The sequence below is a fragment of the Mycobacteroides sp. H001 genome, from assembly GCF_001440005.1.
Taxonomy (GTDB): domain Bacteria; phylum Actinomycetota; class Actinomycetes; order Mycobacteriales; family Mycobacteriaceae; genus Mycobacterium; species Mycobacterium gwanakae.
This window is the reverse complement of record NZ_LJYH01000052.1, coordinates 1-57,671: the sequence shown is the minus strand read 5'-3', so window position 1 is coordinate 57,671 and position 57,671 is coordinate 1. Positions and strand designations below refer to the sequence as shown.

The window sequence follows — 57,671 nt, the reverse complement described above, 5'->3', positions numbered from 1 at the left end:
TCGTCGTCAACTGGCTCGTCTCGACTGCCGTCAACAAGTCGTGCTCCGCGGAAATCTCCAATCGACGACCCATCATGAAACCCTCTCAAACTCACTAAACCATGCTCCCCAGTGACTTTGGGCTCCCGCCCAGGCCGCTCCGCGCCCTAGTTGGACACGAAAAATGCTGCCGGACTCCGCGGTGCACACGTCACTCCTCCAATGTCTCTGCTGCTCGAAGCGCCGACGCTTGATCGGCCAATCTGCAATACACGCCATATGGCTCAGCGCCGATCAAACACGCCCGAAAAACGGTAAGCGGCAGATCAGGGCCACGCCACAAACCCTCGCCAGGCCTAAAATCTGTTATACGGCTGGACAATTCACTCGGAATAGAGCCCAGCAGCAGCTCCGCCGAATCTGCGCGATCCGTGCGCAGACTGATCACCGTGGCAAAATTCGAGCGGGCATCACCAGCGTCACCACCGCCAAGCGCGGCCACCGACGCTCGCTGCGTCACCGTCATCACCCTCAAACCGACTTTCGCACCCTCTGCGAGAAGCCGACTAAAACCAGCCGCTACTTGCGGTGCAAGGCGATCAGCCGGCTTCGCTCCAGTAGAACGATCATGATCTTCAAGCCTCTTAAGCGCGCCAGCCCATTCCTCGCACACCACAAGCACTAACGGCCGATCCGCACTAAAACGCTCCAGCTGGTCCAGACGCGCCCAGTGCAACAGCTCCAAACGCTCCTCGAGAAGCTCCAAAAGATCCCGCATGAGCGTTGCCATACCCACAGCGTCATCGCCGAGCACACGGCGACCAGGAAGGCCTTCCAGAGGTCCAAGCAGAACCCTCGACGGGTCAAACCCCCAAACCTGCACATCGCGCATATGCGCAGCCCAAGCTAGCGCCAAATACACCGCCACAGATTTGCCAGAGCGCGTCTGACCCTGCAACGCAACATGTCCCGACGAAAGTAGGTCAAGAGTTATCAGCCGACGCTCTGGTGTTACACCCATCGGTATACCCCGGACGGCACCATTAACGGTGATCCCCTGAGGGATCCCCCGGTCATGAACAGACGCCAGCCTGTCCGGCAGCCGCGCGGGCACCACATCAGCCAGCGCGGCGAGTGGATCAGGCGGTGCCGGCTCATCAGTGTGACGCACACCCAGCGATAGATGCCCAGGCACATCTGAGCTATCGAGCCACGCAAGCCCTGGAGCGGCGAAAAGCACCCTGAGCTCCGCCAGCGTCACCGAACTCTGCCACGCTCCGACCGTACCCGGCAAAGGCTTGATATCCAGCCAATCGTGCCACTTCCCTTCGTGCCATGCTGGCACCGATGGCCGAACTACACCGCCATCCTCGGCACGCCTAAATACGCCCAATGCAAGCAGCGTCTCGTCGAACTCAGTTCGCTTGCCGCTCAGGGCTTCCCAAATCGCAGCCAGCTCCGGACGACGCTGCGACAACTCTGCGGGTGCGCGGCCGATTCGGTTGCTAATCCGATTGAGCCACAACAGAAATAGTCCCAAAACAATCAGCCCCAGCACAATCCAGACGGTGTGCCCAGATGACGATGAACTGACGGTCGAATGCGACGACGATTCCGTAGCAGAAGAGGTATCCGATCTAGACCCTGAAGAGCCACAAGACCTCACCACCACCGACGAGCAGACAACCGCGCCGACCAAACCAATCGCTAACGCCCCGAGTTCTTTTGAACTCATGCTGGTACCCCTCTCGCTGTGCGTTCACGCAAATCGTCATACAGAACCTCCGCCATCCACGCGCGATCCGCACCGCGCACCACAAAGGCCGGTTGGGACTCAAGGCATCTCCGATGAGCTTCGAACCACACGCACCACGCATGCCGACACACCACGGGAGACCACCCGTCTGTACCCGCCGGCAGCAACCGACAAGGCGGCTCAGGGTTCGGCACAAAATCTCGTAGGTCATAACCAGCGCGTATCCACTGCGTTCGCACATAAGCGGCAGTCGGAATTTGCAGACGCGGCTGGCCAGGGCACGAAATCTCAGGCTCCAGATCGAAGACCCAGTGACAATGGTGGTTATACATGGCATCCGGAGTGGCGTCTTCTGGTCGCCCGTGCATGCCCTGCTGCTCCCACGGCATGTACCCAGTGCCATCCGTGTAGGCCATAAGCGCCGGAGATTCTGCCGCCAAGCTAAACACAACAGACCTAAGATTCGGCTGCGGTCGCAGCTCAACAGCGGTACGACTGTAGCTTCCATACATTTTGTCAGGAGCGCGCAATTCGCGGATCGATGACCACGCGATCAGTCCACACACCACAGCCGTCAGAATCATCGCAATCAACAACGACAACACCGGCGTCTCAGTAACGAGCCACCAACGGGCAGCTCCCCGTACACGCGTAAGCGCACGAGAGGCATGCTGCCGCAGTAGTTTACGAGTAGGGATCACGTCGTTGCCTCCAAAGACTTAATCACAGCCGCGGCCACGCATTCAGCCGAAATGAAACCCGATAAAAGATGATTGACACCGGCCGCATCGAACCAGGACCACATCGGGAACGCGGTTCGATCAGGCCAGACCGGCTCAGAATCACTCAGGTCACCGACGAGAAACCCGTGTAGAACCTCGAGGGTGACCGTCACATCGAGGGGACCAGTCCGACGCGAATGACGAAGCCATACCAAGACTTCGCCATCTCCGTAAATCCCCGACGCTACAATATCTTTCGCGCCGAAAGCATCAGCCAGAGCATCGCAAGCAGACCACAAAACTGGTTGAGACAACGGCGCACTAGCCTCATTGCAACACAAGTTATCGGACACTGTGCATCCCCATCCGACGACCAACGGCGAACAGGCTTGCGATACGGAGGGCAAGCCCCTCAGCTTCCATCGCAACCGCCAGCGCATGATCCACATCGGGTCCAGTTGCGCGGACCTCGGCGTCGGCACGCCACGATGCCGCGTAAGCGGCCAGGGCGTCCAGGATCAACGCGATCGCGGACGAATCAAGCCGATCAACGGTAGCGGGGACGGTCACGATGCGTCACCGCCGCGCCGGCCACCGCCAGCACCCGTGCCGCCCGCCGCCAACACCATCGCATGGGCATCACCGATCGAGGCGACGCCAGTGACGCCCCGCAGCGTCGACACGGTGCCGCCATACGGATCGGCCCCGGCCAGCGTGACCACCAAATCAGCACCTGAAAATTCCACCAGACGACCAGGAACCAAATCAGCGATAAACGCATCCGGAATTTCCGCCTTTGCACGAGCAGTCCACCCAAGGATGGGAGACGAAAGCGTGATCGGCACCTCGACGATGGGCTGGCCCGCCGCGTCCGTCCGCCGCAGGCCCGGCTTGCGTTTACCCGGACGACTCGGATCGTCCACCCAATCAAAAAGCTCTCGCGGCTTGTCATCGACAACTGCCCGAACAGACCCACCGTGCGAAATTTCCACAGCCATGCCAAAACACCCTTTCCAGTCCAACGGGGCCAGAAAGCCCCACTGGACACAGAATGGCAGGAAGAACAGGGAGTAACTAGATGCTCTCAGGTTGATGAAAAATGCAGGTAAACGCGTTAAAGGCAGTTAGCTACTACGGCTGGATGCTAAGCAAGCGCGGGTCCGACGCAGCGCGATATCCATTGATGCCGTCCAAGTATCAAGTGAGCTAAGACGCTCATTGTAAGTACTCGCCATTGCGGGACGTACCTCATCCCCAAACGCAAATGGCCTGGGGGCCAAGGACTTCCAGCCGCTGAAAGCGTATCCGTAACGCTCTCCGCGACCAAGGGTCGGGCCAATTTCATTCAGCGGGCTATTCAGTAGAACTAAAGCGGAACCACATCGTGCCCGCGCTTCCCTGACCGCGGCGCTTATCTCGCGGTAGTTGGCTGAACAAGCTCGCCACTTCTTGACCGCTTCAGGCCACGATGTATTACGCAGTTCTGTGCTCTCTACAGATATAGGCTGGTTTAAGCGCCATCCATGTCGGCGGCCTGCATCAACAACTGGTTTTAGGCCGAGAGACCACGCCTCGCGCAGGCCTTCCCATAGATCAACATCAACTAGGGTGCACGCATAATCAAGATATCCTTCGGCCGAAGCAGCGAGAGCAAGCGATAACGACTGCCGTAATACCTCGGCGGACAGTCGTAAATTTTCAACCAGTGCATCCCGAAGCGGTAAAGGAAGTATGCATTTCCCGGGGAATTCCGAGGTCGACTGATCCAAGAATGCTGGACCTACCGACCGGCGGATGGTAGCTGGCGATAGACCACCGCTCAAAGCGGCCGAAATTTGATTATGAAAATGTCGATAGAAGTTACAAACTTGAGCTGCACCGCCCGTCTCCATGTAAAGTTCGTCAACGATATCTTTCACCGGACGGACTGGAACGGTGTAGGCCATATTTAAATTATGGCACAGTGTCGGACATATACGCCGGGACGCTCAATCAATCCCTGGGCCACCACGGAACCCAAACCAGATCAGGCCCAGCCAGCAGCGGGTGGTGTAGCGGCGACAACATCGGCGAGATCCTGGAAGCGTCTAAGTGCCTCAGCATAGTTCCCGCTTGGGTATGTAATGACATTCACCCCATATGAATATGTGAGCACATCACGTTCATAATCGGGCATGTCGTCAGGCCCGAGCATATAATGCGGCGGCGTCTGATTCTGTCCACCGAAAATATTCTCCAGAATCAATTGGAGGTCTGGATCGTAAAGACGATAACCAAGTAAGAGGGCTGGACGCGTCAACAGTAGCGCATGAAGTGTCTCCATCGCATGCGCTCCCTTGTGTCGAACATCTGTGTAGTCGCGCCGACTGAGAACCAGCTCGTCGATGTGGTCGACGCTCCCATGAATTTTCAAAAGTAGTGGGTAATTTCGCCGCACATCCGCGGCCACTGTGGGCGACCTGTATTCATGGACGGCATATCCCGCGGAGGTGGCTCTCTCTATAATCTTATCGTAGTTAGTTGTAACGATGATCCGCGGTTCTGCGCGAACGATTGCTTCATGCCATTCACTGCCTCCGAATTGATGGCTATTAGGGCCATCCACTAATTCTTTAATACTGCTGAACATATCCTGTGACCGAGATCGGTAGCGAGCATCGATCTTCAAGAGCTCGGCGGCCTCCAGTAGTCGATCGCGCACGATGAGGTCATCGAGCTCTTCTCGGCGCTGATCCATGCCGATCCGATTCGCTACCTCCACGAGGAGCTGGGGCCAGGTCGGTGGACTTTGGCTTACATCATTCATGCAGGAAGCTGATATCCCAGCGCCCACAAACAAGATGAGGTTCCGCCGGATCGCATGGTCGACCACCTCTTGTGGCCAGTGGTCTGACGCGGTCACAACGCTACGTTGGCTTTCAGGCGATCAAACATTGTTGTCAATTGCTGAACATAGCGTTTCTGTTGGGTGACCTGCGCACCCCGAACGCCATCGTAAGTTGTCAGATTTGCTATCGGCGCGTGCGCGGTCTGCGCCATCGGGATCATCGAGAACATATTCGGTACCACGCCAAGTTCTCTTGACTGCATCGACACCGCTTCGAATTGCTTCAGCTTCGCCGCCCGATCCGGAATCTCCTGCTTGTATCGGTCGTAGGCTTGCACTCCACGAATTCGGCCGGCCGTGGTCTTGGCGACATACTGCTGGATGCTGTACCCAGCCCAGCCCTGTGCAACAGGCAAAGTCGGTGTGAGCTGGTACTTCTCGCGTTCCTCGGTCGTGGCGTCTAAGCGCTTTTCGTAGTCAACATATTCCTTGATCCAGCGCTCCAGCCAATCGCCAATGTTCTCAAGGGCGTAGAGGCTGAACAGATCTGGCGCCACCGGAGTAACGAAGAAGTCACTGCCAATAAGCACGCTGCGGTTCAACGCGCCCAGGCTCGGACCTAGGTCGAAAACCACTACATCGGCACTGAGTGACGTAACTAGTTCGCGGACCCACAAAGTGCGCCGGGCACCTCCAAGGAAACGTGACGAGAACTCCGCCCACGATGCGCTAAGTCGATCCTCGACCACTGAGAGGGAAGGATGGCCCGCTAGGACGCTCACTCCGAACCGTGAGGACTGGTGCAGCTCGAGATCAGTTTCGACGGCGGAATCTCCCGCGCGAATGTGGCGGAGCGCACGCAATATCGTTCGCGTCTCTGAGTCTGGGCGGTTCTCGTAGATCGACTCCCAAACCTCCTCGGGCAGCAGCAATTGTGTCGCGTTCGACTGCGGGTCGCAGTCGGCCACAGTCACCGTGTAACCGTGTTCCGATAGGTAAGCGGCGAAGTTGCATGCGAGCGTCGTCTTGCCGACACCGCCCTTGTTGTTGAAGAAGGCGATCGAGGTGGCCACGATGTGATGGTAGAGCGCCCCAGCCCTGTCTGAGCCGGTCTAGGAACATTCGTGAGTCGTCAACGCAGAAGGTTGCTTCGTCTCGTCGAGAGACTAGACACGCCGGACGGCCAGGAGGTATCAGCTCAACGCTCGTGCTAATTGCGAAGCAAAAGCTGGCCCATCATTGACCAGTGCATATCCTCCGGCTAGCCCCCCTTGATCGCACAAGAGCCTTCGGCGGCGCACACGTCGATAAGTGACGCGACCGGTGCTGCGATCAACCCGAGCTACCTGCCGAAATGCCGTCCGCGGTACAACCGTCGACGGAAAACGACTGCCGACCGAACTGTAGACAGCTTGGCTTCGTGACCAGCGGCGAATAATGCGCCGCGCCATCAGGTAACTATGCTGGGCAATCTCAGCCGCGGCGGTCGCCTTACGTAGACCGTAGACACCCCAGAACCGCCCCGGCCCCTTACCTGGCCGCTGCCAAGTTTCGGGGACGATATGTTGATATTCCTTGTCGCCCTCACTGTTTGGCGACGAATGCTTAGTAAAATAAATTGCCAACCGCTTTGGATCGCGAGCTTTCAACCCCGACAGCGTGTCGATGCGAGTTCCGGCTCCTCGGTGCCTACGCTTCTCGGCCGGATCGGGATGATTCACCACCATCGACCACGACCACGACAGCCACTCCGCGAACCCACGGTTACAACGGTCAGTCCCCAGCGGCGGCGCCATCCACAAATGAATGTGGGGAGCGCCCCGTCCCTGAAACTCCAATTTCCATATGTACGTAGCCTTTTCGCCCCACGCCCGTTCATACCTCTTACGCCAGGATTCAAGATGCCGCTTCACCGTCGCACCGTCCGGCGCTACCGTTTCCCAGTCACCCGGGTACGTCAGTGTGACCATGGCGGGAACACGCTTACCCTGGATTAGCGGCGTGTAATCGAGCTCTGCGAAAACTCTGCACATCATGGAGCGCGATTTGCGCGACCAATGCGTGATCACACGAGCCGACCGCCGAGCCGACCGCTGAACGGGTCGTATCGCTGACCAATCCGCATCCACCACTGCCGCAAGCGCGGCTGGATCCAGTGCCCGGGCGCGCCGTAACAGACCCTCCAGGCGGCTTTCCCAATCCGCGACGGACTCAGCTCGGCGAACCAGCGCGTGATCGCTTGACTTCTCGTGCGCCGGATTTCGCCAGGCAACCCGAACAACTCCTGGGCTGACCATTATCCGAAACCGAGCCGCTTCAACCGACGTCCGTTCGGACTTTTCGAACATCGCTGCGGCTGATGACACCATCTCCGGGCTCGGGAACCGTAACCCAAGGCGACGCTGGAACTGAGCCGCTTCAGCCTCTGCTTGCGACCGCCGCGCCTCATGGTCCCTGGCGCGGCGACTTTTGGCACATATAACAAGCCCGTCGCGGCTCTGGCCGTCCGTCGTCCGCTTCTGGCGCAACGCTGCGCTCTCGCGCCCTGCGGCCTGGCGGCCTCGGGCGCTCGGCACCATCGCGGCCACCGGGCCGGCCTCCGCCGCGCCTGCAGTGCTGTGGACATCATCAACCGTCGATGCAACAATCGACATCGGAGTACCTGCTCCCCGAAAACCCCGACGTAACCGCTGGAATGGAACGCGTCGGGGTTTTCCCGTCAGGAGCTAAATGAAGACTTTTATCCGGCCACTACCCGGCCACACAGCCAGACCAACCCGCTCCAGTGGGCCCAGGTGCTCCGATTTCGTCCGGTACGACCAGCACGAATACCGAAGTGGCGCAGGTTAAACCGCCTGAAAAGCGGAAGGTCGCCGGTTCGATCCCGGCCCTGGCCACCACGAGAGCCCGCCGGAGACGGCGGGTTTTTCTGTATCTGTGGACCAATCGTGTCTATTACCTGAGGCATAGTCACTGCCGTCATAGGCTCACGAAAGCGATATTGTTAATTAATACTTAACCAGTATAGTATCTAGTTATGGTTAAGTTTGCCCTTCGAGACCGGTCCCATTCAGCGTGGCGGGGGACGCACTGGCGGACTGGACTGCTTGCTATCGCGGCCGTCGGCATGATCGGCACCGTGGGCTCCCCGGGGCTTGCTCACGCGGGTCCTGCGGGGGTCGGTGATGCGAGTGCCGTTATTAACGACCTGAAAGCCAAGGGCTACCGGGTGATCGTCTCCAAGAGTGGCGCTGCGACAGATCTGAGTAGGTGCGTTGCTTCCGTGGAGGAGCAGTCCCCGGTCTACTCGGCGCAGCCGGCCCGGGATGTGCGGAATGCTCCGACAACTGTGTCGGTGATCGATCACAAGGTCGCTCTGGTCTCGATCACCTGCTAGGTGCACACCGAATACGGCGCCGCTAATCTTCGTCGGCGCCGTCCGGGACCCAGGTGTTCGGGATCATCGGCGCCTGAGCGCCCTTGCTGAAGTCGTCATCGTGGCCCAATGTGGCCAATCCGGTTGCTGCCAGGCCTGTTCTGGGCACAGTGCCGGTGAACCCCATGGGTCCGGCTCTGCGGTGTGAAGCCGTCGCGGAGGGCTCGCCCCTGTCAAGGGTCACGGTGGCGTCCATGTCCATGTATTCGACGGCGCGGCCTTCTTGCTTGCTCCGATCGCGTCGTCGGCGTGCCTGTCGCGCTGCGGCCGTCGCCGCCGTCCCCGCGCGTTCTGATGCTGAGTTCCTGGCTGACGTACTGGCTCTCGTGTGGACCTGGCTCGCCAGAGCCAATCCGGCGCCGATGCGGGGGCCGCCACCGACCCCGTACGGGAACGAGAAACCTGGATCGCCGACGGGTGGGGGAGGAGACGACGGCGCAGGCGCGGTACCTGGTGCGGATGGCGCTGGTGCGCCGGAGGGGGCCGGTGCGGGAGCCGACGGCGATGAACTAGAGGCGGGGGCTGTCCCAGCAGCCGCCGCGGTAGGAGGTTCCGGGACGGGGTTCGGTTCCGTCGCAACGATTTCAGGCGACGGCTGGATTCCGGCCAGGCCTGCCAACCCGACCACTGAGCTCAGGCTCGCGATCGCTAGAGCAAGCGCGGGCTGGATCAGCACCGGGGCGAACTGGCCGATTGTTGAAGCCAATTGTGCGGCATGAAAAGCGACATCCGCCAATACCAACGGAAGGTTGGTCAACAGTGCTGCCGGATCGGTCAGCAGGTTGTTCCACAGCAGCTTGAGATGCTCGACCATCTCACCGGCCACGTGGACCCACCACTCCGGGTTGGTGGGGTCCAGGTCTCCATGACCGTGGTCGTCGTCATGGCCGTGCTCGTGGTCGTGATCGTCATGCTCATGGTCATGCAGGATCGATGGAGGCGGTGTGGAAGGCGGTGTAGACGCCAGGGCGACCTCGGAGGCGGTTTGGTACACCGTCATCGTCGTGGCGGCCTGAATCCACATGCGGACGTAGTCCGCCTCGGTGGCAACGATGGGAATTGTGTTGATACCGAAGAAGTTTGTTGCCAACAATGCCGCGTGCGTGGCGTGGTTGGCGGCCAGCTCGGCAAGAGTGGGCATGATTGCCAGCGCGGTGCTGTATGCGCCCGCGGCGGTACCATGCTGAGCGGCACGGGCATTGCTTTCGATGGCGCCTTGGGTCAGCCATTCCAGGTACGGAATGTGCGCCGCCACATACGTGTCCGCACTGGGACCCTGCCACGTTGCCGCATGGGTGGCGGCCAGAATTGCCCGGAGCTCATCGGCCGTCGCGGTGTAATGCGCCCCCAGCGAGGACCATTCGGCTGCAGCGGCGAGCAGCGGTCCGGGACCCGGACCTGCGCTGAGCAGAGTCGAATGCACCTCCGGCGGCGAAGCCATCCACACCGGCATAGCCACTCCACACCCTCCACCCGCACTAACGACAACGATAACGATATTCATTTACATTAGCGCGTGGGATGCAAGGCTGTGGCGGTACCCCATAGGGGTTCGGTTTGTTTCGTCACGGGGTCGACGGAGTGGATGCCAAAGACCCCAGAGAGCCGTTGTCGGCCAGCCGTATTCAGAGACTTGGGGCCGTCAGGCGTCGATCAAATGAGCGCGCCCTGCAGACTTCGGCACGCCTTGGCCACGAAGTCCTTCGACACCCCGGCCCACGGTACGAATCTGTCGAAGCCGTGGAAAGCGCCCTCCACGACTTCCAGCTCGCAGGGCACTCCGGCGGCACGCAGACGTTCGGCGTAGAGGAGGTCCTCGTCGTGAAACAGGTCGGCCGTCCCGATGCCCAACCAGGCCGGCGCCACTCCGGCTAAGTCCGACCGCCGACCCGGTACGGCGACATTGCGGTCGGTGTCCCCCAGGTACGAGTCCCAGCCAAACCGGTTACTTTTGGTGCTCCACATCCGCAGGTTGGTTTCGTCGACGTCGGTGCGCGCGGTGGTGCGGTCGTCGAGCATCGGGTAGACCAGCAGCTGCGCCGCCGGTGCGACCTCGCCCCGATCGCGAGCCAGTAGCGCAAGTGCTGCGGTCAGTCCGCCGCCGGCGCTGGCGCCGCCAATGGCGAGGCGTGTTGGGTCGATCCAGCCTTGCACCGATAGCCAGCGCAGCGCCGCATAGCAGTCCTCGACGGGTGTCGGATAGGGATGTTCGGGTGCCAGCCGATAGTCGACCGACACGACGGGAAGCCCCGTTTCCCGCATGACCTTGCGGCAGAAGAAGTCATCCTGACGTGCCGTGCCCATCACATAACCGCCGCCGTGAATCCATAACAGAGCCGGGGACGGCTCGGTCAGGTTCTTGGGAACGGGTGCACGAACCGTCACGTCGTCGTTCACCGCCACGGTCCGCACCCCAAATCTGGGAAACAGCCCTGAGGCGCGGATCAATCCGCGCAGGGTGGAAAGGGTTCGTGGCAGGCCGACCTGTCGTGGAAATACCTTGGCCGCCAAACGGAGGCTGGGGTGAATGTCAGGTGACGACACACAGCGAGTATGCCGGTGGGAGGCGCATAACGTGGCGGTTTGGCATGACGGGGAATGTTTCGGACCTGAGTCCACTTGACCCGTGCGTACCTACGGAAGGACCACCATGACTCCACCACTGAAGGGTCGCCGCGCGTTTGTCACCGGCGGATCGCGCGGAATAGGCGCAGCTATCGTGCGCAGGCTCGCCGAAGATGGTGCGCGTGTCGTCTTCACGTTCTCGAGTTCACCGCAACCGGCCGCGGACGTCGTGGCCGATGTCAAGGAGGACGGCGGCTGGGCGCTGGCGGTCAAGGCCGATGTATCCGACCCGGCCCAGCTCACGGCTGCGGTCAACGAGGCGGCCGAACACCTTGGCGGACTGGATATTCTGGTCAACAATGCCGGCATCGCATCCTTTGGCGACGTGGATACCGCGACCTTGGAAGACTTCGACGCGATCGTCGCGGTGAACGTGCGGGCTGTTTTCGCGGCCATCAAGGCGGCCTCCCCGCATCTGGCCGAGGGAGGCAGGATCGTCACCATCGGCAGCATCAACGGCGACCATTCGCCTACCCCCAACGCATCGCTGTACTCGATGTCGAAGGCGGCCGTCGCAGGCCTCACGCGCGGGCTGGCGCGCGAATTCGGCCCCCGGGGCATCACGATCAACAACGTTCAGCCGGGCCCGGTGGACACGGATATGAACCCAGAGAATGGCGAGCTGGCGCAGATCCTGCTCCCCAACATCGCGGTAGGGCGCTATGGCCAGCCTCGCGATATCGCCAGCTTGGTGAGCTATCTGGCATCGGATGAGGCCTGGTACATCACGGGAACCGCGATCAACATCGACGGGGGATTCACCGTCTAGCGCTCGCGAGGTCGCTAGGGTCAGATCCATGGCCACTAGCGACACCCGGGAAATAGTCATCGAGGCGACCCCCGCGCAGATCATGGATGTCATCGCAGACTTCGAGGTTCTGCCGAAATGGTCTTCGGCGCATCAGAGTTCGACGGTGCTGACCACGGGCGACGACGGACGACCGCACGAGGTGAAGATGAAGGTGAAGACGGCGGGCATCACCGACGAACAAACCGTCGCCTACACCTGGGGCGCCGATACGGTCAGCTGGACCCTGGTGAAGGCCAGTCAGCAGCGCCGTCAGGACGGTAAGTACACCTTCACGCCCAAGGGTGACAAGACGCACGTGAAGTTCGAGCTGACGGTCGACCCGCTGATCCCGCTGCCCGGATTCGTGCTGAAGCGGGCCATCAAGGGCGCCATGGAAACCGCCACCGACGGACTGCGCAAGCAGGTCCTCGCCACCTACCGGTAGACCCTTCCCTCCGCTAAACCTCCCTAGTATCGTTATTTCGAATATCGAAACTAGGGAGGCTTGGGATAGTGGATAGACGCCAGGGGGGACGTCCCCGCGATCCGGACAAGGATGACGCGGTGCGCGAGACCGTGCGCCAGATGTTGGCGACCGAGGGGTATCAGGGCACCACCATCCCCGCCGTGGCCCGCGTCGCAGGCATCGGTGCTCCCACGATTTACCGGCGTTGGTCAACGCAGGCCGCCATGGTGGAAAGTGCGATCGCGGACCGCCCGTGGCCCGCGGCCCTCGCCGATCGCGGCGAATTCCAGGACTATCTGCCCGTTGTGGTGCGCGCTGTGGTCGAGTACTGCCGATCCCGCTACCCGCGCCGCGATGCCGGGACTCCTCGTCGAGTACCACCGCGAACCGGGGCAGTATGCGGATTTGGTCGCGCGCACCGAAATGCCTCTGCGCGAAGCGTTCCGGACGGCACACGCCGAGGCTGTCGCCGCCGGCCGGTGTGCGGACCGGCCCGGGGCGGATGCGCTCTTCGACACCGTTGTGGGTATGGCCGTCTACCACGGCGTCTTGCGCGGCACCGCCGACGAAGCGCTCATCGAGCAGATTCTTGGTGTGGTGTTCGCGGCGAGCATTGTGGACCAGCGAAAAGTGAGGAAACGATGAACCGAGAAACCTTCTCCAGCCTGTTCGACCTCACGGGGCGTACGGCTATCGTCACCGGGGGCACCCGTGGGATCGGGCGATCTCTCGCCGAAGGTTATGCCTGCGCAGGCGCCAATGTGGTTGTCGCAAGCCGCAAACCGGAAGCGTGCGCCGAGGCGGCCGAGCATCTGCGCTCCCTGGGCGGCCGGGCGCTGGGCGTACCGACGCACACGGGCGATATCGAATCCCTGCAACATCTGGTGCAGGCCGCCGTCGAGGAGTTCGGCGGTGTCGACATCGTGGTGAACAACGCCGCCAATGCACTCACCGAACCGGTGGGTGCCTTCACCGTCGACGGGTGGGACAAGTCTTTCGGTGTGAACCTGCGGGGGCCGGTGTTTCTGGTGCAAGCCGCGCTGCCACATTTGGTGAACAGTTCACACGCGGCAGTGCTCAACGTCGTCTCGGTGGGCGCCTTCATGTTTGGCCAAGGGGTCTCCATGTACTCGGCAGCCAAGGCGGCGCTGGTCTCATACACGCGGTCCGCGGCGGCCGAGCTCGCTTCGCGGGGTGTGCGTGTCAACGCACTCGCTCCCGGCGCGATCGACACCGACATGGTGCGCAAGACCCCGCCCGCCGAGGTGGAACGAATGGCCAATGCCAATCATCTCAAACGGCTCGGACTCCCCGACGAAATGGTGGGTACCGCACTGCTTTTGACCTCCGATGCGGGCAGCTACATCACCGGTCAGACCATCATCGCCGACGGAGGGTTGGTGGCCCGATGATTCGCACGGAGCATCGCGACAACGGAATCCTGGTGGTCACGATCGATCGTCCCGAACGCCGTAATGCACTTGACCCGCAGACGGTGGCCGAGCTGCACTCCGTGGTCGAGAAGACCGATGGCGACCCCAAGGTGCGGGTGGTGGTTCTCACCGCAATCGGCGCATCATTTTGTGCCGGAGCCGATCTGAAATCGCTGCCCACCGATTTCACCAATATCGGGGCGACCTCCACGGCCGCGCTGCTCGGTGCCACCGACTCGGAGCTGGTGCGTACGCTCGCGGCTCAGGAGTTGATGGCCTCGCTGTTCGAACGGATTCACCGGATGCGTCAGCCCGTCATCGCTGCTGTCAATGGACACGCGGTCGGTGGCGGGTTCGCATTGGCGCTGGCCTGCGATATCCGGTTCGCCTGCCCGGAGGCCTCATTCGGCGCCGTGTTTATCCGTCATGGGGTATCCAACTGCGATATGGGAACCAGCTATCACCTGCCGCGGTTGGTGGGCGCGGCCCGCGCCGCAGAGCTGATGTTGACCGGACGGGTATTCGGCGCCGACGAGGCGCAACGGATCGGCTTGATCTTCGACGTGGTGCCCACTGAAACCCTCCTTGACGCGGCGCTTGCGAAGGCCGAAGAAATCGCCGTGCACTCACCGCTGGCGGTATGGATGACCAAAGAGACGATGTGGCAGACGGTCGACGCGCCGAGCTTGCGTCACGCGCTGGACATGGAGAACAGGACCCAGGTGATGTGTACTGCCACCGGCGAATTGCGCCGGTCCTTCGACGCTTTCAAGGAGGGGAGTGCCTAGTTCTCTGCCGGAGGTCCGGCCAGGATGGCGGTCACCATGTCGATGAGCTGCGCATTCATCTGCCCGTCGTCGAGGTAGGTGCCGCTCAGGGACATCAGTCGATTGGTGTGCGCGATGTCGCCCAGAACTACGCAGGTCAGTGTGACCGCCTGGGTCACCCCGAATCGGATTGACGGCAGTGAGGCGTTCGGGCGCAGCCGCACGATCAGTTCTTGTAGTCGCGCGGCCTGAGGCTGAAAACTCACGCTCATCGGGATAAGCGCGGGGTGCCCACTGATGAGGAGCTTGCCGAGGGTGGAAAGCCATGCGGTTCCGCCCTCTTCGCCGATCTCGGACAGCGGGACGACGATCGCCTCGGCAATGGTTCGCAGTGTCCCGGCTTCTTCGGCGATGTCCAACAACGCGAACCGGCGCTTTTCGAGCTGATTCAGGTATTTATCGAGCAGCGCCTCGATGAGACGTTCCTTGGATCCGAAGTGATAGTGCACCGATGCGACATTGGTGCCCGCCGCCGCCATGATGGCGCGCAGTGACACCGCATCCACGCCACGCTCGGCGAACAGTCGCTCGGCGGCGCTGAGCAATCGCTGATCGGTGGAATCATGTGCAGAGGTGTCTGTTTCAGATGCGATGTCGGTCATTGGCCGGTGAACCGGGCCTCTCTCTTCTCGCGGAATGCGGACAGCCCCTCGCGTGCATCGGCGGAGCTGATCACCTGGCGGGTCAGGCGGGCTTCGATGGCGCGTGCGTCTTCCTCGGCGATCCAACCGCTGTGCACCACAGCTTCCTTGGCGTTGCGCACTGCCAGCGGGCCGTTGCGCACCACGCGTTCGGCGAGGCTTCGCGCCTTGTCCAATGCGGTGCCCGCCGGCACCACGTGGCCCACCAGGCCGAAATGATAGGCCTCTTGGGCGGTGAGCGGCTCGCCCGTGAGGATCATTTCCATGGCCTTGGTGTAGGGAATCTGCCGCTTGAGCCGGACCATGGATCCGGCACCGGGGACCAGCCCACGCTGTACCTCCGGAAGACCGAACGTGGCCTGCTCATCGGCAACACGGATATCGGTCTGCTGCAACATTTCACATCCGCCACCCAGGCACGCACCATTGACCGCCGCGATGAGCGGTTTGGTCAGGGTATGGGTGAGTAGCAGTCCTTTGCCTATGGCGGCAGGGTCGATTGGCGGCGCGGAGCCGTCCCGGACCATCCAGCCATCGCTGAGATCACCTCCCACGCAGTAGGCGCTACCGGCGCCGGTGATGATGGCCGCGCGGATGCCGTCGTCCCGATCGATCTCGTCCCAGGCCTGAGCAAGCTGTCCCACCATGTTGGTGGACAGCGCATTTCGCCGATGCGGACGGTTCATGGTCAAGATGACGATCGGGCCGTCCCGCTCGACGAGAAGTTCTCGATCTTCGGTCATGGTTTCTCGCTCCCCACCACCCATAAAGCATGGAACTGCGATGCGCCGCCCATGGCGTGGCCTATCGCGCGTCGGGCACCGTCGACCTGATGTTCTCCCGCCAGCCCCCGCACTTGCAAAGCGGCCTCGGCGAATCGAAGCAGGCCGGTCGCGCCGGTGGGGTTGCCCGAGAGCACGCCACCGGACGGGTTGATCGGGTGTCTGCCCCCGAACGCGGTGTGGCCCTCGTCGACGGCACGCCAGCCCGCTCCCTCGGGAGCCAGCCCGATGTTCTCCATCCACATCGGCTCGTACCAGCTGTAGGGGATGTAGAGCTCGGATACATCGGCCTCGGTGGCCGGGTCGGTGATCCCCGCCTCGCGGTACGCTGCGGCGGCGCACTCCTGCCCGGCGCGTGGATTCACCTCATCGCGGCCCGCGAAATGGCCTGTCTCGGTTCGCCACCCGGTGCCGTGAATCCAGGCGGGCGGTCGTGGCGCATGCGTCGCGAACAGTTCGGAAGAAACGACGACCGCACACGAGCCGTCGGATGACGGGCACGATTCCAGGAACCGGATGGGATCCCAGAGCATCGGCGAGCTGCGCACCTCCTCGATGGTGATATCGGGCTTATGGATATGCGCGTATGGGTTACGAATGGCGTTGAGGCGATGATTCACCGCGACTTGCCAGCCGATGTGTTCCGGGGCGCCCGAGCGGCGGATGTACTCGCGGATGACGGGTGCGAAATGCCCACCCGCGCCGGCACCCAGCTGGGCACTGAACGGCAGCGGCCGGGACAGCGCCCAGGTGAAGTTGCCCTCTGACTCCTTGGAATACGCGACGACCAGCACCCTTCCGGCAAGTCCGGCTTGCACCAGGTGTGCGGCATAGATGGCTGCGTGTCCTCCGACGCTGCCGCCGGTGAACACCCGGGTGACCGGCAGTCCGCGCGCGCCCATCGCGTCGGCGAGGTATAGCTCCGGATTCATCACGCCGTCGAAGAGATCGGGGGTCTTCGCGAGCACGATCGCATCGATGTCACCGAACGTCAGCTCCGCGTCGGCCAGCGCGCCGTCCACCGCCTCGCGCACCAGCGCCGCGATGCTGACCTCACGCTTCTTGGCCTGCTTGCTTTGGCCGACACCGACTACGGCGACACGGGCGCTCATCCGCTCGCCTCCATGAGACACACCAGATTGTGCTGCAGTGCAGCGCCGTTGGTGGCGTGGGCAAGTGCTCGAGTGGCGCGGCCCTGCATGATGGCGCGAGCCGATTCACCGATGCGGATCAACCCGGTAGCGGTAGCGGGCGCACCCGCCAGCGGCCCACCGGATGGATTCACGAGCACGTTGTCGATGCCCAAGGTTTTGGTCAGTAGCGGTTCCACATAGCTGTACTCGGTGTGCAGCTCGGCGACTTCCACACTGGCGGCAGTGAAACCGGCCATGGCTGCTGCCTTGTCGGCGGCGATGCGCGCCGAGTCCACTACCGTGAGATCCCGCGAGCCGGGGTAGTGCGTGTCCATCCGGTGATCGATCGCCCTGATCCACGCCGGACGCCGGGCCAGGCGGCGTGCCACATCACCGGTGGCCAGGATCAGTACCGCGGCGCCGTCACCGACTGGCGCCACATCGTGTGGACGCAGTGGCGAGGCGATGTACGGCTGATCCAGCAGCGATTCGACTCCCGGAGCACCTGCCCTGAGCGCGAAGGGATTCGACAACGCATCGGTCAGCGATTGGTTCACCACATCGGCCATCTCTCGCTCTGTGGTGATACCGGCCTCGACGACGGCCGCCGCCTGCAGACCGGCGATCGCATGCCGATGCGGATGAAGGGGAGTCAGGTAGTAGGGGTCCAGTGAAGCGGGGGCCACCTGGTCCAGGTCGGTGGGCAGCGCGCCGCGGCCGATGCCGTACACCAGGGCGATATCACCGTGGCCCAGTTGGAGCCATGACCAGGCCTCGTAACACGCCCATGCGGCGTCCATTTCGACATGGGATTCCGATATCGGCGGCCAGGCGCCGACAGCGTCGAGGGACTCGATGTACGCGAAGGTACGGCCCTCGAAGAAGTCATGGCTGCCCGATGCGTAGAAGTCGATGTCCTCGCGGCGCAGTCCTACCTGTTCGAGGGCCTCGCGGACCACGGGTAGCAGGATCTCGGCCATATCGTCACGAAGATTTGCCGCAGTACAAGCCGATTGGGAAAAAGAAACCACGGCAACATCACGCATGGGCGGCCTTGCCTGGCACTGGCCGGAAGTAGCGGATGCTCTGCATGCTGGCACCGAGCTCCTCATCGGTCACCCAGACCGGCTCTACGGTCATGCCGATGTGAACGAGGTCTGGCGCGGTGTCTCCGATCATGTGCATGAGTCTGTTGTCGGCGCCGTGCAACTGGATGTGCGCCACTGCGTAGGGCGGCGCGAACACTTGTCCCGGAAAGGGGAAGCTCACGATGCAGAAGGTCTCCACCGTTCCCGTCCCGGCAAGGGGGAACGGTTCACCCAGTTCCGTCAGGCATCGTGAACAGAATTGCGGCGCAGGACAGTACGCGCGTTGACAGCCAGGGCATCGGCGTGCCAGCAGGCGCCTGTGCGCCAGCCCGCGCAGGAAGATGGAACGCCCGGATCCCGCCACATACGTGTAGTCCATGCGGAACGGGCTGGCGATCGAAGAGACTGGTTCGGGTAGTGCGGTCACTGCGGGCCCGCCGGTTCGAAGCAGACGATATCGGTGATGGCGCCGACACGGTCCGGGCGCCATCGTGCGACGACGGGCAGTCCCGTTTTCATGGTCAGGGGATTCCCGCCGACATCGACGGCGTGGAACATCGCGTTAGTGGTTCCGTCGATGCGGATAAGCGCCCATGCGAAATCGTCCTGTAACTCGTCTGCCGGCCGTGACCGTACCCAGGTCCATTGCAGGACAACGCCCTTCGGTTCGAGCTCTACCAGCTCGCCGGTAGGGGCGGCATCGGCCGGGTCGAACTCGAGCGCCGGGCACAAGACCTGACCATGGATTGTCCGCACTCCGAACAATCGCGCGTCCCGCAGTCCGCCGAGGAAGGTGCCGATCTTGGGGCCGACGGTGCGCTCGAATCCGAACTCGATCGTGTACGGCGCGCGCAGGGATTCGGAGGATTGGTCGCTCACAGCCCTCCCGACGCGGTTCTATCAATTGATTGAATCGAGCGATAGGACCGTAACACGGCAGTGATGGCGGCCACAGATTTACGTGGACACCAATGCGACGAGGGATGGCGGTTATCGCGGAGGGGGTGGCTTCAGGGCCTTTTCGAGCTGGGGTGTCAGTTGTTCGAGGGCATAGATCCGGGCTAGTGGGCCTCCGAGCCGAAGGGCGCTCACCACCGGGCTGTCCGCGGGGATGTAGACAGCGCGCCCCTCGGTGACGGCACGCAAATCGGCGAGACCGTTCGTGGACTTCGCCTGCTGTTCAGTGGCTCCCACCACCACCAGGAGGTCCTCGTCGGCCTTGGCCTTCAGCTCGTTATCGGGCACCGGGCCGGAGTATCGCTGGCTGAGGAACCCCAGACCGTCGAACACCGCGCGGCGTGGGTCGCGGAAACCCAAGAGGAAGGTGCCTTGTCCGTCGGCTACCCAATCGACCACGGCCGTGCGGTTGACCCAATGTTGATGTCCGGTGCGTATCTGGTTGTACCGAGTCCCGACCTCTTCGGATCGCATGCGCGCCCGATCAGACTTGCCCAGGGCTCGCCCGATGGTGAAGAGCTGTGTATACCAAGGTGTTTCGGCGCGATCGACTCGATCTTCCGAGACCACGGTCGGCGCGATTTTTGCCAGCTTGTCGTAACTGGGTCTGTCGATATCGGCGCCGGTGGCCAGGATGACATCGGGTTTGGCGGCCGCGATGGCATCGAAGTTCAGTTCCGAGCCCGAGACGACGGGGGGATAGGAGACCTCCGGAACGACCCAGGGGTACATCGGGTACTCCGGCAGGGTGGACCGGACACCAACGGGTTTAGTGCCCAACGACTGCACCAGATCCTGGTCGTTCCATCCCAGGGTGACGACGCGATTGGGTCGTGTCGCGAGGAACGCACCGCCGTACCGGTGGGGGATGCTGAGCGGGAACCCGTCGGGAGATAATGTCGGCGGGGCGGCGGGTGGCGGACTTTGGTTGCGAGAACACCCGGCAAGTGCCAGCAGCGTCAGCAGCGCGGCAATGACGCGCCATCCGGCAGTTGCCATGCCGAGCAAACTACCATCGCGCGACGTCGATATACGAACGTGATCGCAATCGGCTCGGGGTGAATCGAACGGGCGGGCACCGGGTTGCACGCCCACCACCTGCGAGAACGTCACCAGGCGGGACGCCGTTTACTGGACGTTGCCATTGACGCTGGGGTGGGACCTTCATACGTTTGCGCCGTTCCCAGCTCGTGCTACGGGTCAGAGCAACAGTCCAATAGGAAGCCGATGATTAAGCATCTCACCCGCCGCGCGACGGTCGCCCTCGTCGTGGCAGCCGCGGCGATGTCGCCTGCCGCCTACCCGGCAGTGGCCGATACGGCCACCCCGCTCAACGGCCTGTTCGCGTTGACTCCCGGCAGCTGCGCGGAGGGTCGCGCCACGGGCTCCTACTTCCGCATGATCTTGCCCGCGGGTGACGCCTCCGGCCCCTACCTCGCCAACGGCGATTCCACCTGCTCGGATAACACGGTCACCCTGCTGGCGCCCGGTACCGATGGTGGCCTGAAGTCCGGTGAGTATCAGCCGCAGCCCGGCAACGCATTCGATGGAAATGGAAATGCGGTGTCCGGCAGTATTACTCAGCCAGTGAAGTTCTACGGCGTGGGCTTTGCCACGGCGTCCAACCAGACCGATCCGCAGACCGGCCAGGGCACTGCCACGCCCCAGATCACCGTCAGTGGCAACAAGCTCGGCGGCGACCTCAGTGCCTTCGGCGTGACCTGGAACAACCAGGTGTTCAACCAGGGATCGCCCAAACCCGGTGGCGCGTTTCCCGGTAAGACCACACCGGTGACCGGCACCTACGACCGCAACACCGGCGCATTCATCGTCGAGTGGACCAGCCAGATCGTGGGCGGTCCTTTCAACGACTTCACCGGACTATGGCACCTGGTCGGCAAGGTCGGGGGCAGCCCCGGTGGCGCCGCGGTGGCCGAACCGCCGCCGCCTCCTCCGCCGGGTGCCCCACCGGCAGCGGCGGATGCGCCTCCCGCCGTGGCCGCGCCCGCGGCCCCTGGGCAGGTTGTCGTGCAAGCTGGGCAACAAGTGGTGGCACCGCCACCGCTGTCGGCCGGCCAGCAGCTCATCGCGCTGCCGGTTGACGACAATCCCCGCACCATCACCCCGCCATGGGTCATTGCCCTGTTGGTGTTCGTGGCGATCGGCGGCGGAATCCTGTTTGTGGTGGGGGAGCGGATCTTCAGCCGTGGCCGCTGAGCGGTTGGCTGAGACGTCTCAGCCGACCCTGCCTTCTTACGCCGACATCGTCGGTGAGGAGGCTGTTGTCGCCGAGGTCGGACCGGCGCCGCGACCCCGGTGGCGGTTTGTCGCGCTCATCGCCCTTGGTGTGCTCCTGTTCGCGTTGCCGGTGGTCACCGGAATGTTCACACGTGCCGCGGGCGGTCAGCAGCTGCTGACCGAGTTCCGGCCCTACGTGTCGTCGGAGGTGATCGCTAAGTTCCGCGGTTACCTCGATACCGTCGACGCCGCCCGTACCGATGTGCAGGCGACCCAGTCGATCGCGGGAGGACATTACGAGCGACTGGATACCTTTGTGGCGCAGTATCCGTCGATCCGTCAGGACATGAACGGTCTGCTCGATGCGGTCGAGGGTCAGGTGGGTAATTACGGGCAGTTGCGCGCCGTGGGCCCGTTCGACGTGCTGCCGTTCCTGCTGGCGGTGCCGGGACTGGTCTTGGTAGGTGCCGGTGTGTGGGGACTTCGCCGTACCGGCAACGGTGAAAAAGCTTTCGGTGCGCGGATTCTCGCGATCCTCGCGGCGGCGGTTCTCATCGCCGTGCCCTTCGCGGACGGGCTCTTCTCCCGTGCCCCGGCGGGTGCGCAGCTCATCGACGCATTCACCCCGATCATGACCCACGAGCGGGTGGCCGCGGTGCAGCGGCACTTCGTGGTGCTGGTCGCGGCGGAAGGGGAGTTGGACACCCAGTTCCTGGGTGATTTGCGGCAGCATGACTCGGCCCACGCGGTTCCGGGTATCGACGCGTTCGTTTCGCAATGGCAGCCCATGACAGCGGATTTCGCTTCGCTGATCGGGGTGATGGCCGACAACGTCGACAATTTCGGCAGGGTGGTGGCGCTCGATCGGATCACGGCCCCGCTGGGATTCCGATCGTTCGACTACTTCGGGTGGTTCTTCCTCGTGCCCGGTGTACTGGCGGCCGCTGCCGCTATTGACGTGAAAGGAGCCGCACGGTGGCCCAGAAAACGATGACGCGCGGCACATTTGGTGTAGCGCTGGCGGCCGTGGTGCTGGTGACGGCTCCGGCCTGTGGATCGGAGAAGCCGACCGAGTCTCCGCTCACCGGGCTGCTGGCATTGGAGCCCGGCAAGATCGAGGGGAACAAGCTCAGCGGCACCTGGTTCAAGATGGTGCAGCCGGGCGGTAACCCCCAAGAGGGTCCGTTCATGCCCAATGCGAATTCTCCTGTGCCGCAAGGGGCAGCTACTCTGCTCTCGCCGGGCGCAGATGGCGGTTTGGTACTGGGCGACTACCAGGGTGAGCCGGATCCGGCGTTCGATGAGGCCACCGGGTACTCGCTGGCGGCCCGCGTCACCCAGCCGACGAAGTTCTTCAATATCGAGTTCGGCATCTCCACCAACAAGATCGACCCGCAGACTCAGCGCGAGCTGCCGGCGCCCTCGGCCACGGTGGCGGGTGACCAGATTTCGGCGGACGTGTCCGCATGGGCCGCCTCGTGGAACCGCCAGGAGTTCAACCAGGGCGCGCCCAAGCCGAAACCCAAGGAGCAGGCCCAGATCCCCGGCGAGGCTCGCGCCAAGCAGGTGTGGGAGTTCGTGGCCGGGCGCTGGGTCGGCCGCGATTCTGTGGACGGCGAAAGCCCTAAAGCCACCGGTACATACGACAAGGACACCAAGAAGTTCACTCTCGACTGGACGAGTCTCATTGTGGGTGGCCCGTTCAACAGCTTCACGGGAGTCTGGCACCTCGAAGGCGTGGTGAAAGACCGATGAGTTCGACACCAGCAGAAGAGACTGCTCCGATCGCTGCTCCGATTGCTTCCGTTGGCCGCAGGTCCACCAAGGAACGCGTATTCGGGATAGCCGTAAGGGCATTCGCTGCCATCACGGTGATCGGCAGCGTGGCCGCCATTACCCAGCTCTCGTATTCGCCTGCGCGTGCACCCATCGTCGGATACCAGATCGTGAACCGCGACGGATCGATTCCCGAAGGTGCCATCCCGATCCCGGTACCCCCGCCGGGGCCGCAATTGATTGCGCCGCTGCCGCGGCCTCAGGTGCCTTCGCATCCACCGGGTCAGGCTGCGGGACCGTTTGGTGCACTGCCTTCGGTGACCGACCGCGGGCTTCCGATATCCGTCGCACAGCCCTGCCCCTTCGGCTGGCCGGCGCCCGGTCCGGATGAGCAGGGCGGGTTGGCCTCGCTGATCGATGTGGCTCCGGCCGCGGGTGTGTTCTCGTCCGAGGCGTTCGCTCCGGCTACGGCGTATGAACCGATCCTGAAGATGATGGGTCCGGTGCTGGCCCGGATCTCCCCGCTGCTCTCGCGGCATCCGTGGGCGATCGACCAGTTCGTCACCCGGTTCCAGACCGTCATGGTGCGCGTTCTCGAGGCGATCCTGCCCTACTACGGCCCCTACCGGAACGACGTCCTCAAGGCCGAGGGCGATCTCGCAAAGGCGTTGACTCCCTTTCTGGAAAGCCTGTACAACACGCCGACGGCGCAATGCCTCGTCGCGTGGGAGGCGCAGCGCATTCGGGACGCGCGTGGGGGCCGCCCACCGGCGCTGCGCCTGCATGATCTGGGCAAGGTGATTGATCTGTACCGTTCGACGCACTGGCGTGAGGGCGACGATGATCCGCCACCTCCGCCGCTGCCGGCCTACGAGTTCACGCCGGCGCCCGCGCCCCCACCGGCCTCGGATGCTCCGGCCGCCCCGAGCACGTCGCGACCGGTGATCCCCAACTTCCCGACACCGACCCCGGCCCCGGCGCCCACACAGACGTCGTCACCGGCCATCTCCTCGTCTCTCTAGCCGCACTTCCCAACCAACGGGTTGAGTGGCTAGGGTGACCCTCATGGGTGACACTGGCGTCAAGACAGGCCCTCTCGCGGGCGTAAAGGTGATCGAGCTCGGCGGTATCGGCCCTGGGCCGCATGCGGCGATGATGTTGTCCGACTTGGGGGCAGACGTCATTCGGGTGCGTCGTCCCGGTGGTCTCGCCATCCCCGCCGAGGAGACGGACCTGTTTCACCGCGGTAAGCGCCTGGTCAACCTGGACGTCAAGAAGGATCCCGAGGCGCTGCTGGCGCTCGTCGACAAGGCCGATGTGTTGCTGGATCCCTTCCGGCCCGGGGTGTGCGAGCGAATCGGGATCGGACCCGAGGAATGCGCCAAGCGCAACCCGCGGCTGATCTTCGCCCGAATGACGGGCTGGGGTCAGACCGGCCCGATGGCCGACCGGGCAGGCCATGACATCAACTACCTGTCGCTGACCGGCGCGCTGGGGTCGATGGGCTACAAGGACCGCCCACCGATGCCGCCGATGAACCTCGTCGCGGATTTTGGTGGTGGCTCAATGCTTTTGGTGCAGGGCATCCTGGCCGCGCTGTATGAGCGCGAGAAGTCGGGCAAGGGGCAGGTCATCGATGGCGCGATGGTCGACGGCGTCAGCCAGTTGGCTCAGATGCAATGGACGATGTACAACAACGGACTGCTGTTCGACGAGCGCGAGTCGGGGCTGCTCGACGGCGGTGCGCCGTTCTACGGCACCTACGAGACCGCCGACGGCAAGTACATGGCGGTGGGATCCATCGAGCCACAGTTCTTCGCGATTTTGGTGCAGGGCCTGGGGCTGGACCCCGAGAGCGTTCCGTTCCAGCTCGACAAGGCGCGCTACCCCGAGATGCGCAAGCTGTTCGACGATGCGTTCAAGACCAAGACCCGCGACGAATGGACCGAGATCTTCATCGGTACCGACGCCTGCGTGTCACCGGTGCTCACCTGGGGTGAGGCCAAGCAGAATGCGCACCTTCGCGATCGCGGCACCATCACCGATGTCAACGGCGTGACCCAGGCCGCGCCGGCTCCGCGCTTCTCGCGGACGCCGAGCGGGCCCATCGAGGCGCCGCCGAAGGACACGACCGAGCTCGCCGATATCGGCTGGTGACTTAGCCGAGATTGTCGGTACTAGGTACTGGTAGTCTCATCCCGAGCAATGACGCTATGAGGAGGCTTGATGACCACTGCCCGACACGCCGCCGAATCCCGGCTGGCCGCCGCCGTCACATACGCGGGGCCGGAATGGATGGGCAAGGCCAATTGGCATTCGGTGGCCGAGACCTATCTGTTCAAGGCAGTCGGTAAGCCGGGGCTCTATGCGCTGACCCGGCTGATGCTGGCCGTCAACCGCCGGTTCCCTGACGCTCTGCTGAATCGGCGATACGACGGACTGGAACGTCTCATGGGCTGGATGCCAGGCGTGTCCGGAACCCGCACGGAGCCTGTGCAATTGCCGAACTGCGCGGCCGAATGGACGTGGAATGCTAAGAATGAACCGGGGCCGGACGCGCCGGTGGTCATCTACTTCCACGGGTCGGCGTTCATCGCGTTGGGGATCAACAGCCATCGCCCGTTGGTCAGCCATATCGCGCGTGACTCCGGTGCACGGGCGCTGAGCGTGGGTTACCGGTTGTGCCCGCGCAATCTGGTCGAAGATGCCGTCGCCGACGGTGTCGATGCGTACCGCTACGTGTTGAGTCAGGGCGTCGCCCCCGAGAACATCGTGCTCGCAGGCGATTCGGCCGGAGGCTTCCTGGCGGCCATGACCGCCCTCGCGGTGCGCGATGAGGGCTTGACGCCGCCCGCGGGATGCGTGCTGATCTCGGCGGCGACCAACAACGACATGGAGCCGAAATATGCTGCCGCCAAGCGCGTCGGCGATGCCATGTTCCCCGTCGACTTCTTGAAGATGATCAACGACGTGTTCCTGTTGCGCAACGGTGCACGCGAGCCGGGGCCATGCCCGGCGGATGCCGACCTGACCGGACTGGGGCCGTTCCTGCTGCAGGTCGGCTCGCAGGAAGCGTTGCGACCGGACTCCGAGCTGTTGGCGGAACGTCTTGTCGCCGCCGGAGTTCCGGTGCGGTTGCAGATTTTCGACCGCGCCATTCACGTGTTCCAGGTGTTCGCGGCGACCAACCCGGACGCCCGGCGGGCGGTGGGAGAGATCACCGAGTTCATCAAGGTCCTGCCGGGGCTGGCCAGGGCGCGGCAGCGTCCCGACACGATCGCGACGGGACTAACCTCCTAGCCGCGCCAGGCGGGATATTGCCTCGTCGATCACCGCATCACGTTTGGCGAAGGTGAACCGCACCAGGTGATTCCATTGATTGGCCGTGTCGGTGTTGGGGTCGCAAAAGGCGCTTACCGGAACCGCCGCTACGCCGACGGTTTCCGGTAGGCGCCGACAAAGTTCTGCGCTGTCGCTGAATCCCAGGGGGCGTGGATCTGCGCAGATGAAGTACCCGCCGTGGCTGCTGTGCACCTCGAAGCCCAGGCCGGTGAGCGCCTCAGCGAGACGATCGCGCCTGCGCTGCAAGGACTCTCGTAGATTCTTTACCCAGGCCTGTTCGGTGTCGAGGGCTACCGCTACGGCCGGCTGAAACGGTGCACCGCCGACGTAGGAAAGGAACTGCTTGGCGGCGCGCACGCCCGTGATCAACTCTGGTGTGCCACAAGCCCAGCCGATCTTCCAGCCGGTGCAGTTGAACGTCTTGGCGGCGCTGGAGATCGTCACGGTGCGATCGGCCATCCCGGGCAGGCTGGCCATGGGTGTCTGGGTGCGCCCGTCGAAGAGCAATCGCTCGTACACCTCGTCGGAGATGACCAGCAGATCGTGTTCGACCGCCAGCTCAGCGACCCGTGCCAATTCGGAGTCGGTGAACACCTTGCCCGTTGGATTGTGCGGGGAGTTGATGATCAGTGCCGCGGTCCGGGGTGTGATGGCGGCCGCGAGCGCGTCGGTGTCTAATGCGAAGCCCGCTCCGTCGGGAACGAGTGGCACCGGGACGCGAACGGCGCCCGCCATGGCCACCACGGCGGCATACGAGTCGTAGTAGGGCTCGATCAAAATGACCTCGGAGCCGGGTTCGACGAGGCCGAGGACCGCACCCGCGATTGCTTCGGTGGCGCCGACGGTGACCAGCACCCGCGTATCCGGATCGAGTTCCTCGCCATAGCGGGCGAGTCGGTCGGCGGCGATGGCCCGGCGCAGTTCGGGAACACCCAACCCGGGCGGGTACTGATTGAGGCCCGAACGGATGGCCTGCTGTGCCGCGTCCAGCATGGATGCGGGCCCGTCTTCGTCGGGGAAACCCTGGCCCAGATTGATTGCGTCGTGTTGGACGGCGAGGGCCGACATCTCGGCGAAGATCGTTGCGCCGAAGGGGCGCAATCGTTTGACGGTCTTCGGGTTCACGCTGGCCCGTGTTCGGTGCTACCCGGCTTCATGCCGGGCAGCCTACCGGCGGACCTAGCAGCTGGGCGGTTCGAAGGACAGGTCGGTATCCGGTATCGGGCAGAAGTAGTGGCTGAATCCGGGATTGCCACGGTCCCGGTTGTCCACGAAGACCTCCACATCCCGGTCCGCCCGGTACACCCGGTAGTAGGTGGTGGTGTCCTCGAGGAAGAAATTGGCGACGGTGGTCCTCAGCTCCGCACCGGTGCCCGCCGCGCGGGCCTGACGCATGCAGTTCAGATAGTTCGGGGGGATCTCGTGTGAGGGCGGCAGCATGCGCAGGCGGCCACAATTCTGCAGCGGTGCGCGCTGCTCGAATGCGGTGTCGGGGGACAGGGGTTCCGGCTCGGCCTGTGCTGCCGGCGGACACACGGCGGCGGCAACCGCCAAGGTCGCCGTCGCGATGCAGAGTCGTGTGAGCATCGCTTCAGGCTTGTCGCCCACGGTGTAAAAGCGGGAGGTTTCGGCGAAATCTCGTCGAAGAGCACCGCACAGCGCGTGCCCGCTTGGGGGTCGCACCCCAGACGGCCTATCGGTCGGGCTGGTCTGACGGTGAGTCGCACCTGGGGTCGCCGGGGTAATTGAGCGGTGCGGCCCAGCAGAAGAAGTGGTTCCAGCGGCCATTGCCGAACTGGTCCGCGCTGAAGTCGACGAAGACCTCCACCCTCTGGTCGCGCGAGAACACTCGGTAATACGTCGTGATGGGATCGCCCTCGGTAGTGGATTCGACGATCTTGAGTTCACCGCCACGGCCCGAGGCTCTGGCGTTGTTCATGCAGTCGCGCTGTGCGGCGGGCAGGTCCTGCCGGACGAACCTGTATGCCCCGCAGCTAGGAAGGGCCGCGCGTTCGGTGAAGGCGGCAGGCGGTGGCGAGGCCGCGGGGCAGTGGATAGTCCTTGCGTCCAGCCAGTACCAGCCCATCCACACCGCGAATATTGCGAGAACTGCAATGGCGCCGATGACCACGCGTCTTAGCGGTAGAGACCGAGTCCGCAGCACACTTCGAGCGTACCGGCATCAGATTCCCAACCAACGGGTTGGGAGGGCTGCTTACCATGGGGACGCCACCCTGGTCTAACGTAAGGCTGTCTCGGCGAAACTGACCCGGAGTCAACCCGGCGTCACAAGGCTGCGGCACTTGCACCACATGCCCCATACGCACCCCCTATAAGGACGTATACCCATGACTGAAGCATTCATCTACGAGGCCATCCGCACGCCTCGCGGCAAGCAGCGCGGCGGCGCCCTCAACGAGGTCAAGCCGCTGAACCTGGTGGTCGGCCTGATCGACGAGATCCGTCGCCGTTTCCCCGACCTGGACGAGAACCTGATCAGCGACGTCGTGCTCGGTGTCGTTGCCCCCGTGGGCGATCAGGGTGGCGACATCGCCCGCACCGCGGTGCTGGCCGCTGGCCTGCCCGATACCGTCGGTGGCGTTCAGCTCAACCGTTTCTGTGCTTCCGGTCTGGAAGCAGTCAACGTCGCCGCACAGAAGGTCCGTTCCGGTTGGGACGACCTGGTGCTCGCCGGTGGTGTCGAGTCGATGTCGCGCGTGCCGATGGGCAGCGACGGCGGGGCCTGGGCCTCGGACCCGGCCACCAACTACGACGTGTCCTTCGTGCCGCAGGGCATCGGTGCCGACCTGATCGCCACCATCGAAGGCTTTACCCGTGACGACGTCGACGCTTACGCCGCTCGCTCGCAGGACCGTGCGGCAGCCGCGTGGTCCGGCGGTTACTTCGCCAAGTCCGTTGTGCCGGTTAAGGACCAGAACGGCCTGCTCATCCTGGACCACGACGAGCACATGCGTCCGGGCACCACGGCCGCGGACCTGGGCAAGCTGAAGCCCGCGTTCGAGGGCCTGGCCGCACTCGGCGGCTTCGACGATGTTGCGCGCATCAAGTACCACTACGTCGAGAAGATCAACCACGTGCACACCGGCGGCAACAGCTCGGGCATCGTCGACGGCGCCGCCCTGGTGCTGGTGGGCTCCGAAGAAGCCGGCAAGTCGCAGGGTCTGACCCCGCGTGCCCGTGTCGTGGCGACTGCCACCACCGGTAGCGAGCCGCTGATCATGCTGACCGGACCTACTCCGGCCACCCAGAAGGTGCTCGACCGCGCCGGGCTGACCGTGGACGACATCGATCTGTTCGAGCTGAACGAGGCGTTCGCCTCGGTGGTCCTGAAGTTCCAGAAGGACCTGAACATCCCGGACGAGAAGCTCAACGTCAACGGCGGCGCCATCGCCATGGGCCACCCGCTGGGCGCCACCGGTGCCATGATCACCGGAACCATGGTCGACGAGCTGGAGCGTCGCGGCCTCAAGCGTGCCCTCATCACCCTGTGCGTCGGCGGCGGCATGGGTGTGGCCACCATCATCGAGCGAGTGTAGGGAGAACCAGAACCAATGAGTGCAAACACAATTCAGTGGGAAAAGGATGCCGACGGCATCGTCACCCTCACCCTGGACGACCCCAACGGTTCGGCCAACGTCATGAACGACGACTACAAGCAGTCGATGGCTGCGGCCGTCAAGCGCCTTGTGGAGGAGAAGGATTCGATCACCGGCGTGGTGGTCACCAGCGCCAAGAAGACCTTCTTCGCCGGTGGTGACCTCACCAAGATCATCCAGATCCAGCCGGAGAACGCCCAGGAGGCTTTCAACGAGGTCGAGGAGATCAAGAAGGACCTGCGCACGCTGGAGACCTTCGGTCGTCCGGTCGTGGCCGCCATCAACGGTGCCGCCCTCGGTGGTGGCCTGGAGATCGCATTGGCCACCCATCACCGGATTGCGGCCGATGTCAAGGGATCTCAGATTGGCTTGCCCGAGGTATCGCTGGGTCTGCTGCCCGGCGGCGGTGGCGTCACCCGCGTGACCCGCATGCTCGGCATCCAGAACGGCTTCGTCACCGTGTTGGCGCAGGGCACCCGGTTCAACCCGACCAAGGCCAAGGAAGTCGGCCTGATCGATGAGCTGGTTGGCTCCGTCGACGAGCTGATCCCCGCCGCCAAGGCGTGGATCAAGGCGAACCCGGAGGCCGTGCAGCGTTGGGATGTCAAGGGATACAAGATCCCCGGTGGCACCCCCTCCACGCCGGCGCTGGCGGCCATCCTGCCGTCGTTCCCGTCGAACCTGAAGAAGCAGCTCAAGGGCGCGCCGATGCCGGCCCCGCGGGCGATCCTGGCCGCCGCGGTCGAGGGTGCCCAGGTGGACTTCGATACGGCCAGCCGTATCGAGAGCCGTTACTTCACCAGCCTGACCACCGGCCAGGTCGCCAAGAACATGACGCAGGCGTTCTTCTTCGACCTGCAGACGATCAACGGCGGCGGGTCACGTCCGGATGGCATCGCCAAGCAGGAGATCAAGAAGATCGGTGTGCTGGGCGCGGGCATGATGGGTGCCGGTATCGCCTACGTCTCGGCCAAGGCCGGTTACGACGTCGTGCTGAAGGACGTCTCGCTCGAGGCGGCCCAGAAGGGCAAGGGCTACTCGGAAAAGCTTGAGGAGAAGGCTCTTTCGCGCGGCAAGACCACCGCGGAGAAGTCGGCTGCGCTGCTGGCCAAGATCACCCCGACCGCAGATCCGGCCGACCTGGCAGGCGTCGACTTCGTGGTCGAGGCGGTCTTCGAGAACACCGAGCTCAAGCACAAGGTGTTCCAGGAGATCGAGGACATCGTCGAGCCCAACGCGCTGCTTGGCTCCAACACCTCCACCCTGCCCATCACCGGGCTGGCCGCGGGTGTGAAGCGCCAGGAGGACTTCATCGGCATCCACTTCTTCTCGCCCGTCGACAAGATGCCGCTGGTGGAGATCATCCGCGGTGAGAAGACCTCGGACGAGGCGCTGGCCCGGGTGTTCGACTACGTGCTGGCCATCAAGAAGACCCCGATCGTCGTCAACGACAGCCGTGGCTTCTTCACCTCGCGCGTCATCGGCACGTTCGTCAACGAGGCCGTCGCGATGCTGGCCGAGGGCATCGAGCCCTCGACCATCGAGCAGGCCGGCAGCCAGGCCGGATACCCGGCGCCGCCGCTGCAGCTGTCGGATGAGCTGAACCTGACGCTCATGCAGAAGATCCGCAAGGAGACCGTCGAGGCGGCCAAGGCCGAGGGCAAGGATCTGCCGGACGATCCGGCGGGCGGCGTCATCGACACCCTGGTGGATGCGGGACGCCCGGGCCGTCTGGGTGGTGCCGGCTTCTACGACTACGTGGACGGCAAGCGCACCGAGCTGTGGCCCGGCCTGCGCACGACGTTCAACACCCGATCGGGTGCTGACGCGGCCAACCCGCCGCTGCAGGACCTCATCGACCGCATGCTGTTCGCGGAGGCCATCGAAACGCAGAAGTGTTTCGACGAGGGTGTGTTGACCTCGACCGCCGATGCCAACATCGGCTCGATCTTCGGCATCGGCTTCCCGCCGTGGACCGGCGGTGTGCACCAGTACATCGTTGGGTACGAGGGCCCCGCAGGTAAGGGCAAGGCTGGATTCGTTGCTCGTGCAAAGGAATTGGCCGCCAAGTACGGCGACCGATTCACCCCGCCTGCGTCGCTGCTGGACGCGTAGGTACCGCTCAACGGCACTACAGCCGCTCACCCTCCGGGGTGGGCGGCTGTAGTCGTTTTACGGCTCGTCGTGACGGTGCGGACGGAGCCCGCCCGATGCGTGTCCCCGAAGATTCAGCAGATTTAGAGTCGGTTACCAGAAGTGGCCGATCCAGAGGAGTGGTCCACGCCACAACGATGGTGGCTGCCGTGGTGGCCCACAAAAAATCACCCAGATCTCGCGGGTTCTCTGCTGGCACTACAGACATAGTTATTGATACTTCGCGTAACCAGATATGAATGGCCAGGTCATACGGTATTTCTATGTAGTAGTTGTATTTGCGGGAATTGGGTTACCGTAAGTCTTACGGGAAGTTGCTGTCATATGGCGTAACGCGGCGTTACCCACAGTTCACTAGCTATTTCTTTGATGGAACGTACCTTTGCGAGATATTTATTCGCTACGCTGCTCGCAATGATTAATGTCTTTGCCGTCCGCACTGTCGCAGGCAAATCGAGCATGGTCACGCTCGTAGTCCAGATCGCTGAACAGGAATAGGGACGATGGTTGCACTCGGAACGATCCACGATTGGCGCCCCAAGCCGGGAACCGTCATTTCCTGGAGTGCTTCGCCAGGCGCCCGTCAGGTCGCCGCCCAGGCTCCTGCCAGCATGGTGCCGCCCAGCTATCAGCAGGCCCAGCATGTGCGTTCGTACCGGGATCTGGCCCGTCAGGACCGCGAGATGGCCCGTTTGGGAATCGGTTCCTGGGATGTCCCAGGTGTCTGCGATATCGATGCGATGACCGCGGCGATCAACGCACATCTGCGACGGCACGACACCTACCACTCGTGGTTCGAGTTCGACAGGGCCGACAACATCGTCCGGCATGTGATCGAGGATCCGCAGACCATCGACTTCGTGCCGCAGGATCACGGGCTGCAGGGGCCCGACGAGATCCGCGCGCACCTGCTGCGTACCTCGGGTACTCCGCTCTCGTGGGACTGCTTCACGTTCGGGGTGATTCAACGTGCGGATCACTTCACGGTGTACCTGAGCGTTGATCATCTACACACCGACGGCATGTCGACCGGCATCCTGTACGTCGAGATCCAGTTGATGTACGCCAGCCTGGTGCACGGGGCGGCACTGGAACTCCCGGCTCCCGCGGGATATCTGGATTTCTCCGCCCGTGAGCGCGCGCACAACCAGTCCATGAGCCTGGACTCCTTCGAGGTGCAGACCTGGCTCCGGTACGCGCGGGACAACGGGGGTACGCTGCCCGACTTCGTCCTGCCGCTCGGCGACCGATCTGTGCCGAACGTCGGCGGCATGGTCGCGGCCCAGCTGCTCGATGCCGAGCAGACGGTGGCATTCGAAAAGGCTTGCGAACAGGCGGGTGTGCGGTTCAGCGGTGGTGTGTTCGCCTGCACCGCACTGATCGACCGCGAGCTCAACGGCGCCGACGTCTTCTACGGCATCACCCCGTACGACACCCGCAGCACCGCCGAGGAGCAGATGTCGGTGGGGTGGTACGCGAGCTTCATTCCCTTCGTGGTGGATATGTCGGAGGACTCCTTCGCGCGGGTCGCGCGATCGGCGCAGAAGTCGTTCGACGAATGCCAGCCGCTGGCCAAGGTTCCGTTTGAGCGCGCGCTGGAGCTCGCCGGTCCTGAGTCGGGGTTGGCCGCCCCCGAATACGTGGTTCCGATGGTGTCTTTCCTGGATGCGCGCAAGATCCCGGTCAGTGCCGAATGGGACCGCATCAATGGCGGAATCTACGGGGACAGCCGTTCTTCCGATCAGGTGTGTATGTGGGTCAACAGGTTTGAGAATGAAACCAACCTGACCATCTCGTTCCCCGACAACGCTGTCGCCCGTGAATCTGTGTCGCGCTATTTCGATGTGGCTCGCAGGGTGTATCAGCGTGTCGCGCAGTCACAGTTCGTTTCCTGATTCCGCGGCATTGCGGCCGCATTTGAGCAGCAGTGAAAGGTTGGCACCGTCATGAGCACAAGCCTTGATGTCGCGGTGAATGGAACCAGCTCACCGGATTTCGACAATGTTCGGCGCGCGTTTGCACTGAATTTCCTGGAGAACGACGAGCTGGGCGCGGCGGTCGCGATCTGGGTCGACGGTGAGCTCGTCGTCAATCTGTGGGCCGGATGGGCCGACGAGGCCCGCACCCGTCCCTGGACCGAGGACACCTTGGCGCCGGTGTATTCGGGCACCAAGGGATTGATGAGCACCTGCGTTCACATGCTGATCGAGCGCGGTGTGCTGGACCTGCATGCGCCGGTCGCGCGGTACTGGCCCGAATTCGGCCAGGCCGGTAAGGAATCCATCACGCTGGCCATGGTGCTCGGGCACCGGTCGGGTGTGATCGGGCCGCGTACCAGGTTGACGCCGGAGCAGGCCGCCAACTGGGACGAAGTGTGCGAGCACATCGCCAGAGCGACACCGTGGTGGGAGCCCGGCACCGCGCAGGGTTACCACATGGCGACGTTCGGGTTCATCCTGGGCGAGGTCGTCCGCCGGACCACGGGTAAGACGCTCGGGCAGTTCCTGCGCACCGAGATTGCCGAGCCGTACGGGCTCGACGTACATGTCGGGCTGCCGCACAGCGAGCACCACCGGTGCGCGGAGCTGGTCAACAAGCCGTTCCTGCGCGATGTGTTCCGCGGCGCGCCTGGGGAGTTCGAGTGCATGAGCGACCACCCACTGGCGGGCCCGCTCATCTCGGGCGACTTCATCCCCGATGACGAGATAGCGCGCAAGGACATCGCGATGTGGCGGGCGCTGGAGTTCCCCGGGACCAACGCCCACGTTTCGGCGCTGGGCATGGCGACCTTCTACAACGCGATGGCGCTTGGCAAGTTGCTCAGCCACGATCACATGGATGTGGTGCGGGTGTCGCAGGGCGGGTTCGATCCCGACGTCGTGCTGGGGCCCCGGGTCGCCAACCATGGATGGGGCCTGGGCTACATGCTCAATCAGCGCTGCTATGCCGGTCCTAACCAGAAGACCTTCGGGCACGGCGGATCCGGTGGCTCGTACGCCTTTGTCGACCTCGAGCACCGCATCGGTTACTCGTATGTGATGAACCAGTTCGATGTGACCAAAGCAGATGCCGACCCTCGTAGTGTGCGGCTGATCAACGAGCTCTACACCACCCTGGGGGTGTCGCCGGCGGGAGAGTCGCTGTGACGGCCACGATCCCGGGCATCGACGCGCCGCCGCGCGGCACAACCCTGTCGATCTCTCATCTGGACTTCGTCGATCAGGCGTCCTTCCTGGGGCTGCGGGCCACCGAGCTGTCCACACTGAGTCAGATGGTCTGGATCTACGAGCGCGATATCGACACCGACCGCCTGCGCAGATTTCATGCCAACCTGGGCCGGGGGCTGCTCGGGCGGCGAATCGAGCGTTCCCGCTTGCCTTTTGGTCGCCATCGCTGGGTACTTGATGCGGCGTGCCACCCCATTGATGTCGAACTCGCACCGTTGCCACGCAACGAACTGCAGGATTGGGTGCACCGGCACGCCCAGCTGCCGATCGATCCCGAGCACGGCCCGGCCTGGCGGCTCGGTGTCAGCCGATTCACCGATGGTGCGACCGCGGTGAGTCTGGTGATCTCGCACAGCATCGCCGACGGTGTGGGCATGTGCCGGGCCATCGCCGATGCCACCAATGATGCGGACCTCCCACTGGGTTACGCGGCACCGCAGTCGCGCAAGCGCGTGCGCAGCGTGCGGGAGGACCTGCGGCGCACCCGGCATGACCTGCCGGATACCGCGCGGGCCTTTCGAAAAGCCACCAAGATGCTGAGCTCGCGGCGCCAGGACATCAAGCACGCGGGCCGGCCCGCTACCGAGGAGCACATCGAGCAGATTCCAGCGGCGACCGTGTATCTGGACGAAAGCCACTGGGACACACACGCACGTGAGCGTGGCGGTACCAGCAACTCGCTGGTGGGCGCGTTTGCCGCGCAACTTGCCACCAAGGTGGGCAGGCTCGGTCCGGACGGCCGGGTCACGTTGTCCATGCCGGTCAACGAGCGCACCGAGGGCGATCACCGTGCCAACGCCATGACATCGGTGATGTTCGCGATCGATCCGGCGGAACTGACCACCGACCTGCGCGGAATCCGCAGAGCCACCAAGGAGGTGCTCTCCGGCCTGCAGGACACCCCCGACGAAAAGTGGGCACTGCTCCCGCTGACGCCATTCATCCCGAAGGCGGCCGCACGCCGGCTCGCCGATGTGGCGCTGGAGTACAACGATTATCCCGTCGGATGCTCGAATGTGGGGCCGCTGGATCCCGATGTGAATCGTCCCGACGGGACCCATGCCGACTACGTGTTCTGCAAACTGGCCGAGCAACGGGTGCGGCCCGACAAGGTGCTGAGCACCTACGGACAGCTCTTCCTCGCGTCCGGGAGGGTCAACGAGAAGATCTTCCTGGCCGTTGTCGGCTACCAACCCGGTGTGATCGAATCACGCGCTGACCTGACCAATCTGCTGACCGAGACGCTTGAGGACTTCGGTATGCGCGGTGTGATCGAGTAGTCGTGGCGGACAACACAGGTGGCATCTACGGACTGATCGCTCGGATCGTCCGGAAGGCTCCTGTCGCCGTCATCGGGGTATGGATCGCACTGGCCGCGGTCTTGGCGCTGACCGCGCCCTCTCTGCAGAAGGCCATCGAGGAGCACCCCGTCGATCTGCTGCCCAAGGACGCTCCCGTCATGGAGACCACGCGGCAGATGGTCGAATCGTTCCAAGAGTCGGGTGCACAGAACATTCTGTTGATCGTCCTCACCAACGAGAACGGGCTGACCCCCGCCGACGAGCAGACCTATCGAGTCCTCGCGGCCCGAATGCGTGAGGACACCCGCGACGTCAGCATGGTGCAGGACTTCATCACCAAACCGATGCTGCGCGAGATGATGTCGAGCACCGATGGCAAGGCGTGGTACCTGCCGGTGGGGTTGCAGGGCGAGCTTGCCACCCCCGAATCCGGCAAGGCCTACGTGGGCGCCCTGAAGATCATCAAAGAGGCGACCGCAGGCACCACCCTGAATGCCTTCACGACGGGGCCCACTGCGACCGTCGGCGATCTGACAGTGGTCGGAGAGCGTGACCTGCACAAGGTCGAAATCACCACGGCGGCTTTGGTTCTTCTCATCTTGCTGATCGTCTACCGCAATCCGGTGACGATGATGCTGCCGCTGATCGTGGTGGGTGTCTCGCTCGGCATCGCCCAGGCCGCCGTTGGTGGGCTGGCGCAGATGGGGCTGAGTATCTCGAATCAGACGCTGACCTTTATGACCGCGATGATGATGGGCGCGGGTGTCGACTACGCGGTCTTTCTCATCAGCCGATATCACGAATACGTCAAACAGGGCATGGATTCTGACAGCGCGGTGGCCGCCGCGCTGGAATCCATAGGCAAGGTCGTCGCGGCCTCGGCGGCGACGGTGGCGGTGACCTTCCTGGGCATGGGCTTCACCAAGCTGGGGATTCTGTCCACCATCGGGCCGGCGCTGAGCGTGTCCATCCTGATCGCGTTCGTGGCGTCAGTGACCTTCCTGCCCGCGGTGCTGGTCCTGGTGGGACGCCGAGGCTGGGTTAAGCCGAGAAAGGCCTATGCCAACAAGATTTGGCACCGTTCGGGCATCAACATCGTCAAACGTCCGGGCGCACACCTGGCCGTGAGCCTGGTCATCCTGATCATCCTCGCTACGTGCGGGGCAATGGTGAAGTTCGGCTACGACGACCGCAAGAACCTGCCGTCCTGGGCCGACAGTAACCTGGGCTATGCCGCGATCGAGAAGCATTTCCCGGTGAATTCGACTTTGCCGCAATATCTTTACATCAAGTCTCCGCACGATCTGCGCACTCCGCGCGGGCTGGCCGACCTGGAGCAGATGGCCGCGCGGGTGAGTCAGGTCCCCGGTGTGGACAAGGTGCGCGGCATCACCCGTCCCACGGGTGAGCCGCTGGAGGAAGCCAAGCTGTCCTACCAGGCTGGTGAGGTCGGCGGGAAGCTGGGCGATGCGTCGAATCTGATCGATGCGCGTACCAGGGATTTGGACAAGCTCGCCGCGGGCGGACATACGTTGGCGGACAAGCTCGGTGAGGTCCGCAACTCGGTGAAGAACTCACTGGGGACGGCGCGCGCACTGGTCGAGGTGCTGGCGCAGTTGCGCGGCAGCGGTAGGACGGGCACCCTCGCCGATCTGGACTCGGTGGACAAGCTGGTCACCAGCATGCATTCCCTGGGCGAGGCCATCGAGGCCAACGCCGAGGGCGCCAGCGAGGTGTATGGCTGGATCGAGCCCGTCGCCCGTGTGCTGGTCGGCAACCCGGCCTGTGAGATGGACCCCGCGTGCCGCTCCTCGCGAGACGAGATGAACAAGTTCCTGGAGACCAAACAGGATGGCACCAGGGACAGGATCGTCGAGCTCGGCCGTGAACTGAAGGCCGTCGACAATGACAAACAGATCAGTTCGACCATCGCCCGGCTGCGCACCGCGCTCAACGCCATTGATACGAATCTGCGCCGGTTGGGTCTGTCCGACTCTTACGGCATCCAGCAGAAGTTCGCCGAGGTCCTGACCGGGGTCAATTCGCTGGCCGATGGCAGCGCGCAGCTGGCCGAGGGTGTGCAGATGCTGGTGGACCAGACCAAGCAGATGGGCGGCCAGTTGGGCGATGCCTCAACGCTCCTGGTCGCCGCCAAGCGCGATGCGGCACCCGGATCGATGTCCGGCTTCTACATCCCTCAGCAGGTACTTACGCAAGACTCCTTCAAGACCGCTGCGGCGGCGTTTGTCTCGGCCGACGGCCATGCGGTGCGTTATCTGGTCCAGAGCAACCTGAATCCGTTCAGTCCCGAGGCAATGGATCAGGTCCGCGCCATCCAGGATGCGGCGCACAGCGCACAACCCAACACCACGCTGTCCGACGCGTCCATCTCGATGGCCGGATTGTCGGCGATGTACAACGACATCCGTAACTACTACAACCACGACCTGCGATTCATCATCGTGCTGACGGTGATCGTGGTGCTGCTCATCCTCGTCGCACTGCTGCGGGCCATTGTCGCTCCGCTGTATCTCATTGGTTCGGTGATCATTTCGTACGCATCGGCAGTGGGTATCGGGGTGATTGCGTTCCAGTTCATCGGTGGACAACCGTTGAGTTGGAGTGTGCCGGGCATGGCGTTCATCGTGCTGGTCGCGGTGGGCGCGGACTACAACCTGTTGTTCATCTCGCGCATCCGTGACGAATCGCCCGACGGTATCCGTTCTGGGGTCATCAAAACGGTCAAGTCGACCGGCGGTGTGATCACCTCTGCCGGAGTAATTTTCGCCGCGTCGATGTTCGGCCTGCTGATCGGAAACCTGCAGTCGATGGTGGAAGCGGGCTTCATCATCGGCATGGGCCTGCTCCTGGACACCTTCCTGGTGCGCACCATCACCATTCCTGCTCTGGTCGTGCTGTGTGGGCAGGCCAACTGGTGGCCCTCTGCGATCGTGGAACCTTGGTTCCAGAAGCATTTTTCGCGCTCGAAGGTTGACGATCAGGATGCGGCAACGCCGGAGTTGGAGGAGCCTGAGTGTCCTAGCGGCGATCCGATACCCGAGGAGCCGCTGATTTCCGTTTCCCGCGAAGCCGAGCTCGCAGGCCGTCGATGACTATCGCGAGTCCGTCCTCGAAGTCGGCATCGAAGTCGGGCTCATAAAGCTCCGAGAAGACCTCCGAGATCGCCGGATACTTCTGCAGATCGAGCTTGGCGATCAGATTTTCTTCGGTGTACGGATTGGGCCCCGGATATTCCGAGCCATCGCGGGCCTGTTGTTCGATGGTGAAACCGATTGTGTAGTGGTGGATCACGGGGGATAGCCGGGCCGCTTCGCGAACGGTGAACCCGGCCGACGTCATGGCATCGAGCATCGGCTCCAGCATGTCGGCGGCGTTGGTCACAAAGGTGCCTGCCAGGATCCGGGCGCCTTGGTGGTAGCGCAGCATCGCCTGCCGTAGTGCACGAGCGCCGTTGGCCAGGAAGATATCCCATGGCGCCGAGGTGTCGTCGAAGGCATCATGGGCATCGCTCATGATGGCCTCACCCATGAGGTCGATGAGTTCGCGCCGGTTCTTCACATGCCAGTACAGCGCCGGTGCCTGCACGCCGAGGGATGCCGCTAATGCCCGCATGGTGAGGCCGTCGCTGCCCTTTTCGTCGAGGAGGGCAAGCCCGGCACGCGCGATCGTCTCCCGATTCAAAATCACGTTGACACCTTAACATTGTTAAAGTAATTATGGAGTCAATACCAATAACGACGTTAAGGAGAACCATGACCGAGCATGCAGTGGTCATCGCAGGTGGAGGCCCAACCGGGCTGATGCTGGCCGGTGAGCTGGCTCTCGCCGGTATTGACGTTGCGGTGTTGGAACGCCGGGGCAGCCACGAAGAGGTGGGATCACGTGCGGCGGGCGTGCATTCGCGCACCATTGAGGTGTTCGATCAGCGTGGGATCGCCGAGAGATTCCTCTCTCAGGGGATGACCGGCCAGGTCACCCATTTCTCGGGGATCTTCATGAGCATCGAGGATTTCCCCACTCGTCACCCCTACGCCCTGGGCCTGCTTCAGCACTACACGGAGAAGACCTTGGCGGCCTGGATCACCGAACTCGGCGTGCCGATCTACTACAACGCCGAGGTCGTCGGGTTTACCCAGGACGACTCCGGTGTCGATGTGGAGCTTGCCGACGGGAGTGCGCTGCGTGGGCTGTACCTGATCGGATGCGACGGCGGACGCAGCACCATCCGTAAGGCGGCGGGGATCGGGTTTCCCGGACATGATCCGTCGTGTTCGGCGATGCTGGTGGACGCCGAGATCACCGAGCAACCGCTCGAGTTCGGTCTGCTGCGCAAGCCGGGACAATCGTTCCTCGGCATCCTGCCCTTCGAAGAGGGGTGGTGCCGGTTGGTGTTCAGCACCGATCTTGACCGACTGGGTGTCGAGCCGACATTGGAAGAGGCGAAGGAAGCGCTCATCGCCATCGCCGGAACGGATTTCGGGCTGCACAGTCCACGCTGGATGTCGCGGTTCTCCGATATGACTCGCCAGGCCGACCGCTACCGCGACCGTCGCCTGTTCCTTGCCGGAGATTCCGCGCATATTCACTTCCCGTTCGGCGGACAGGGGCTGAACACCGGTGTTCAGGATGCGGTGAACCTGGGATGGAAGCTGGCGGCGGTGATCAAGGGAGAAGCCCCGGACTCGCTGTTGGACACCTACCACTGCGAGCGTCATCCGGTGGCCGAAAGGGTGCTGCACAACACCATGGCCCAAACACCGTTGTCCGACGCCGGGTCGCGGATGGATGCACTGCGTGACATCGTGGCCGACCTGCTGGCGATGGATGAGCCACGCAAGCGCATCGCCGGCATGATGAGCGGCCTGGACATCCACTACGAGCTGGGCGGGGGGCATCCGCTGCTGGGGCGCCGCATGCCGGACCTGGACGTGGTCACCCCGGATGGGCATACCCGCGTCTACCCCTACCTGCACGCCGCCCGTGCTGTGGTGTTCAACTTTGGCGAGCCACAGAGTCTGAACGTCGACGGATGGGCCGACCGGGTTCAGCTGGTTGACGCGAAATACTCAGGTGCATGGGATCTTCCGGTGCTCGGTGAGGTCTCGGCGCCGGATGCGGTGCTGGTGCGACCCGACGGGTACGTCGCCTGGGTGGGGGAGGGGTCCGATGCGGGCCTCGGCGAAGCGCTCACCCGCTGGGTGGGATCTCCCGCCCCGGCGTAGTGTGGCGCGGGTGGCCGAGACACTGGAGTTCGGAGTCTTCATCCCGCAGGGCTGGCGCCTGGATCTGGTAGGCGTCGCGCCCGATTGTCAATGGGACGTCATGCGTGATCTGGTCCGCTATGCGGAGGACGGGCCGTGGGACTCGGTGTGGGTCTACGACCACTTCCATACCGTGCCGGTACCCACCGACGAGGCGACCCATGAGGCGTGGACGCTGATGTCCGCCTTCGCGGCAGTGACCTCGCGAATCAAGCTCGGGCAGATGTGTACGGCGATGGGATACCGAAACCCGGTGTATCTGGCGAAGATCGCCGCGACAGTGGACATTATCTCGGGCGGACGCACCCAGATGGGCATCGGCGGCGGCTGGTACGAACACGAGTGGCGCGCCTACGGCTACGGCTTTCCGGACGCCGCCGAGCGCCTCGGCCGATTGCGCGAAGGGGTGCGCATCATGCGTGACGCCTGGCGGGATGGGCGTGTCAGCCTGGACGGCACCTATTACCAGGTCGACGACGCCATCGTGGCGCCCAAGCCACTGCAGCCCAAGGGCATTCCGCTATGGATCGCCGGTGGCGGCGAGAAGGTGACATTGCGGATCGCGGCACGTTATGCCCAGTACACCAACTTCGGGCAGACTCCCGAGGAATTCGAACACAAATCGAAAATTCTTGCGGCGCACTGTAAGGACATCGGCACCGACTTCGATGCGATTGTTCGAAGCGCCAACATCAACGTCGTGATCGGTGCCGACGATGCCGAGGTGGCGGACCGGCTGGCGGCCATCAAGGCGCGGCTGGTTCCGGTTGTCGGCGAGGACATCGCCGATGTCACGGTCGGCAATCTGACCGCGACCGCCGGAACTCCCGAGCAGATCGCAGAGCGTCTGGCTCAGTTCCGCAGACTGGGTCTGGGCTATGCGATATGCAATTTTCCGGAAGCGGCGTACGACCGTTCCGGGATAGATCTGTTTGTGCGCGAAATAGTCGCCGCCCGTGTGTAATTGATTTAATTAGACGCTCTGTCTATTACGGATTCATCGCCGGAGAATCTCGCTTGAACGAATGCTCTGGTGATTCGAATTAATCCGATAGTACTTTGCGCGTGAATCGTTTTACGCCTGCTATCGGACAGGGTGTTCACGCTCATGAGAGTTCTACGGTTCTTGGTTGTCGTGTCCGTCCTAGTGACCATCGGGATAACATTTCCATCTGTCTCGCAAGCAGATACGGCCATCGAAGCAGAATCGATGTCCTATACCAGCGGCGGCGGGGGAGCCTGGGCGGACGGTAGTGCGTCCGGTGGAACCCTCCTGGGCCTATACGGTCAGAATGCTATTGCCACAAACACGGTGTGGCTCCAAACTTCGTCGAGAATAGTTATTCGGGCGCGTGGGCAGCAATGTCTGGGCGCGCCGGCCATGCGCATCAGCGTCGACAATGCCGAGGTGGGCAATTTCACCGTATCGGCAAATGGCCTGACCGATTACACGGTGGATTTGTCCATCGCCGAAGGGTCGCATTCCATCACCATTACGAACAGCGCGGCGTACAGCACCTTCTTCTGCGGGCGAATGCTGGTGCTGGACAAGGTGACGGTGGTGTGGACCGCGCCCACCACCACGACGCCGACAACCACCACGGCGCCATCCTCGGACTGCGTTGTGAATGAGTACCAGGCCAGCTACTACAACAACACCGCGTTGAGCGGTGACCCGGTGGCGCGACAGTGCGAGACATCGGTGGGTGGATACTTCCGAAGTGCCGCACCGGTATCCGGTGTCAACACGTCGAACTGGGGTGCCCAATATGTCGGAACAATCCACTTTCCGGTCAGTGGCAACTACGTGTTCAGCGCGGACACCGGGAACATGGCGGTGCGGGTGTGGCTTGACGGACAACTGGTGATCGACAAGGGGACGGTGAGCTGGGGCCGAAATCTAGCTGCCAAGAACGTCACCGCGGGTGATCACGCGGTTCAGGTTGCCTTCTGGAAGTCGTCCGGCGATTCCTTCGAGTTCTTCTCCGTCTCGCAAATGGGGCCGGGCCCGGCCAGTACCAATGGCAACTACTTCTCGGCAGACTCCTTCTGGAACACACCGATCCCCGCCGACGCCCAGATCGACTCTCGCTCTGACGGTTGGGTGGCGATGCTGGGAAACCAGAATGGCATCTCGCTGAACAGCAGCACGTGGACGCAACCCATCTACGTCGCGCCAGCGGGCACCCCTACCCGCGCCATCCGGATCACCAACTCGAACAAGTACCTGACGGTTCCGTACCTGCCGTCCTATAGGGCGAGCCCTGACGGTGACAGCGCGCTGATCATCGTGGATCAGGCGAAGGGATGTGCCTATGAGCTGGAGATGTTCAACAATTCCTCCTCGGCGGTGGCCTCCGCCTCCTATCACGCCTACACGGGCACCGGCGGACACACATCGGGGCCGGCCCATGCGGGCGGCGAGCTGTCCTGGCTGGCCGGGCTCATCAGATCGTCCGAGGTGAACGCGGGCGGCATCAACCATGCGCTGCGCTATGCGCTGCCTATCGGCTCACCACGATTCGCCTATCCGGGCACCCGTTCCGACGGCACCACGCCCGGCGGCATTCCGCAGGGGACCAGGATGCGGCTCGACCCGTCTCTGAATCTGGACCAGTTCGCTCTGACCCCGTTTCAGCGGATGGTGGCCATCGCCTTGCAGAACTACGGCGGCTACAACGCCGATACCGCCGGGGTGCTCGCCGTCGCCACCGAGAACACCATGGCCTCAGCGCCTTTCAACCTGCCACTTTCGGGGTTGCCGCAGGCCCTCATCCAGCATCTGCAGTTCCTCAAACCCACTGTGGCGTCTACTGACATCCGGTTGGACGAGCAGGCCGACCAGACCTGTGCGCAACAGCAGTAGGGCCCATTGTTTACAACCCAACCGATACCGTAAGTTACGGGAATGCCTTCGCTTGACGCAGTCGATGAAGCCTTCCTGTCCAGTGCTCCCGTGCGAGCCAGTCACACCATCTCGGTGCCGGTGTCCGCCGACACCGTGTGGCGTGAGCTGACCAACGACACCACGTTGCGGTGGTTGGCGCCGGGTATCAGGGTTGTGTGGGGTAGCCCGCGCGCCGGGGTCGGAGCGGTGCGCAAGATCGGGCCGGCTGTGGGGCCCAAGGTGAACGAGCACTACTTCCTCTGGGAGGAAGGACGTCGGAAGGCGTTCTACGTGACGAGCATGCCGGTGCCCGCTCCCGGCTTGCGTGCCTTCGCCGAGGACTACGTGGTGACGCCGACGGATCGCGGTGCCGACTTCACCTGGGCATGGGCCATCGACGGCACGGGGCCGATTCGTAATGCCACCCCCGCGGTGAACGCCATCGTCGGATTCTCGATGAAGCGCACTCAGCGGTACTTCCACAAGATTGCCGCCGCCGGAAGGTAAGAGTTCGCCCGTACAGTGAATCCGTGCGTGCGTTCGTTCTGCTTACGGTGTTCCTGGTGGTGGCGGCGTGCGCGCCTGCCCGGAATGAGACGGATGCGGCAGCCCAGAATCCTTGCGATGTAGGCCAATACTGGACGCGGTACTACAACAACACCGATCATGCGGGCACCGCGGTGCTCGCTCGATGCGAGTACTCGGTCGGCGGGAACTTCGCGGGATCTCCAGCACCGGGCGTACAGGCCGACGGATTCTCGGCCGACGCCATCGGCTCGTTGCGATTCCCGGTGACGGGTCAGTATCGGATCGCCTCGATGAGCGGTGGTGTCGTCGCGCGTGTATGGCTGGATGGCGAGCTGATCTTCGATCATGCCGATACCCGTGACTGGGGGACCGATCTCGCCACACGCACCGTAGAGGCCGGTGTACATGCGGTCCGCGTCAGCTATGCCGGGGTCAGCGGGCCTGCGGTACAAGAGTTCTCGGTGTCTCAGGTCGCGCTTGGTCCGGCTTCGGGCAACGGCAACTACTTCGCGGCGAATTCCTTCCTGAATCAGCCCCTCCCGCTCAATCCGGCGGTCGACCCGCGTTCGCCGAATTGGGTTGCCGCGCTGATGCATCACCCGGATGTCAAGGCAATCGACGTCAACGAGGACATCTGGACCACCGCCGTCTACCACGCGCCCGCGGGCACCCCGACCCGGACCGTCGCCGTCCGCAACAGCGGGAAGTCGATCGAGATCCCCTACCTGCCGCATTATCTGCCCACCCAGGACGCCGACGCCCATATCGCGATCATCGACGACACCACCGGGTGTGAGTATGAGTTCCAGTCCTTCAAGCCGGATGCGATGTCGGCCATTGCCCAGGCCACCTACCGGGTCAACACCGGATCGGGCGGACATGTCAGTGGGCCCGCGCATTCGGGCGGCGAGCTGTCCTACCTGGCCGGGCTGATCACGCCGGAGGATGTACAAGCCGGCGCGATTGATCACGCACTGAGATTCGCCATCCCGATCAACGCCCCCACCTACGTGTACCCGGGTACCCGGTCGGACGGCACGGTCCTCGATGGGGTGCCGGAGGGGATCAGAATTCAGCTTGATCCGGCCCTGGATTTGCGAACGCTGAAACTGAGCCCCTTCCAGCAGATGGTTGCGACGGCGCTGCAGAAGTACGGCGCGTTCGACGCCGATGTCGCCAAGACCTTCTCGCTGACGGCGCGCAGCGTGATCGACGGCACCCGGTACCCGATCCGGGTCGACGATCTGCCGCGCGAGTTGATCGGGCATCTTCGTTTTCTCACGCCGTCGATCAGCTCCACGGATATCCAGCTGGACACCGCTGCGGACCAGGGCTGCCGACAGCAGCGCTAGTCTGGTAACGCTGATACCCTCCTTTCGGTGTCGCGACGGTCTGTGGCTGCTTATGAGTGCTTTATGGCCACGAGAAAATTCGGGGCTCTGGATGGCCTGCGGGCGCTGAGCGTCCTGGCGGTGATCTGGCACCACACATCAGGGACGCCGGGCCCGAGGATCTCGCACAGCGGATTCATGGGCGTGGACTTCTTCTTCGCGATCAGTGGCTTTCTCATCACCACGCTGCTGATGCGTGAACGAGATCGCACGGCGGACATCTCGCTGCGAAACTTCTATGCGCGCAGGGCGTTACGAATCTTCCCGCTGTACTACGCGGTGCTGGCACTGTATGTCCTGCTGGTGTTCGCCACCGAACGCGATACGCCGAAGGGCGAGCAATTCTTCCGGAACCTGCCCGCGTTCCTGACCTACACCGTCAACTGGTTCGTCGACCTGTCCGCCGGTACCTCGGTGCCGTTCTATTTTTCGTGGTCGCTGTCCACCGAGGAACAGTTCTATGTGTTGTGGCCGCCCCTGTTGGCCGGCGCGCTGCTCCTGGCCAAGGGAAGAATCGGGCCCCCGCTTGCCGTGCTGTTCGTCCTGATCGCGGTATCGGTGGGCGCAGGCATGTTTCTGGACACCCGGGTGCTGCCCTGGCGCATTTTCGCGAGCCTGTCCTTGCCCATCCTGCTCGGTGCCGCCTCCGCGATCGTGGTGAACACGCGTCGCGGCTACGCGGGAGTCTCCGCGGTGCTGGGATGGTGGTGGTCGGCCCCGACCGTGTTCGCGGCGATGATCGGCGCGCTGTGGTTCGGTGCCCCGCGCTGGTCGATACAGGTCATCATGGTCACCGCGGTCACCGCCGTGACCATCCGCGAGGACACCCTCATGCACCCAGTGCTGACCTGGCGGCCGCTGGCATTCATCGGTGTCATCAGTTATGGGATCTACCTGATGCACATGTTGTGCGCCAACGTCGTTCGCCGCGTGGTGCACGAGGAGCAAGGGTTGGTGCTGTGCGCCGGGACAACGGTTCTCGTCGTCGTCGTTGCCTATGTCAGCTTCCGGTACTTCGAGACGCCTCTACTGCGCATCAAGCGCCGCTTCGAATCACCTGCGGAGCGATCCGGTGACGAACTGTCCCGGACCGCTAACCAATTGCCGGCCCGAGCAGGTCGTCGGCATCGGTGATCCGGTAGCCGTAGCCCTGCTCGGCAAGGAATCGCTGCCGGTGGGCGGCGTATTCGGCATCGAGGGTGTCGCGCGACACCACCGAATAGAAATAGGCCTGCCCGCCGTCTGCCTTCGGCCGCAGCAGCCGCCCAAGTCGCTGCGCTTCCTCTTGGCGTGAGCCGAACGTACCCGAAACCTGAACCGCTACAGCTGCTTCCGGAAGGTCGATGGAGAAGTTGGCTACCTTGGAGACCACCAGGGTGGCGATCTCCCCGCGACGGAAAGCGTCGAAGAGCGCTTCGCGTTCGGCGTTCTTGGTGGAGCCCTGGATCACCGGGGCGCCGAGCTCGGTGCCCAGCTCGTCGAGCTGATCGAGGTAGGCGCCGATCACCAGCGAGGGAACTCCCGGATGGCGGGCGAGGATCGACTTCACCACGTTGATCTTCGTGTGGGCTGTCGAGCACAGTTTGTATCGCTCGTCGGCCTCGGCCGTCGCGTAGATCATCCGTTCGTTATCGGTAAGGGTGACCCGCACCTCGATGCACTCAGCGGGGGCGATCCAGCCTTGTGCCTCAATGTCTTTCCACGGTGCGTCATAACGCTTGGGCCCGATGAGGCTGAACACGTCGCCCTCGCGGCCGTCCTCCCGGATGAGGGTGGCGGTCAGTCCGAGGCGGCGGCGCGACTGCAGGTCGGCCGTCATCCGGAACACCGGAGCGGGCAGCAGATGCACCTCGTCGTACACGATCAAGCCCCAGTCCCGGCTGTCGAACAGCTCCAGGTGGCGGTATTCGCCCTTGGTGCGCCGGGTGATCACCTGGTAGGTCGCGATGGTGACCGGCCGGATCTCCTTGCGTTCACCGGAGTATTCGCCGATCTCCTCTTCGGTCAACGAGGTCCGCGCGATCAGCTCCCGCTTCCACTGCCGACCGGCGACGGTGTTGGTCACCAGGATCAGGGTGGTCGCCTGGGCCTTGGCCATGGCGGCGGCACCCACCAGCGTCTTACCGGCACCACAGGGCAGTACCACCACGCCGGAACCGCCCGCCCAGAACGAGTCGGCTGCCATCTGCTGATAGTCCCGAAGCTCCCAACCATCCTGAGCCAGGCTGATCGGGTGCGCTTCACCGTCCACGTATCCCGCGAGATCCTCTGCCGGCCAGCCGATCTTAAGCAGCAGCTGCTTGACGCGGCCACGCTCGCTGGGGTGCACCTGCACGGTGTCGTCATCAATGCGGGCGCCGAACATGGGGGCGAGCTTCTTATGCCGCAACACCTCTTCGAGGACGGCGCGATCCAGGCTCACCAACGTCAGACCATGGGCCGGATGTTTGACGAGCTGCAGGCGCCCGTAGCGGGCCATCGTGTCGACGATGTCCACCAACAGCGGTTGCGGTACCGCGTACCGGGAGAAGGTGACCAGGGCGTCGACAACCTGCTCGGCGTCATGCCCGGCGGCGCGGGCGTTCCACAGCGCCAGCGGGGTGATGCGGTAGGTGTGCACGTGCTCGGGTGCACGCTCGAGCTCGGCGAAAGGGGCAATCGCCTGGCGTGCCGCGTCTGCCTGGTCGTGATCGACCTCCAGCAGCACGGTCTTATCGGATTGGACGATCAGCGGTCCATCGGTCATTCGGTCCAGGATAGTGATGCCCGGAGACATTGGCGGGTGCTGTATGCCCTGCTAGATTGCTGCGGTGACGACACCACAAGACCGCAGCACCCTGGCCGAGATTTGGCAGCGCCGGTTCGCGTTCTACGACCAGTACGCTGCGGCACCGACGAAGGAAGAGGCCAATGCCATCTTCCGGGCCGGGTCGTTCTGGACACGTATCCGCTTGACCAGTAATTTTCTGGCCTTTTTCTTTGGCCCGATCTACTTCTTCGTCAAGGGGATGTGGCGCAAGGGCCTCGTGCTGCTGGGGATCACCGTGAGTGTCAGCATCGCGCTGGGGGTCCTGGGAGCCTCCGACAGTGTGACGCGCGCGTTCTCCTTTGGCTTTGCTGCGCTGTTCATGGGAATCGCCAACCAGGCCTACTACCTGCATGGGGTGCGCAAGAGTGAGTCCTGGAATCCTTTCGAGGGTGTCCGCTGAGGGGTTAACCAGCCGTCGCGGTCAGGACGGTGGGGAAACCGCGGTGATGCGGTGGATCGCGAAGTCGCGGATTCGCCCGGCGGCGGTATCGAAGGCCGACAGCTGCCCACCGCGCACGCTGATCGGATTGACCACGCGCGAGGATGCCACCCCGGCCGGGTCCACGTATCCGATCAACACGCTGGTTTGAGCCTTGGCGGACTGCTGCAGCAAGGCCACCGCATGCGACGGCTCGATGCGAACGCCGTCGTGATCGCCCGCCGCCCGTAATGCCTTGACCACCGCGGCGGCCGCGGGCTCGCTGAGCACGGGTGGCGTCCAACCCATCCGGTGCGGCTGCGGTGTCACCCGCGCGCGGTGCGCCCGCAGCGCCACGATCGTTCCGGTGGCATCCTCGGCGGCGGGGGCGAAGCCCGCCGAGCGCAACCCGGCCACCAACTCGGCCAGGGGAGCCAAGGACACCGCGACCGTCGGGGCCAGCAGCCGCAGCCCCAGATCCTCGGCCACGGCCGATGCCATCACTTGCGTCAGCAGGGCCACGTCATCGCAGCGCAGGAACGAGCTGGCCACCCCGGCCCGAAGCTGCCCATGCCTTCGCGCGACATCGTCGATGAGATACGTCAGCGATTGGGGGACAGGGGTTTTGGAGCGTGAACCGAAGAAACTGTGCAGGGACGTCGCGGTCCGCCCCGAATCCAGCGCGCGGCGGATGCTTGCCTCGCTGACCCGAAAGACGCTGGCTGCCCCCGCCGATTCGAGGTCCGCCACCGCCGTCAGCTCCAGTTCCACCTCGCGCGTCAGCGGTCCGGGGGCGACGACCGTGAGATCGGCCTGCACCAGGAAGTGATCTATGGGGCTGGGCAGTGCCTTGTCCATCGCGGCCAGCGTCGCGCCCTCATCGCCGGCACTGTCCAAGAAGGTGCGCACGTGCGTCGTCAAAGCGCCGCGCCCGATCACTCCCATTGTCGTCGCCTCGAACAACAGGGCCGTTACCGGTTCCACGCCCAGCCGGCCGCCCCAACGCGGTCGGCGCCACCGCATCACCCGCGAGGTTTCCTCGGCCCGCAATCCTTGCCCGGGCTCCAGCTCGCCGAGGATCTGCAGCAGTAGCTTGCGATCATGTGGCGCTGCGGTCGAGCGCAGCGAATCAGAAAGCGCCGCAATGGGTTTGTCCTCGCTGGTGCGCTTACCTATCAGATCCGGCCGCGCCGCCAGCATCAGCCAGGCCGACATCAGCCGTAACCAGCGGGTTGCGGTGGGCAGCTCGGCGAAACGGTCGGCCTGTACGGTCGGCGCCCAATGCCAGCCCTCGGCATCGGTCTCGATATCGGGGTCACCGACCGCGATCAGCTCCGCTGCCGCCAGCACCTCCAGCAGTAGTCCCATCCGGCTGTCGTCGATCCCCGTCGTCTTCGCGAGCCGTTTGACCTCGCGCACCCCCAAACCGCCGCTGCGCAGCTGCGGCGCCGGGTTGACCCCGAGCTCGTCGAGCAGCAGGCCGACCTCGCGCAGGAGATCGAGGGCAGCACCGGCGGCAGCGGCGTCGGCTTCGGCCTGTGTGGCCGTCGTGATTTCCACGATGGGGGGCTGCAGCCGGTCTGGCTCCTCACCACGGAGCAGCTGTGCCACGAATCTCGGCAACAGCACCGTCTCGCCGTCGATGCGCTGCAGCAGCCCGGCGGCCAGTAGCCGCTGCACAGGGCGATCCGGTGGGGCGTCGGGCGCAGCATCCCGGGTGCGGCCGATCGGGGATCCCGCGATGAGCGCCCGCAGCAGCTCCATCCCGCGTTCATCGGTCGCTTCTAGGGCGGCACGGGCAGCGTCGTAGGAGGCCGGGGTCTGCTCGCTGATCACCTGACCAACCACCCAGGGCAGGCCCAACCGCGTTTCTCCCGCCAGGTGCAGTTCGTGATCCCCCCACACCAGCGCCAGCTCGCGCAGCCGATCTAGGGTGGCGCGCACCTGCAGTTCAGTAGCCCGACCGTCGACCTGGGTGAGCACCTCCGAGAGTGGAACACCAGTGATGTCCGCACGTGCCACCAGCAGCGCGTCCAGCACCGCCAGGGTCAAAAAGTCCAGGCTGTCGGTCGCCGCGCGCACCGATTGGCGTGAAAGCGCCCGGCCCGCCAGCGCCGCCAGCGAACCCGGAGGTGGCGAGGCCAAATCGGGTCGCAACTGGACCAGCCGCACCAACTGTTCGTCTGGCAGCTGGCGCAACCAGGTAGCCAACGCCGCATCCTCACTCATCGGTCACCAGCGTAGAGGCGGGTTGGGTTCGCCGTCGGCCCCCCGGCCTGCCACAATGGCTTCGTGGCTGACAAAGAGCAATACGTCGACAACGGCTGGCCCGCACACGTGGACGGTGAGCACGCGGTCTCCGAACTCGCGGCCGACCGCACCGGAGCGCTGTCACCCTTCGGCGACATCGAGTTCCCGGTGGAGTCCGTGCCCTACGTGCACCCCGTCACCGTCATCAACAAGTAACGGTGTCCGACGGTCTTCGCGACAGCGAGGGGTCCCCACCTGACCGTCTCTCCCACATCGACGAGCACGGGTCCGCGCACATGGTCGACGTGTCGGCCAAGCAGGCCACCGCACGCGAGGCGGTCGCGGCCGGATGCTTCGTCACCACCCCGGACGTCCTGAAGTTATTGGCTGATGGCGCGCTCCCGAAGGGCGACGCCATCGCCACCGCTCGTCTGGCCGCCATCATGGCCGCCAAGCGCACCAGCGAGCTCATCCCGCTGTGCCATCAGATACCGCTCACGGGCATCGACGTCGACTTCCAGATCGACATCATCAACGGATCCATTCAGATCACCGCCACCGCGCGCACCCAGGACCGGACCGGGGTCGAGATGGAAGCGCTGACCGCGGTGACGGTCGCCGGACTGACCCTGCACGACATGGTCAAGGCGGTCGACCCGGCATCGCGCATCGACGATGTCCGCGTACTGCGCAAAGAAGGCGGCAAGACCGGAACATGGACCCGACCCTGAGATCTGCGCGGGTTATCGTGGCCTCGACCCGGGCAGCCACCGGCCAATACCCCGACAAGACGGGGCCGGTCATCGTCGAATGGCTTGGTGCGCAAGACTTTCGTGTTGACAAGCCGATCGTCGTGCCGGACGGCGACGCGGTGGGGGACGCCATTCGTTCGGCGTTGGCCGATCGGGTTTCACTGGTCATCACCACCGGTGGTACCGGGCTGTCGCCCACGGACGTCACTCCCGAACAGACCGCCGCGCTGCTGGACCATCAGATACCCGGCCTGGCCGACGCAATCAGACGCTCGGGACTGCCGGCCGTACCCACCAGCATCCTTTCCCGCGGCGTGTGTGGAGTCGCCGGTCGCACTTTGGTGGTCAACCTGCCCGGTTCCACCGGCGGGGTGCGAGACGGGCTTGCGGTGCTCGAGGGCGTGCTGGGCCATGCACTCGACCAGATAGCCGGGGGTGATCACGTATGAGCGCTAGCGTCACTCGAGCGTTATTGACCGGGGAACGCATCTCACTGATCGAGCACGAGCAACTCGTCGATCACGAATCAGCAGGGGCTACGGTCGGATTCGTAGGGAACGTGCGTGACCACGACGCGGGTAAGACCGTGCTGCGGCTGGAGTACTCGGCGCATCCGTCGGCTCAGCAGGTGCTGACCGATGTGGTGGAACGCATCGCCGCGGAGGCCGAGGGTGTGCGCGCGGTGGCGGTGAGCCACCGCATCGGCGCGCTGACAGTCGGCGAGGCAGCCTTCGTGGTGGCGGTGAGCGCCGACCATCGTCGTCAGGCATTCACCACCTGTCAGCGCCTTGTCGACGATGTGAAGGCTGCGCTGCCGGTATGGAAGCACCAGTTCTTCGCCGATGGCAGTGACGAGTGGGTGGGGTCGGCCTGAAAAATCCGGTCACCGATTGGGGTCTGGTACCTAAAAACCCAGATCAGGGCACTGATGGCTCAGTGGGTGCAGTAACTTCCTTGGTTCATGAGCACTCCAGTGCAACCGAGACACCGCAATACGGCTCCTGCACCCCAGATTTTTCCGCACCCCGGTAAACGTCCGGCGCGGCCCGACGACGATCCCTTTCATCTCCCACCTGACGGCTTCTGGGAAGCTGAGCCCGGAACAGTTCTGCGTGCCCGCCCGGCAGACGTCGGGTTCCTGGGGCTGTTACGTCAGCGAGTGACGGCCTGGCAGTTGCTGTTTCGCACCACCGATCCGCATGGCGCGCCTGAAGTCTCGGTTACCACGGTGCTGGTGCCGGCGACCCATGACCCGCACTCTCCACGCCTGTTGGCGTATCAGTGTGCGATCAACTCCAGTCAGCGATCCTGCTTCCCCTCCTATTGTCTGCTACAGGGTGCACGGGGACCTTTCGCCAACCCACAGATCGAATTGCTGCTGATGGCCGCCGGATTGCGGCAGGGGTGGATCGTGAGCGTCGCGGACCACGGTGGACAGCCCGGCCGCTATGTCGTCGCGCGTCAACCCGGCTACCACGTACTGGACGGTTTGCGCGCCACGCAACAGTTCGCCGAGCTGCGGCTTCCGTCCGATACGCCTATCGGGCTGTGGGGATATTCCGGTGGCGGGCTTGCCAGTTCATGGGCGGCGGAAATGGCACCTAGCTATGCGCCCGAGCTCAACATCGTCGCGGCGGCGTTGGGCTCACCGGCGTCGGACCCCGGCAAGATCTTGGAGCGGGCCGACGGAGGATTGTTCGCCGGGCTGGGCTTCGCGGCCATTTCTGCCTTGCGCGGTAGCTATCCGGCGCTGGATTCTGTTTTGACGCAACACCTTACGCCCAAGGGTGAGAAGATCATGACGACGGTGCGGGGACTTTCGACGGGACAGGCCGTCGGACGGTATGTGATGCGCAACCTCGACCGATATGTAGACCTGCCCATCGCCGATCTGATGGCGCTGCCCGATGTCGCGGCCATGAGTGAAGATCTGCGTCTGGGCAAGGAGGTGCCAACCTGCCCGGTGTACATCTACACCGCAGTACGCGATCAGCTCGTGGGTATCGACGAGGTGGATCGCCAAGCCGATTTCTACGCCACGCACGGCACCGACGTCACCTACCGGCGCGACATGCTCAGCGAGCATGTGTCACTGGCCCTCCTGGGTGCACCTGCCGCCCTGCGCTGGCTGGCGCAACGCTTGGAGGGCATGGAACCCGAATCTGGGACCCGCACTGTGGGATCCATGCTCGCCTCGATACCCGCGCTATGGACCATCTCGGTGATGTCCGCAGCCGCGGCCCGCGTATTTGCGGGACGCCAACTGTAGGCCTACGCGCGTTCTGCGATCACCGTGTACACGGGGACGTAGAGCAGCGGATCGTCGACATCTTGTTCCAGCCGGTCGAGTATTTCGGGATCTCCGCGGTAGGTTCCGCGAATCGCGTTGAGAAACTCGGCCTTTGGTGCGGCCATCGTGGTCGGGTTCAGCTGCAGCACGGTCCACCCATTGGCGGTCAGCGTCTGTTCGATCTGCTCCGCCCGCAGCGCGTTCTGGAACGGTGTCGGCACGCCGTGTACTCCCCCGTGTGCGAAACACCATATGTACCAGCGTGCTCCGGGGCGCGTGGCGCGGCGCAGAGCACTCGCGTACTTCGCGTTTCCCTCATTGTCGAAGCAGTGATAGACGCCGCTGTCGATCACGGTGTCGAACCTCGATTCCCAGCCGTCGAGCTCGGTCGCATCGGCAACCTGGAAGTCGATGGTGACGCCTGCTGCGGCCGCCCGGCCCTTGGCTTGTTCGATTGCCGAAGGTGCGAAGTCCAGTCCGGTGACGGTAAAGCCCTGTTGGGCAAGGTAAATAGCGTTATCGCCGAGCCCGCAGCCGATATCCAGGACCTCGCCGCGGACCGCGCCGAGTAGAGCGAGTTCTTTGATGCGAGGTTTGGCGTCCTTGGAGTCCCACGGGACGATGGGCCCGCCGTCCTTGATGCTCTCTCGGTACAGATCCTCAAATGTGTTCTGGGTGGGTGCGGTCATGACATTTGGCCTCTTTCTGCGACGATACTGAAAAACGGCATGTGGATGAGGTCGTCATCCAGCTGCTGGAGACGCTCGAAGGTCTTCTGTGCTTGTTCTGCTACGCCCGGGCGCTGAGAGCGCTCGCGCATATCGGCGGGCATCCGCTCGGGATCGATGCCGGCCAGCGCGGCGCCGACGAATGCCGCTCGCGATCCGAGATAGGTTGTCCGGCCGAAGTATTGGATGTTCCAGTTGGCATCGGACAGTACCGTCTTGATCTCTTCGGGGTCTTGCACGCCGAAGGGCATCGCGATGCCATTGACGGTGCCGTCGCCAAAGCAGGCGATGAACCAGCGGGCACCCGGCCTGGTGGCCCGGTGCAGCGCGCTCGCGTACTGCTGATGGCCTTCGTGATCGAAACAGTGATACACGGCGCTGTCGATCACGGTGTCGAACCGCCCGTCCCAGCCGTCAAGCTTTGTCGCATCGGCGACCTGCAGATCGACGGTCACACCCGCGGCGGCGGCCCGTTGTTTCGCCTGCTCGATGGCGGAGGGGGAGAAGTCCAGACCGGTGACCGACAGGCCTTGCTGAGTGAGATAGATGGAGTTCTCGCCGAGACCGCAGCCGATATCCAAGATCTCTCCGCGCAATGCGCCGTACGCGGCGAGTTCCTTGATCCGCGGTTGTGCGTCCCTGATATCCCAGGGCACGCCCGCGGCGGGGGCGCCCTCGAACATGGGTTTGCCGTTGTAGACGGCTTCGAATGTCTCTTGACTGGGAACGTCCGGGGGAGTGGTCGGTGCCGTCATGCCCACCAAAGTACGCCTCGAAGCTGGGGCGTCAACCCTCTTGACACTGGGCCTACACTTCGCGCCGAAAGGGTTACCCCGCAACGACAATCGCCCCGGCCGTGAGGGCCGGGGCGATTATCTGGTGCAGGAGTTAGCGCTGGGCCAGGGCCAGGATTGCGTCGCTGGCCTTGACATCCTGCGTCTGCATGGCGAAGACGATGTCCTTGAGGTACGACACTCCGCGACCATCGCCGGGCGCGACGTCCGTGGTACCGGGGGGCAGGTTGTTCGGATCGGGCAGATGCCGGACGACACCGGCGATCGCTTCGGGGCTGGTCGGCACACCGTTGGAGGCCACCGGGCCGGCATCGAACGCGGCCTTACCGGCGGCGAAGCCGATGTCTGCGGCGTCCGGGACACCCGCGGGAAGCGGGATCTCGGGAGCAGCAGCCGGGGCCGGGGCGGGCTCGGGAGCTGGGGCG

General features: G+C 63.7%; 53 protein-coding genes and 2 pseudogenes. 30 read left to right on the top strand and 25 right to left on the bottom strand.

Annotated features, from left to right (window positions below; genetic code table 11):
• Positions 1-190 precede the first annotated feature (190 nt).
• The 7 genes from AOT83_RS26290 to AOT83_RS28290 form a co-directional block, all read right to left on the bottom strand.
• On the bottom strand, positions 191-1,537 hold the full coding sequence (locus AOT83_RS26290) for an FtsK/SpoIIIE domain-containing protein (protein ID WP_057965662.1): 1,347 nt from the start codon (positions 1,535-1,537) through the stop codon (positions 191-193).
• A gap of 1,262 nt (positions 1,538-2,799) precedes the next feature.
• A complete protein-coding gene (locus tag AOT83_RS26280; RefSeq protein WP_057965664.1) occupies positions 2,800-3,027 on the bottom strand; it encodes a hypothetical protein in 228 nt (75 codons plus the stop codon).
• On the bottom strand, positions 3,024-3,455 hold the full coding sequence (locus AOT83_RS26275; protein WP_057979817.1) for a hypothetical protein: 432 nt from the start codon (positions 3,453-3,455) through the stop codon (positions 3,024-3,026). Before AOT83_RS26275 ends, AOT83_RS26280 begins: the two co-directional genes overlap by 4 nt.
• Positions 3,456-3,581: 126 nt before the next feature.
• Positions 3,582-4,403 carry a hypothetical protein gene (locus tag AOT83_RS27700; protein ID WP_131726965.1) on the bottom strand — a complete coding sequence of 274 codons (822 nt, stop codon included), beginning with the start codon at positions 4,401-4,403 and terminating at the stop codon, positions 3,582-3,584.
• Between the two features lie 80 nt (positions 4,404-4,483).
• A complete protein-coding gene (locus AOT83_RS26270) occupies positions 4,484-5,359 on the bottom strand; it encodes an SIR2 family protein (RefSeq protein ID WP_057965666.1) in 876 nt (291 codons plus the stop codon).
• On the bottom strand, positions 5,356-6,357 hold the full coding sequence (locus AOT83_RS26265; RefSeq protein WP_057965667.1) for an AAA family ATPase: 1,002 nt from the start codon (positions 6,355-6,357) through the stop codon (positions 5,356-5,358). Before AOT83_RS26265 ends, AOT83_RS26270 begins: the two co-directional genes overlap by 4 nt.
• Positions 6,358-6,477: 120 nt before the next feature.
• On the bottom strand, positions 6,478-7,863 hold the full coding sequence (locus AOT83_RS28290) for a hypothetical protein (RefSeq protein ID WP_234797652.1): 1,386 nt from the start codon (positions 7,861-7,863) through the stop codon (positions 6,478-6,480).
• A 458-nt stretch (positions 7,864-8,321) separates the two neighbouring features.
• Between AOT83_RS28290 and AOT83_RS26260 the strand changes: the two genes are divergently transcribed.
• Positions 8,322-8,681 (top strand): hypothetical protein, encoded by a 360-nt coding sequence (locus AOT83_RS26260; protein ID WP_232783254.1) that lies wholly within the window; start codon positions 8,322-8,324, stop codon positions 8,679-8,681.
• A 22-nt stretch (positions 8,682-8,703) separates the two neighbouring features.
• Here the strand turns inward: AOT83_RS26260 and AOT83_RS26255 are convergent, their stop codons facing one another.
• Together AOT83_RS26255 and AOT83_RS26250 are read right to left on the bottom strand one after the other, a co-directional pair.
• Positions 8,704-10,173 carry a PPE family protein gene (locus AOT83_RS26255; RefSeq protein WP_057965668.1) on the bottom strand — a complete coding sequence of 490 codons (1,470 nt, stop codon included), beginning with the start codon at positions 10,171-10,173 and terminating at the stop codon, positions 8,704-8,706.
• Positions 10,174-10,373: 200 nt separating this feature from the next.
• A complete protein-coding gene (locus AOT83_RS26250; protein ID WP_057965669.1) occupies positions 10,374-11,264 on the bottom strand; it encodes an alpha/beta hydrolase in 891 nt (296 codons plus the stop codon).
• Between the two features lie 106 nt (positions 11,265-11,370).
• On the opposite strand from AOT83_RS26250, the gene AOT83_RS26245 reads away from it, so the two are divergent.
• The 5 genes and pseudogenes from AOT83_RS26245 to AOT83_RS26225 all read left to right on the top strand — a co-directional run bounded on the left by AOT83_RS26245 (position 11,371) and on the right by AOT83_RS26225 (position 14,822).
• A complete protein-coding gene (locus AOT83_RS26245; protein WP_030094280.1) occupies positions 11,371-12,114 on the top strand; it encodes a 3-oxoacyl-ACP reductase family protein in 744 nt (247 codons plus the stop codon).
• 28 nt (positions 12,115-12,142) lie between these two features.
• On the top strand, positions 12,143-12,580 hold the full coding sequence (locus AOT83_RS26240) for an SRPBCC family protein (protein WP_030094281.1): 438 nt from the start codon (positions 12,143-12,145) through the stop codon (positions 12,578-12,580).
• 68 nt (positions 12,581-12,648) lie between these two features.
• Positions 12,649-13,246, top strand: a pseudogene (locus AOT83_RS26235) (TetR/AcrR family transcriptional regulator).
• Positions 13,243-14,013, top strand: a complete 771-nt coding sequence (locus AOT83_RS26230; protein WP_030094283.1) for a glucose 1-dehydrogenase — start codon at positions 13,243-13,245, stop codon at positions 14,011-14,013. The pseudogene AOT83_RS26235 and the gene AOT83_RS26230 overlap by 4 nt, the downstream one beginning before the upstream one ends.
• The gene (locus AOT83_RS26225) at positions 14,010-14,822 is read left to right on the top strand and encodes an enoyl-CoA hydratase/isomerase family protein (RefSeq protein ID WP_057965670.1); all 813 of its coding nucleotides are present in this window, start codon (positions 14,010-14,012) and stop codon (positions 14,820-14,822) included. Before AOT83_RS26230 ends, AOT83_RS26225 begins: the two co-directional genes overlap by 4 nt.
• Here the strand turns inward: AOT83_RS26225 and AOT83_RS26220 are convergent.
• From AOT83_RS26220 to AOT83_RS26190, 7 genes are all read right to left on the bottom strand, one after another.
• Positions 14,819-15,463, bottom strand: coding sequence for a helix-turn-helix domain-containing protein (locus tag AOT83_RS26220; protein WP_030094285.1), 645 nt, complete (start codon positions 15,461-15,463; stop codon positions 14,819-14,821). The two genes, AOT83_RS26225 and AOT83_RS26220, sit on opposite strands and share 4 nt — an antisense overlap.
• Positions 15,460-16,245: an enoyl-CoA hydratase-related protein gene (locus AOT83_RS26215; RefSeq protein WP_030094286.1), complete on the bottom strand. Its 786-nt coding sequence runs from the start codon at positions 16,243-16,245 to the stop codon at positions 15,460-15,462. The genes AOT83_RS26220 and AOT83_RS26215 overlap by 4 nt, the downstream gene beginning before the upstream one ends.
• Positions 16,242-17,396, bottom strand: a complete 1,155-nt coding sequence (locus tag AOT83_RS26210) for a thiolase domain-containing protein (RefSeq protein WP_030094287.1) — start codon at positions 17,394-17,396, stop codon at positions 16,242-16,244. Before AOT83_RS26210 ends, AOT83_RS26215 begins: the two co-directional genes overlap by 4 nt.
• Positions 17,393-18,463 (bottom strand): lipid-transfer protein, encoded by a 1,071-nt coding sequence (locus tag AOT83_RS26205; RefSeq protein WP_030094288.1) that lies wholly within the window; start codon positions 18,461-18,463, stop codon positions 17,393-17,395. The genes AOT83_RS26210 and AOT83_RS26205 overlap by 4 nt, the downstream gene beginning before the upstream one ends.
• The gene (locus tag AOT83_RS26200; protein ID WP_057965671.1) at positions 18,456-18,932 is read right to left on the bottom strand and encodes a Zn-ribbon domain-containing OB-fold protein; all 477 of its coding nucleotides are present in this window, start codon (positions 18,930-18,932) and stop codon (positions 18,456-18,458) included. The genes AOT83_RS26205 and AOT83_RS26200 overlap by 8 nt, the downstream gene beginning before the upstream one ends.
• On the bottom strand, positions 18,929-19,384 hold the full coding sequence (locus tag AOT83_RS26195; RefSeq protein ID WP_030094290.1) for an OB-fold domain-containing protein: 456 nt from the start codon (positions 19,382-19,384) through the stop codon (positions 18,929-18,931). Before AOT83_RS26195 ends, AOT83_RS26200 begins: the two co-directional genes overlap by 4 nt.
• Positions 19,385-19,495: 111 nt before the next feature.
• On the bottom strand, positions 19,496-20,461 hold the full coding sequence (locus AOT83_RS26190) for an ABC transporter substrate-binding protein (protein WP_030094291.1): 966 nt from the start codon (positions 20,459-20,461) through the stop codon (positions 19,496-19,498).
• Between the two features lie 228 nt (positions 20,462-20,689).
• Between AOT83_RS26190 and AOT83_RS26185 the strand changes: the two genes are divergently transcribed.
• The 6 genes from AOT83_RS26185 to AOT83_RS26160 all read left to right on the top strand — a co-directional run bounded on the left by AOT83_RS26185 (position 20,690) and on the right by AOT83_RS26160 (position 26,776).
• A complete protein-coding gene (locus AOT83_RS26185; protein ID WP_030094292.1) occupies positions 20,690-21,679 on the top strand; it encodes a hypothetical protein in 990 nt (329 codons plus the stop codon).
• Between the two features lie 163 nt (positions 21,680-21,842).
• Positions 21,843-22,694 (top strand): hypothetical protein, encoded by an 852-nt coding sequence (locus tag AOT83_RS26180; RefSeq protein ID WP_232783261.1) that lies wholly within the window; start codon positions 21,843-21,845, stop codon positions 22,692-22,694.
• Positions 22,691-23,455, top strand: a complete 765-nt coding sequence (locus tag AOT83_RS26175; RefSeq protein WP_030094294.1) for a hypothetical protein — start codon at positions 22,691-22,693, stop codon at positions 23,453-23,455. The genes AOT83_RS26180 and AOT83_RS26175 overlap by 4 nt, the downstream gene beginning before the upstream one ends.
• On the top strand, positions 23,452-24,498 hold the full coding sequence (locus tag AOT83_RS26170; RefSeq protein ID WP_057965673.1) for a hypothetical protein: 1,047 nt from the start codon (positions 23,452-23,454) through the stop codon (positions 24,496-24,498). Before AOT83_RS26175 ends, AOT83_RS26170 begins: the two co-directional genes overlap by 4 nt.
• A 43-nt stretch (positions 24,499-24,541) precedes the next feature.
• Entirely contained in the window at positions 24,542-25,633 is a 1,092-nt protein-coding gene (locus AOT83_RS26165; RefSeq protein ID WP_030094296.1) for a CaiB/BaiF CoA-transferase family protein, read from the top strand.
• Between the two features lie 69 nt (positions 25,634-25,702).
• Positions 25,703-26,776, top strand: a complete 1,074-nt coding sequence (locus AOT83_RS26160) for an alpha/beta hydrolase (protein ID WP_057965674.1) — start codon at positions 25,703-25,705, stop codon at positions 26,774-26,776.
• Here AOT83_RS26160 and AOT83_RS26155 read toward each other — a convergent pair.
• The 3 genes from AOT83_RS26155 to AOT83_RS27975 form a co-directional block, all read right to left on the bottom strand.
• Positions 26,765-27,943, bottom strand: coding sequence for a pyridoxal phosphate-dependent aminotransferase (locus AOT83_RS26155; RefSeq protein WP_057965675.1), 1,179 nt, complete (start codon positions 27,941-27,943; stop codon positions 26,765-26,767). The two genes, AOT83_RS26160 and AOT83_RS26155, sit on opposite strands and share 12 nt — an antisense overlap.
• Positions 27,944-27,997: 54 nt before the next feature.
• A complete protein-coding gene (locus AOT83_RS26150; RefSeq protein WP_057965694.1) occupies positions 27,998-28,405 on the bottom strand; it encodes a hypothetical protein in 408 nt (135 codons plus the stop codon).
• 106 nt (positions 28,406-28,511) lie between these two features.
• The gene (locus AOT83_RS27975) at positions 28,512-28,949 is read right to left on the bottom strand and encodes a hypothetical protein (protein WP_057965676.1); all 438 of its coding nucleotides are present in this window, start codon (positions 28,947-28,949) and stop codon (positions 28,512-28,514) included.
• Positions 28,950-29,166: 217 nt separating this feature from the next.
• On the opposite strand from AOT83_RS27975, the gene AOT83_RS26140 reads away from it, so the two are divergent.
• From AOT83_RS26140 to AOT83_RS26115, 6 genes are all read left to right on the top strand, one after another.
• Positions 29,167-30,375, top strand: coding sequence for an acetyl-CoA C-acetyltransferase (locus AOT83_RS26140; protein WP_030094301.1), 1,209 nt, complete (start codon positions 29,167-29,169; stop codon positions 30,373-30,375).
• 15 nt (positions 30,376-30,390) lie between these two features.
• Positions 30,391-32,550: a 3-hydroxyacyl-CoA dehydrogenase NAD-binding domain-containing protein gene (locus tag AOT83_RS26135; RefSeq protein ID WP_030094302.1), complete on the top strand. Its 2,160-nt coding sequence runs from the start codon at positions 30,391-30,393 to the stop codon at positions 32,548-32,550.
• Between the two features lie 542 nt (positions 32,551-33,092).
• The gene (locus AOT83_RS26130; RefSeq protein WP_057965677.1) at positions 33,093-34,484 is read left to right on the top strand and encodes a condensation domain-containing protein; all 1,392 of its coding nucleotides are present in this window, start codon (positions 33,093-33,095) and stop codon (positions 34,482-34,484) included.
• A 51-nt stretch (positions 34,485-34,535) separates the two neighbouring features.
• Positions 34,536-35,735 (top strand): serine hydrolase domain-containing protein, encoded by a 1,200-nt coding sequence (locus AOT83_RS26125; RefSeq protein ID WP_030094304.1) that lies wholly within the window; start codon positions 34,536-34,538, stop codon positions 35,733-35,735.
• Positions 35,732-37,096 (top strand): hypothetical protein, encoded by a 1,365-nt coding sequence (locus AOT83_RS26120; RefSeq protein WP_030094305.1) that lies wholly within the window; start codon positions 35,732-35,734, stop codon positions 37,094-37,096. The genes AOT83_RS26125 and AOT83_RS26120 overlap by 4 nt, the downstream gene beginning before the upstream one ends.
• A gap of 2 nt (positions 37,097-37,098) precedes the next feature.
• Positions 37,099-40,230: an MMPL family transporter gene (locus tag AOT83_RS26115; protein ID WP_057965678.1), complete on the top strand. Its 3,132-nt coding sequence runs from the start codon at positions 37,099-37,101 to the stop codon at positions 40,228-40,230.
• Here AOT83_RS26115 and AOT83_RS26110 read toward each other — a convergent pair.
• Positions 40,157-40,825, bottom strand: coding sequence for a TetR/AcrR family transcriptional regulator C-terminal domain-containing protein (locus AOT83_RS26110; RefSeq protein WP_057965679.1), 669 nt, complete (start codon positions 40,823-40,825; stop codon positions 40,157-40,159). The genes AOT83_RS26115 and AOT83_RS26110 overlap by 74 nt on opposite strands.
• Before the next feature lie 65 nt (positions 40,826-40,890).
• On the opposite strand from AOT83_RS26110, the gene AOT83_RS26105 reads away from it, so the two are divergent.
• The 6 genes from AOT83_RS26105 to AOT83_RS26080 all read left to right on the top strand — a co-directional run bounded on the left by AOT83_RS26105 (position 40,891) and on the right by AOT83_RS26080 (position 48,339).
• The gene (locus tag AOT83_RS26105) at positions 40,891-42,360 is read left to right on the top strand and encodes an FAD-dependent monooxygenase (protein WP_057965680.1); all 1,470 of its coding nucleotides are present in this window, start codon (positions 40,891-40,893) and stop codon (positions 42,358-42,360) included.
• A 1-nt stretch (position 42,361) separates the two neighbouring features.
• Positions 42,362-43,363: an LLM class F420-dependent oxidoreductase gene (locus AOT83_RS26100; protein WP_030094309.1), complete on the top strand. Its 1,002-nt coding sequence runs from the start codon at positions 42,362-42,364 to the stop codon at positions 43,361-43,363.
• A 144-nt stretch (positions 43,364-43,507) separates the two neighbouring features.
• Positions 43,508-45,265, top strand: a complete 1,758-nt coding sequence (locus tag AOT83_RS26095; protein ID WP_070943085.1) for a PA14 domain-containing protein — start codon at positions 43,508-43,510, stop codon at positions 45,263-45,265.
• A 42-nt stretch (positions 45,266-45,307) separates the two neighbouring features.
• Complete coding sequence (locus tag AOT83_RS26090; protein ID WP_057965682.1) at positions 45,308-45,793, top strand: SRPBCC family protein; 486 nt, start codon at positions 45,308-45,310, stop codon at positions 45,791-45,793.
• A gap of 23 nt (positions 45,794-45,816) precedes the next feature.
• Positions 45,817-47,166: a PA14 domain-containing protein gene (locus AOT83_RS26085; RefSeq protein WP_057965683.1), complete on the top strand. Its 1,350-nt coding sequence runs from the start codon at positions 45,817-45,819 to the stop codon at positions 47,164-47,166.
• A 63-nt stretch (positions 47,167-47,229) separates the two neighbouring features.
• Entirely contained in the window at positions 47,230-48,339 is a 1,110-nt protein-coding gene (locus AOT83_RS26080; RefSeq protein ID WP_057965684.1) for an acyltransferase, read from the top strand.
• On the opposite strand, the gene AOT83_RS26075 is transcribed toward AOT83_RS26080, so the two are convergent.
• Complete coding sequence (locus AOT83_RS26075; RefSeq protein ID WP_030094314.1) at positions 48,299-49,951, bottom strand: DNA repair helicase XPB; 1,653 nt, start codon at positions 49,949-49,951, stop codon at positions 48,299-48,301. The two genes, AOT83_RS26080 and AOT83_RS26075, sit on opposite strands and share 41 nt — an antisense overlap.
• 64 nt (positions 49,952-50,015) lie before the next feature.
• On the opposite strand from AOT83_RS26075, the gene AOT83_RS26070 reads away from it, so the two are divergent.
• Positions 50,016-50,414 carry a DUF2628 domain-containing protein gene (locus AOT83_RS26070; protein WP_057965685.1) on the top strand — a complete coding sequence of 133 codons (399 nt, stop codon included), beginning with the start codon at positions 50,016-50,018 and terminating at the stop codon, positions 50,412-50,414.
• A gap of 21 nt (positions 50,415-50,435) precedes the next feature.
• On the opposite strand, the gene AOT83_RS26065 is transcribed toward AOT83_RS26070, so the two are convergent.
• Entirely contained in the window at positions 50,436-52,661 is a 2,226-nt protein-coding gene (locus AOT83_RS26065; protein WP_057965686.1) for a helicase-associated domain-containing protein, read from the bottom strand.
• Between the two features lie 63 nt (positions 52,662-52,724).
• Between AOT83_RS26065 and AOT83_RS27535 the strand changes: the two genes are divergently transcribed.
• The 5 genes from AOT83_RS27535 to AOT83_RS26045 all read left to right on the top strand — a co-directional run bounded on the left by AOT83_RS27535 (position 52,725) and on the right by AOT83_RS26045 (position 55,703).
• Complete coding sequence (locus AOT83_RS27535; protein ID WP_044104154.1) at positions 52,725-52,898, top strand: hypothetical protein; 174 nt, start codon at positions 52,725-52,727, stop codon at positions 52,896-52,898.
• Positions 52,899-52,978: 80 nt separating this feature from the next.
• Positions 52,979-53,413 (top strand): cyclic pyranopterin monophosphate synthase MoaC, encoded by a 435-nt coding sequence (gene moaC, locus AOT83_RS26060; RefSeq protein WP_057965695.1) that lies wholly within the window; start codon positions 52,979-52,981, stop codon positions 53,411-53,413.
• Positions 53,398-53,883, top strand: a complete 486-nt coding sequence (locus tag AOT83_RS26055; protein WP_030094318.1) for a MogA/MoaB family molybdenum cofactor biosynthesis protein — start codon at positions 53,398-53,400, stop codon at positions 53,881-53,883. Before moaC ends, AOT83_RS26055 begins: the two co-directional genes overlap by 16 nt.
• A complete protein-coding gene (locus tag AOT83_RS26050; protein ID WP_057965687.1) occupies positions 53,880-54,308 on the top strand; it encodes a molybdenum cofactor biosynthesis protein MoaE in 429 nt (142 codons plus the stop codon). Before AOT83_RS26055 ends, AOT83_RS26050 begins: the two co-directional genes overlap by 4 nt.
• Positions 54,309-54,395: 87 nt before the next feature.
• Positions 54,396-55,703, top strand: a complete 1,308-nt coding sequence (locus AOT83_RS26045) for a lipase family protein (RefSeq protein WP_070923791.1) — start codon at positions 54,396-54,398, stop codon at positions 55,701-55,703.
• 2 nt (positions 55,704-55,705) lie between these two features.
• On the opposite strand, the gene AOT83_RS26040 is transcribed toward AOT83_RS26045, so the two are convergent.
• From AOT83_RS26040 to AOT83_RS26030, 3 genes and pseudogenes are all read right to left on the bottom strand, one after another.
• Positions 55,706-56,413, bottom strand: coding sequence for a class I SAM-dependent methyltransferase (locus AOT83_RS26040; protein WP_057965689.1), 708 nt, complete (start codon positions 56,411-56,413; stop codon positions 55,706-55,708).
• On the bottom strand, positions 56,410-57,213 hold the full coding sequence (locus AOT83_RS26035; RefSeq protein WP_052399418.1) for a class I SAM-dependent methyltransferase: 804 nt from the start codon (positions 57,211-57,213) through the stop codon (positions 56,410-56,412). The genes AOT83_RS26040 and AOT83_RS26035 overlap by 4 nt, the downstream gene beginning before the upstream one ends.
• A gap of 127 nt (positions 57,214-57,340) precedes the next feature.
• Positions 57,341-57,671: pseudogene (locus AOT83_RS26030) on the bottom strand (resuscitation-promoting factor RpfA); the annotation flags it as partial.

Coding starts and splice junctions, on each gene's coding strand:
- AOT83_RS26275 (WP_057979817.1), bottom strand. CDS start 3,455: ATGGCTGTGGAAATTTCGCACGGTGGGTCTGTTCGGGCAGTTGTCGAT.
- AOT83_RS27700 (WP_131726965.1), bottom strand. CDS start 4,403: ATGGCCTACACCGTTCCAGTCCGTCCGGTGAAAGATATCGTTGACGAA.
- AOT83_RS28290 (WP_234797652.1), bottom strand. CDS start 7,863: ATGGTGCCGAGCGCCCGAGGCCGCCAGGCCGCAGGGCGCGAGAGCGCA.
- AOT83_RS26260 (WP_232783254.1), top strand. CDS start 8,322: ATGGTTAAGTTTGCCCTTCGAGACCGGTCCCATTCAGCGTGGCGGGGG.
- AOT83_RS26255 (WP_057965668.1), bottom strand. CDS start 10,173: ATGCCGGTGTGGATGGCTTCGCCGCCGGAGGTGCATTCGACTCTGCTC.
- AOT83_RS26245 (WP_030094280.1), top strand. CDS start 11,371: ATGACTCCACCACTGAAGGGTCGCCGCGCGTTTGTCACCGGCGGATCG.
- AOT83_RS26240 (WP_030094281.1), top strand. CDS start 12,143: ATGGCCACTAGCGACACCCGGGAAATAGTCATCGAGGCGACCCCCGCG.
- AOT83_RS26230 (WP_030094283.1), top strand. CDS start 13,243: ATGAACCGAGAAACCTTCTCCAGCCTGTTCGACCTCACGGGGCGTACG.
- AOT83_RS26225 (WP_057965670.1), top strand. CDS start 14,010: ATGATTCGCACGGAGCATCGCGACAACGGAATCCTGGTGGTCACGATC.
- AOT83_RS26220 (WP_030094285.1), bottom strand. CDS start 15,463: ATGACCGACATCGCATCTGAAACAGACACCTCTGCACATGATTCCACC.
- AOT83_RS26215 (WP_030094286.1), bottom strand. CDS start 16,245: ATGACCGAAGATCGAGAACTTCTCGTCGAGCGGGACGGCCCGATCGTC.
- AOT83_RS26210 (WP_030094287.1), bottom strand. CDS start 17,396: ATGAGCGCCCGTGTCGCCGTAGTCGGTGTCGGCCAAAGCAAGCAGGCC.
- AOT83_RS26205 (WP_030094288.1), bottom strand. CDS start 18,463: ATGCGTGATGTTGCCGTGGTTTCTTTTTCCCAATCGGCTTGTACTGCG.
- AOT83_RS26190 (WP_030094291.1), bottom strand. CDS start 20,461: ATGGCAACTGCCGGATGGCGCGTCATTGCCGCGCTGCTGACGCTGCTG.
- AOT83_RS26185 (WP_030094292.1), top strand. CDS start 20,690: ATGATTAAGCATCTCACCCGCCGCGCGACGGTCGCCCTCGTCGTGGCA.
- AOT83_RS26180 (WP_232783261.1), top strand. CDS start 21,843: ATGTTCACACGTGCCGCGGGCGGTCAGCAGCTGCTGACCGAGTTCCGG.
- AOT83_RS26175 (WP_030094294.1), top strand. CDS start 22,691: ATGACGCGCGGCACATTTGGTGTAGCGCTGGCGGCCGTGGTGCTGGTG.
- AOT83_RS26170 (WP_057965673.1), top strand. CDS start 23,452: ATGAGTTCGACACCAGCAGAAGAGACTGCTCCGATCGCTGCTCCGATT.
- AOT83_RS26165 (WP_030094296.1), top strand. CDS start 24,542: ATGGGTGACACTGGCGTCAAGACAGGCCCTCTCGCGGGCGTAAAGGTG.
- AOT83_RS26160 (WP_057965674.1), top strand. CDS start 25,703: ATGACCACTGCCCGACACGCCGCCGAATCCCGGCTGGCCGCCGCCGTC.
- AOT83_RS26150 (WP_057965694.1), bottom strand. CDS start 28,405: ATGCTCACACGACTCTGCATCGCGACGGCGACCTTGGCGGTTGCCGCC.
- AOT83_RS26140 (WP_030094301.1), top strand. CDS start 29,167: ATGACTGAAGCATTCATCTACGAGGCCATCCGCACGCCTCGCGGCAAG.
- AOT83_RS26135 (WP_030094302.1), top strand. CDS start 30,391: ATGAGTGCAAACACAATTCAGTGGGAAAAGGATGCCGACGGCATCGTC.
- AOT83_RS26130 (WP_057965677.1), top strand. CDS start 33,093: ATGGTTGCACTCGGAACGATCCACGATTGGCGCCCCAAGCCGGGAACC.
- AOT83_RS26125 (WP_030094304.1), top strand. CDS start 34,536: ATGAGCACAAGCCTTGATGTCGCGGTGAATGGAACCAGCTCACCGGAT.
- AOT83_RS26105 (WP_057965680.1), top strand. CDS start 40,891: ATGACCGAGCATGCAGTGGTCATCGCAGGTGGAGGCCCAACCGGGCTG.
- AOT83_RS26095 (WP_070943085.1), top strand. CDS start 43,508: ATGAGAGTTCTACGGTTCTTGGTTGTCGTGTCCGTCCTAGTGACCATC.
- AOT83_RS26090 (WP_057965682.1), top strand. CDS start 45,308: ATGCCTTCGCTTGACGCAGTCGATGAAGCCTTCCTGTCCAGTGCTCCC.
- AOT83_RS26080 (WP_057965684.1), top strand. CDS start 47,230: ATGGCCACGAGAAAATTCGGGGCTCTGGATGGCCTGCGGGCGCTGAGC.
- AOT83_RS26075 (WP_030094314.1), bottom strand. CDS start 49,951: ATGACCGATGGACCGCTGATCGTCCAATCCGATAAGACCGTGCTGCTG.
- AOT83_RS26065 (WP_057965686.1), bottom strand. CDS start 52,661: ATGAGTGAGGATGCGGCGTTGGCTACCTGGTTGCGCCAGCTGCCAGAC.
- moaC (WP_057965695.1), top strand. CDS start 52,979: ATGGTCGACGTGTCGGCCAAGCAGGCCACCGCACGCGAGGCGGTCGCG.
- AOT83_RS26055 (WP_030094318.1), top strand. CDS start 53,398: ATGGACCCGACCCTGAGATCTGCGCGGGTTATCGTGGCCTCGACCCGG.
- AOT83_RS26050 (WP_057965687.1), top strand. CDS start 53,880: ATGAGCGCTAGCGTCACTCGAGCGTTATTGACCGGGGAACGCATCTCA.
- AOT83_RS26045 (WP_070923791.1), top strand. CDS start 54,396: ATGAGCACTCCAGTGCAACCGAGACACCGCAATACGGCTCCTGCACCC.
- AOT83_RS26040 (WP_057965689.1), bottom strand. CDS start 56,413: ATGACCGCACCCACCCAGAACACATTTGAGGATCTGTACCGAGAGAGC.